54 protein-coding genes, 2 tRNA genes and 3 rRNA genes (1 of these 59 running past the window's edge) are annotated in these 57,671 nt (G+C 43.7%); 44 read left to right on the top strand and 15 right to left on the bottom strand.

Going from position 1 to position 57,671, the window contains the following annotated elements:
- The 7 genes from AC04MM_RS11865 to AC04MM_RS11895 form a co-directional block, all read left to right on the top strand.
- Positions 1-480: ribosomal RNA gene (locus tag AC04MM_RS11865) — 16S ribosomal RNA — on the top strand; the annotation flags it as partial.
- Between the two features lie 109 nt (positions 481-589).
- A tRNA-Ile gene (locus tag AC04MM_RS11870) sits at positions 590-666 on the top strand.
- 212 nt (positions 667-878) lie between these two features.
- Positions 879-3,807: ribosomal RNA gene (locus AC04MM_RS11875) — 23S ribosomal RNA — on the top strand.
- Positions 3,808-3,878: 71 nt separating this feature from the next.
- A 5S ribosomal RNA gene (rrf, locus tag AC04MM_RS11880) occupies positions 3,879-3,995 on the top strand.
- Positions 3,996-4,191: 196 nt separating this feature from the next.
- Positions 4,192-5,379 carry a hypothetical protein gene (locus AC04MM_RS11885; RefSeq protein ID WP_475380581.1) on the top strand — a complete coding sequence of 396 codons (1,188 nt, stop codon included), beginning with the start codon at positions 4,192-4,194 and terminating at the stop codon, positions 5,377-5,379.
- 84 nt (positions 5,380-5,463) lie between these two features.
- Entirely contained in the window at positions 5,464-6,216 is a 753-nt protein-coding gene (locus tag AC04MM_RS11890) for a FliG C-terminal domain-containing protein (protein WP_475380582.1), read from the top strand.
- A gap of 221 nt (positions 6,217-6,437) precedes the next feature.
- A tRNA-Pro gene (locus AC04MM_RS11895) sits at positions 6,438-6,514 on the top strand.
- A 166-nt stretch (positions 6,515-6,680) separates the two neighbouring features.
- Here AC04MM_RS11895 and AC04MM_RS11900 read toward each other — a convergent pair.
- Both AC04MM_RS11900 and AC04MM_RS11905 read right to left on the bottom strand, forming a co-directional pair.
- The gene (locus tag AC04MM_RS11900; protein ID WP_475380583.1) at positions 6,681-8,567 is read right to left on the bottom strand and encodes a hypothetical protein; all 1,887 of its coding nucleotides are present in this window, start codon (positions 8,565-8,567) and stop codon (positions 6,681-6,683) included.
- A 158-nt stretch (positions 8,568-8,725) separates the two neighbouring features.
- Positions 8,726-9,079 (bottom strand): Hpt domain-containing protein, encoded by a 354-nt coding sequence (locus AC04MM_RS11905; RefSeq protein WP_475380584.1) that lies wholly within the window; start codon positions 9,077-9,079, stop codon positions 8,726-8,728.
- A gap of 95 nt (positions 9,080-9,174) precedes the next feature.
- Between AC04MM_RS11905 and AC04MM_RS11910 the strand changes: the two genes are divergently transcribed.
- Positions 9,175-9,876 carry a hypothetical protein gene (locus tag AC04MM_RS11910; RefSeq protein ID WP_475380585.1) on the top strand — a complete coding sequence of 234 codons (702 nt, stop codon included), beginning with the start codon at positions 9,175-9,177 and terminating at the stop codon, positions 9,874-9,876.
- Between the two features lie 3 nt (positions 9,877-9,879).
- Here the strand turns inward: AC04MM_RS11910 and AC04MM_RS11915 are convergent, their stop codons facing one another.
- Complete coding sequence (locus AC04MM_RS11915; RefSeq protein ID WP_475380586.1) at positions 9,880-10,092, bottom strand: hypothetical protein; 213 nt, start codon at positions 10,090-10,092, stop codon at positions 9,880-9,882.
- A 126-nt stretch (positions 10,093-10,218) separates the two neighbouring features.
- Here AC04MM_RS11915 and AC04MM_RS11920 point away from each other — a divergent pair, with 126 nt between their 5' ends.
- Complete coding sequence (locus AC04MM_RS11920; protein WP_475380587.1) at positions 10,219-10,659, top strand: hypothetical protein; 441 nt, start codon at positions 10,219-10,221, stop codon at positions 10,657-10,659.
- A 75-nt stretch (positions 10,660-10,734) separates the two neighbouring features.
- Here AC04MM_RS11920 and rpsR read toward each other — a convergent pair whose 3' ends face one another.
- A complete protein-coding gene (gene rpsR / locus AC04MM_RS11925; RefSeq protein ID WP_475380588.1) occupies positions 10,735-11,031 on the bottom strand; it encodes a 30S ribosomal protein S18 in 297 nt (98 codons plus the stop codon).
- Between the two features lie 97 nt (positions 11,032-11,128).
- On the opposite strand from rpsR, the gene rpmB reads away from it, so the two are divergent.
- From rpmB to AC04MM_RS11960, 7 genes are all read left to right on the top strand, one after another.
- Entirely contained in the window at positions 11,129-11,422 is a 294-nt protein-coding gene (rpmB, locus tag AC04MM_RS11930; protein ID WP_475380589.1) for a 50S ribosomal protein L28, read from the top strand.
- 14 nt (positions 11,423-11,436) lie between these two features.
- The gene (rplX, locus tag AC04MM_RS11935) at positions 11,437-11,709 is read left to right on the top strand and encodes a 50S ribosomal protein L24 (RefSeq protein WP_475380590.1); all 273 of its coding nucleotides are present in this window, start codon (positions 11,437-11,439) and stop codon (positions 11,707-11,709) included.
- 147 nt (positions 11,710-11,856) lie between these two features.
- Complete coding sequence (locus AC04MM_RS11940; protein ID WP_475380591.1) at positions 11,857-12,168, top strand: hypothetical protein; 312 nt, start codon at positions 11,857-11,859, stop codon at positions 12,166-12,168.
- A gap of 1 nt (position 12,169) precedes the next feature.
- Positions 12,170-12,997, top strand: a complete 828-nt coding sequence (locus AC04MM_RS11945; protein ID WP_475380592.1) for a nitrilase-related carbon-nitrogen hydrolase — start codon at positions 12,170-12,172, stop codon at positions 12,995-12,997.
- 45 nt (positions 12,998-13,042) lie between these two features.
- On the top strand, positions 13,043-13,333 hold the full coding sequence (locus AC04MM_RS11950) for a hypothetical protein (protein ID WP_475380593.1): 291 nt from the start codon (positions 13,043-13,045) through the stop codon (positions 13,331-13,333).
- Positions 13,334-13,335: 2 nt separating this feature from the next.
- Positions 13,336-15,069, top strand: coding sequence for an electron transfer flavoprotein-ubiquinone oxidoreductase (locus AC04MM_RS11955; RefSeq protein ID WP_475380594.1), 1,734 nt, complete (start codon positions 13,336-13,338; stop codon positions 15,067-15,069).
- Between the two features lie 204 nt (positions 15,070-15,273).
- Complete coding sequence (locus tag AC04MM_RS11960; protein WP_475380595.1) at positions 15,274-16,458, top strand: THUMP domain-containing class I SAM-dependent RNA methyltransferase; 1,185 nt, start codon at positions 15,274-15,276, stop codon at positions 16,456-16,458.
- A 56-nt stretch (positions 16,459-16,514) separates the two neighbouring features.
- Here the strand turns inward: AC04MM_RS11960 and AC04MM_RS11965 are convergent, their stop codons facing one another.
- Complete coding sequence (locus AC04MM_RS11965) at positions 16,515-16,886, bottom strand: hypothetical protein (RefSeq protein ID WP_475380596.1); 372 nt, start codon at positions 16,884-16,886, stop codon at positions 16,515-16,517.
- A 21-nt stretch (positions 16,887-16,907) separates the two neighbouring features.
- A complete protein-coding gene (gene lpxD, locus AC04MM_RS11970; RefSeq protein WP_475380597.1) occupies positions 16,908-17,984 on the bottom strand; it encodes a UDP-3-O-(3-hydroxymyristoyl)glucosamine N-acyltransferase in 1,077 nt (358 codons plus the stop codon).
- A gap of 123 nt (positions 17,985-18,107) precedes the next feature.
- Here lpxD and AC04MM_RS11975 point away from each other — a divergent pair, with 123 nt between their 5' ends.
- The 9 genes from AC04MM_RS11975 (at position 18,108) to AC04MM_RS12015 (ending at position 28,495) form a co-directional block, all read left to right on the top strand.
- Positions 18,108-18,722 carry a hypothetical protein gene (locus AC04MM_RS11975; protein ID WP_475380598.1) on the top strand — a complete coding sequence of 205 codons (615 nt, stop codon included), beginning with the start codon at positions 18,108-18,110 and terminating at the stop codon, positions 18,720-18,722.
- 12 nt (positions 18,723-18,734) lie between these two features.
- Positions 18,735-18,956 (top strand): translation initiation factor IF-1, encoded by a 222-nt coding sequence (infA, locus tag AC04MM_RS11980; RefSeq protein WP_475380599.1) that lies wholly within the window; start codon positions 18,735-18,737, stop codon positions 18,954-18,956.
- A gap of 62 nt (positions 18,957-19,018) precedes the next feature.
- Positions 19,019-21,415, top strand: coding sequence for a helix-hairpin-helix domain-containing protein (locus AC04MM_RS11985; protein WP_475380600.1), 2,397 nt, complete (start codon positions 19,019-19,021; stop codon positions 21,413-21,415).
- A 240-nt stretch (positions 21,416-21,655) separates the two neighbouring features.
- The gene (locus tag AC04MM_RS11990; protein ID WP_475380601.1) at positions 21,656-22,267 is read left to right on the top strand and encodes a histidine phosphatase family protein; all 612 of its coding nucleotides are present in this window, start codon (positions 21,656-21,658) and stop codon (positions 22,265-22,267) included.
- 75 nt (positions 22,268-22,342) lie between these two features.
- Positions 22,343-24,160 carry a 3-oxoacyl-[acyl-carrier-protein] synthase III C-terminal domain-containing protein gene (locus AC04MM_RS11995; RefSeq protein WP_475380602.1) on the top strand — a complete coding sequence of 606 codons (1,818 nt, stop codon included), beginning with the start codon at positions 22,343-22,345 and terminating at the stop codon, positions 24,158-24,160.
- Positions 24,157-25,050: a DUF6999 family protein gene (locus AC04MM_RS12000; RefSeq protein WP_475380603.1), complete on the top strand. Its 894-nt coding sequence runs from the start codon at positions 24,157-24,159 to the stop codon at positions 25,048-25,050. The genes AC04MM_RS11995 and AC04MM_RS12000 overlap by 4 nt, the downstream gene beginning before the upstream one ends.
- Positions 25,051-25,052: 2 nt before the next feature.
- Positions 25,053-25,775 (top strand): sterol desaturase family protein, encoded by a 723-nt coding sequence (locus tag AC04MM_RS12005; protein ID WP_475380604.1) that lies wholly within the window; start codon positions 25,053-25,055, stop codon positions 25,773-25,775.
- Between the two features lie 103 nt (positions 25,776-25,878).
- A complete protein-coding gene (locus AC04MM_RS12010) occupies positions 25,879-27,768 on the top strand; it encodes a phospholipase D-like domain-containing protein (RefSeq protein ID WP_475380605.1) in 1,890 nt (629 codons plus the stop codon).
- Positions 27,755-28,495, top strand: a complete 741-nt coding sequence (locus AC04MM_RS12015) for a sterol desaturase family protein (protein WP_475380606.1) — start codon at positions 27,755-27,757, stop codon at positions 28,493-28,495. The genes AC04MM_RS12010 and AC04MM_RS12015 overlap by 14 nt, the downstream gene beginning before the upstream one ends.
- A gap of 6 nt (positions 28,496-28,501) precedes the next feature.
- On the opposite strand, the gene AC04MM_RS12020 is transcribed toward AC04MM_RS12015, so the two are convergent.
- Positions 28,502-28,648, bottom strand: a complete 147-nt coding sequence (locus AC04MM_RS12020; RefSeq protein WP_475380607.1) for a hypothetical protein — start codon at positions 28,646-28,648, stop codon at positions 28,502-28,504.
- 104 nt (positions 28,649-28,752) lie between these two features.
- On the opposite strand from AC04MM_RS12020, the gene AC04MM_RS12025 reads away from it, so the two are divergent.
- From AC04MM_RS12025 to AC04MM_RS12045, 5 genes are read left to right on the top strand one after another with little or no spacing between them, the layout of a single operon-like run.
- Positions 28,753-29,430, top strand: coding sequence for an ABC transporter ATP-binding protein (locus AC04MM_RS12025; protein ID WP_475380608.1), 678 nt, complete (start codon positions 28,753-28,755; stop codon positions 29,428-29,430).
- Positions 29,427-30,746 carry an ABC transporter permease gene (locus AC04MM_RS12030; RefSeq protein ID WP_475380609.1) on the top strand — a complete coding sequence of 440 codons (1,320 nt, stop codon included), beginning with the start codon at positions 29,427-29,429 and terminating at the stop codon, positions 30,744-30,746. The genes AC04MM_RS12025 and AC04MM_RS12030 overlap by 4 nt, the downstream gene beginning before the upstream one ends.
- Entirely contained in the window at positions 30,743-31,465 is a 723-nt protein-coding gene (locus tag AC04MM_RS12035; protein WP_475380610.1) for an outer membrane lipoprotein-sorting protein, read from the top strand. The genes AC04MM_RS12030 and AC04MM_RS12035 overlap by 4 nt, the downstream gene beginning before the upstream one ends.
- A gap of 3 nt (positions 31,466-31,468) precedes the next feature.
- Entirely contained in the window at positions 31,469-32,782 is a 1,314-nt protein-coding gene (locus tag AC04MM_RS12040; RefSeq protein WP_475380611.1) for an ABC transporter permease, read from the top strand.
- Complete coding sequence (locus tag AC04MM_RS12045; protein WP_475380612.1) at positions 32,775-34,025, top strand: hypothetical protein; 1,251 nt, start codon at positions 32,775-32,777, stop codon at positions 34,023-34,025. Before AC04MM_RS12040 ends, AC04MM_RS12045 begins: the two co-directional genes overlap by 8 nt.
- Here the strand turns inward: AC04MM_RS12045 and AC04MM_RS12050 are convergent.
- Positions 34,019-34,792 carry an HAD-IIB family hydrolase gene (locus AC04MM_RS12050; RefSeq protein ID WP_475380613.1) on the bottom strand — a complete coding sequence of 258 codons (774 nt, stop codon included), beginning with the start codon at positions 34,790-34,792 and terminating at the stop codon, positions 34,019-34,021. The two genes, AC04MM_RS12045 and AC04MM_RS12050, sit on opposite strands and share 7 nt — an antisense overlap.
- 84 nt (positions 34,793-34,876) lie before the next feature.
- Between AC04MM_RS12050 and topA the strand changes: the two genes are divergently transcribed.
- From topA to AC04MM_RS12070, 4 genes are all read left to right on the top strand, one after another.
- Entirely contained in the window at positions 34,877-37,573 is a 2,697-nt protein-coding gene (gene topA, locus AC04MM_RS12055; RefSeq protein ID WP_475380614.1) for a type I DNA topoisomerase, read from the top strand.
- 65 nt (positions 37,574-37,638) lie between these two features.
- Entirely contained in the window at positions 37,639-38,541 is a 903-nt protein-coding gene (locus AC04MM_RS12060) for a hypothetical protein (RefSeq protein ID WP_475380615.1), read from the top strand.
- Positions 38,542-38,725: 184 nt separating this feature from the next.
- Positions 38,726-40,756 (top strand): carboxy terminal-processing peptidase, encoded by a 2,031-nt coding sequence (locus AC04MM_RS12065; protein WP_475380616.1) that lies wholly within the window; start codon positions 38,726-38,728, stop codon positions 40,754-40,756.
- 80 nt (positions 40,757-40,836) lie between these two features.
- Positions 40,837-41,418, top strand: a complete 582-nt coding sequence (locus AC04MM_RS12070; protein WP_475380617.1) for an NAD(P)H-dependent oxidoreductase — start codon at positions 40,837-40,839, stop codon at positions 41,416-41,418.
- Between the two features lie 60 nt (positions 41,419-41,478).
- On the opposite strand, the gene htpX is transcribed toward AC04MM_RS12070, so the two are convergent.
- Entirely contained in the window at positions 41,479-42,360 is an 882-nt protein-coding gene (gene htpX, locus AC04MM_RS12075) for a protease HtpX (protein WP_475380618.1), read from the bottom strand.
- A gap of 287 nt (positions 42,361-42,647) precedes the next feature.
- Here htpX and AC04MM_RS12080 point away from each other — a divergent pair, with 287 nt between their 5' ends.
- From AC04MM_RS12080 to AC04MM_RS12105, 6 genes are read left to right on the top strand one after another with little or no spacing between them, the layout of a single operon-like run.
- Positions 42,648-43,688: a thiamine pyrophosphate-dependent dehydrogenase E1 component subunit alpha gene (locus AC04MM_RS12080; RefSeq protein ID WP_475380619.1), complete on the top strand. Its 1,041-nt coding sequence runs from the start codon at positions 42,648-42,650 to the stop codon at positions 43,686-43,688.
- Positions 43,688-44,743, top strand: coding sequence for an alpha-ketoacid dehydrogenase subunit beta (locus AC04MM_RS12085; RefSeq protein WP_475380620.1), 1,056 nt, complete (start codon positions 43,688-43,690; stop codon positions 44,741-44,743). The genes AC04MM_RS12080 and AC04MM_RS12085 overlap by 1 nt, the downstream gene beginning before the upstream one ends.
- A gap of 9 nt (positions 44,744-44,752) precedes the next feature.
- The gene (locus AC04MM_RS12090) at positions 44,753-45,583 is read left to right on the top strand and encodes a class I SAM-dependent methyltransferase (protein ID WP_475380621.1); all 831 of its coding nucleotides are present in this window, start codon (positions 44,753-44,755) and stop codon (positions 45,581-45,583) included.
- A complete protein-coding gene (locus AC04MM_RS12095) occupies positions 45,583-45,957 on the top strand; it encodes a dihydroneopterin aldolase (RefSeq protein WP_475380622.1) in 375 nt (124 codons plus the stop codon). Before AC04MM_RS12090 ends, AC04MM_RS12095 begins: the two co-directional genes overlap by 1 nt.
- The gene (gene folP / locus AC04MM_RS12100; RefSeq protein WP_475380623.1) at positions 45,939-47,228 is read left to right on the top strand and encodes a dihydropteroate synthase; all 1,290 of its coding nucleotides are present in this window, start codon (positions 45,939-45,941) and stop codon (positions 47,226-47,228) included. The genes AC04MM_RS12095 and folP overlap by 19 nt, the downstream gene beginning before the upstream one ends.
- Positions 47,225-48,475: a bifunctional folylpolyglutamate synthase/dihydrofolate synthase gene (locus AC04MM_RS12105; protein ID WP_475380624.1), complete on the top strand. Its 1,251-nt coding sequence runs from the start codon at positions 47,225-47,227 to the stop codon at positions 48,473-48,475. Before folP ends, AC04MM_RS12105 begins: the two co-directional genes overlap by 4 nt.
- Here AC04MM_RS12105 and AC04MM_RS12110 read toward each other — a convergent pair.
- The gene (locus AC04MM_RS12110) at positions 48,461-49,183 is read right to left on the bottom strand and encodes a helix-turn-helix domain-containing protein (protein WP_475380625.1); all 723 of its coding nucleotides are present in this window, start codon (positions 49,181-49,183) and stop codon (positions 48,461-48,463) included. The two genes, AC04MM_RS12105 and AC04MM_RS12110, sit on opposite strands and share 15 nt — an antisense overlap.
- A gap of 120 nt (positions 49,184-49,303) precedes the next feature.
- Here AC04MM_RS12110 and AC04MM_RS12115 point away from each other — a divergent pair, with 120 nt between their 5' ends.
- On the top strand, positions 49,304-50,083 hold the full coding sequence (locus tag AC04MM_RS12115) for a M24 family metallopeptidase (RefSeq protein ID WP_475380626.1): 780 nt from the start codon (positions 49,304-49,306) through the stop codon (positions 50,081-50,083).
- Here AC04MM_RS12115 and AC04MM_RS12120 read toward each other — a convergent pair.
- Positions 50,070-51,893: a M3 family oligoendopeptidase gene (locus AC04MM_RS12120; RefSeq protein WP_475380627.1), complete on the bottom strand. Its 1,824-nt coding sequence runs from the start codon at positions 51,891-51,893 to the stop codon at positions 50,070-50,072. The two genes, AC04MM_RS12115 and AC04MM_RS12120, sit on opposite strands and share 14 nt — an antisense overlap.
- Positions 51,894-51,903: 10 nt before the next feature.
- Positions 51,904-52,425 carry an orotate phosphoribosyltransferase gene (gene pyrE, locus AC04MM_RS12125; protein WP_475380628.1) on the bottom strand — a complete coding sequence of 174 codons (522 nt, stop codon included), beginning with the start codon at positions 52,423-52,425 and terminating at the stop codon, positions 51,904-51,906.
- 85 nt (positions 52,426-52,510) lie between these two features.
- Here pyrE and AC04MM_RS12130 point away from each other — a divergent pair, with 85 nt between their 5' ends.
- Entirely contained in the window at positions 52,511-52,735 is a 225-nt protein-coding gene (locus AC04MM_RS12130) for a hypothetical protein (protein WP_475380629.1), read from the top strand.
- 51 nt (positions 52,736-52,786) lie between these two features.
- On the opposite strand, the gene AC04MM_RS12135 is transcribed toward AC04MM_RS12130, so the two are convergent.
- Positions 52,787-53,824 carry a hemolysin family protein gene (locus tag AC04MM_RS12135; RefSeq protein ID WP_475380630.1) on the bottom strand — a complete coding sequence of 346 codons (1,038 nt, stop codon included), beginning with the start codon at positions 53,822-53,824 and terminating at the stop codon, positions 52,787-52,789.
- A gap of 107 nt (positions 53,825-53,931) precedes the next feature.
- Positions 53,932-54,453, bottom strand: coding sequence for a hypothetical protein (locus tag AC04MM_RS12140; RefSeq protein ID WP_475380631.1), 522 nt, complete (start codon positions 54,451-54,453; stop codon positions 53,932-53,934).
- A 186-nt stretch (positions 54,454-54,639) separates the two neighbouring features.
- Between AC04MM_RS12140 and AC04MM_RS12145 the strand changes: the two genes are divergently transcribed.
- Positions 54,640-55,077 (top strand): hypothetical protein, encoded by a 438-nt coding sequence (locus tag AC04MM_RS12145; protein WP_475380632.1) that lies wholly within the window; start codon positions 54,640-54,642, stop codon positions 55,075-55,077.
- Between the two features lie 89 nt (positions 55,078-55,166).
- Here the strand turns inward: AC04MM_RS12145 and fusA are convergent, their stop codons facing one another.
- Entirely contained in the window at positions 55,167-57,275 is a 2,109-nt protein-coding gene (gene fusA, locus AC04MM_RS12150) for an elongation factor G (protein WP_475380633.1), read from the bottom strand.
- A 268-nt stretch (positions 57,276-57,543) separates the two neighbouring features.
- Here fusA and AC04MM_RS12155 point away from each other — a divergent pair, with 268 nt between their 5' ends.
- Positions 57,544-57,671, top strand: partial view of a protein-glutamine glutaminase family protein gene (locus AC04MM_RS12155; RefSeq protein WP_475380634.1) — the start only. The gene runs 733 nt beyond the window's last position; 128 of the gene's 861 nt are visible here — the first part of the coding sequence; its start codon is at positions 57,544-57,546; its stop codon lies off the right edge, out of view.

Below are 57,671 nucleotides of genomic sequence, written 5' to 3' on the forward strand. Positions count from 1 at the left end.
TCGTCAGCTCGTGTCGTGAGATGTTGGGTTAAGTCCCGCAACGAGCGCAACCCTTACCTTTAGTTGCCAGCATTCAGTTGGGCACTCTAGAGGGACTGCCTGCGTTAAGCAGGAGGAAGGTGGGGATGACGTCAAGTCCTCATGGCCCTTATGCCTAGGGCTACACACGTGCTACAATGGTGGTCACAGAGCGAAGCAAAGCCGCGAGGTGGAGCAAATCGCTTAAAAGCCATCTAAGTTCAGATTGTAGTCTGCAACTCGACTACATGAAGTTGGAATCGCTAGTAATCGCGGATCAGAATGCCGCGGTGAATACGTTCCCGGGCCTTGTACACACCGCCCGTCACACCATGAAAGTTGGTTTTACCAGAAGTCGCTGTGCTAACCGCAAGGAGGTAGGCGCCCAAGGTAAGGTCGATGATTGGGGTGAAGTCGTAACAAGGTAGCCGTAGGGGAACCTGCGGCTGGATCACCTCCTTTCTAAGGATTTTCGAAGTATACAAGTTTAACACTTGAGTAAATACTTCCAATCTTAGGTCAAACCCAAAATCTTTTATTGCTATTTAGTTTTGAATGAACTACTGGTCATGGGCCTGTAGCTCAGTTGGTTAGAGCACACGCTTGATAAGCGTGGGGTCGGAAGTTCGAGTCTTCCCAGGCCCACCAACTAAAGAATTTTTGTTCTTTGACAATTGAATATGTAAACTACGAAACTTCGAAATTTATTTCGAAACGATAGTAGAGTTTTTAAAATACTAAACACATCGTAAAGATGATGTTCAGTAGACTAATAATTAAATTTACAAATTAAGATCGTAAGATCTAGTTTCAGTAGATTGTATTAATTGATTTTTAGCGAGGTTAGATTCATATATAATTTTAAAGCTACTAAGGGTATGCTGGTGAATGCCTTGGCACTGTTAGGCGATGAAAGACGTGGTAAGCTGCGATAAGCTTCGGGGAGTGGCACACACACTTTGATCCGGAGATTTCTGAATGGGGAAACCCTCCTTAAATGGAATCTGCAACTGAATTCATAGGTTGCAGAAGCAAACGATGGGAAGTGAAACATCTCAGTACCATCTGGAAAATAAATCAAACGAGATTACCCGAGTAGTGGCGAGCGAAAGGGTAATAGCCCAAACCCAGTTCATTTTTGAATTGGGGGTTGTAGGACCATAATGTGGGACCTGTTAACATTAGATGAACACTCTGGAAAGTGTGGCAAAACAAGGTGATAGCCCTGTAATCGAAAATGTTAACGGCCCTATTGGTATCCTGAGTACCACCGGACACGTGAAATCCGCTGGGAATCTGGGGGGACCACCCTCCAAGGCTAAATACTAAACAGTGACCGATAGAGGACAAGTACCGTGAGGGAAAGGTGAAAAGAACCCCGAGAGGGGAGTGAAATAGAACCTGAAACCGCATATCTACAAGCAGTAGAAGACCCTTATGTGGTCGACTGCGTACCTTTTGCATAATGAGTCAGCGAGTTATCTTTGCAGGCAAGGTTAAGCCGTTGAAGGTGGAGCCGTAGCGAAAGCGAGTCTGAATAGGGCGTTAGTCTGTAGGGATAGACCCGAAACCCAGTGATCTAATCATGGCCAGGCTGAAGCGAGGGTAACACCTCGTGGAGGGCCGAACTAGTTGGTGTTGAAAAACCTTTGGATGAGCTGTGATTAGGGGTGAAAGGCCAATCAAACTGGGTGATAGCTGGTTCTCCCCGAAATATATTTAGGTATAGCTTCAGGTAAATTGTATCACGGAGGTAGAGCACTGAATGGGCTAGGGGTCTTTACCAGATTACCAAACCCAAATAAACTCCGAATGCCGTTGATATGTACCCTGGAAGGCAGACGTAGGGTGATAAGGTCATACGTCGAGAGGGAAAGAGCCCAGACCATCGGCTAAGGTCCCTAAATGCATGCTAAGTGGAAAACGTTGTAGAGTTACTGTGACAACTAGGAGGTTGGCTTAGAAGCAGCAATCCTTTAAAGAAAGCGTAATAGCTCACTAGTCTAGTGACTCCGCGCGGAAGATATAACGGGGCTAAGCATGTTACCGAAGCCATGGCTTTGTAGCAATACAAGGGGTAGGGGAGCGTTCGAGTGTAGGCTGAAGGTTGACCGTGAGGACAGCTGGACGAACTCGAAGTGATCATGCTGACATAAGTAGCGTTGAACTCAGGTGAAAAACCTGGGCGCCGAAAACTCAAGGGTTCCTGGGCAAGGATAATCCTCCCAGGGTTAGTCGGGACCTAAGATGAGGCCAATTGGCGTAATCGATGGACATACGGTTAATATTCCGTAACTGATACATGATTGGTATAGCAATGACAGTGTAGGTACATACGGCCCCTTATTGGATTGGGGTGTAAGGCTGTAGGAGGTCAGGTAGTTAAGTACGCCTGGCGTAACTCTGAGAGCTGAATGCGAGGGATTTATCCCGGAAGCGTATCGAGCCATGCATTCAAGAAAAGTTGCGATATTTTAATGTATTACCCGTACCGTAAACCGACTCAGGTGAGTGGGATGAATAATCTAAGGCGATGAGGTGAATCTTGGTTAAGGAACTCGGCAACTTAACACCGTAACTTCGGGAAAAGGTGTGCCCCAGAAGGTGTAGGGATTTACTCCTGAAGCCATTTGGGGTCGCAGAGAGTTGGGAGTAGCGACTGTTTATCAAAAACACAGGCATGTGCAAAGTCTCAAGACGAAGTATACGTGCTGACGCCTGCCCGGTGCTGGAAGGTTAAGAGGATTGGTCAACGCAAGTGAAGCCGAGAATCGAAGCCCCAGTAAACGGCGGCCGTAACTATAACGGTCCTAAGGTAGCGAAATTCCTTGTCGGGTAAGTTCCGACCTGCACGAATGGCGTAACGACTTCTCCGGTGTCTCAACCAAGGGCCTCGCGAAATTGAATTCTCGGTGAAAATGCCGGGTACCCGCAGAAAGACGGAAAGACCCCGTGAACCTTTACTGTAGCTTGACAGTGATTTTAGAGTTTTCATGTGTAGGATAGGTGGGAGCCTTTGAAGCCAGGTCGCTAGACCTGGTGGAGGCGTCCTTGAAATACCACCCTTGAAAACTTTGAAATCTAACCTGCCCCTTTTATCGAGGGGAGGGACACTGTCTGGTGGGCAGTTTGACTGGGGCGGTCGCCTCCCAAAAAGTAACGGAGGCGCGCGATGGTCCCCTCAGCCTGATTGGAAACCAGGCGTCGAGTGCATTGGCATAAGGGGGCTTGACTGCGAGACTTACAAGTCGAGCAGGTGCGAAAGCAGGCCAAAGTGATCCGGTGGTCCCGCGTGGAAGGGCCATCGCTCAACGGATAAAAGGTACTCCGGGGATAACAGGCTTATTCCATCCAAGAGTCCATATCGACGATGGAGTTTGGCACCTCGATGTCGGCTCATCACATCCTGGGGCTGGAGCAGGTCCCAAGGGTTTGGCTGTTCGCCAATTAAAGTGGTACGCGAGCTGGGTTCAGAACGTCGTGAGACAGTTTGGTCCTTATCTTCTGTGGGCGAAAGAAATTTGAGTAGACCTGTCCTTAGTACGAGAGGACCGGGATGGACGTACCTCTGGTGTTCCTGTTGTTCTGCCAAGAGCAATGCAGGGTAGCTATGTACGGAATAGATAACCGCTGAAAGCATCTAAGCGGGAAGCTAACTACAAGATAAGATTTCTCTGGGGCTTCGGCCCCCTAAAGACCCCTCGGAGACTACGAGGTTGATAGGAATAAAGTGTAATTACAGTAATGTATTCAGCTTATATTTACTAATAGGTCGTGAGGCTTTTTTAAAATAATTCTTCGGTCTTTAATGACCAAATTTCGAATCTAACATAATCGCTAAAAATCAATTAATACAATTTGCTGGTGTCTATAGCAGAGAGGTCACACCTGATCCCATTCCGAACTCAGAAGTTAAGCTCTCTTGCGGCGATGGTATTGCACGCGTAAGTGTGTGAGAGAGTAGCACGATGCCAGCTCTATTTTTAAACCCCGAGTAGGAAACTATTCGGGGTTTTTTTTTGCCCAAAATCTGTTTTTTGTTTGGTTGCAATGCGCTTTTTGAGCCTATGTCTAATCGTTAGACAGGCTCATTTTGAGCTACCCCCTTTATATTTCATTTTAATAAAAGTTTAACGGGCACTTTATTTGTAACAAGTCAGGTAGAGGTGTTCTATGAAACTGAAACAACTTTACTATGCTCATGTCTTTTTGTTGTCGGCCTTGGGCTCAGTTATAGCTTGTTCCCCAACTAAGTTTTCTCCAGCAGTTGCCAAAAATGCAGATTGCACGGCGGGATGTGTGGTTGATCCTAGCGGTACACAGAAGTGGGATGAATTACATAAGGTTGGAACCGGAAAAGTTGATATCTTATTTGTTAATGATAACTCAGCTTCTATGTCTGTGATTCAGCATCGAATGGCGCAAGCTTTTGGTGGTTTTATCGAGCGCCTTGATGCTCGTGAAATTGATTATAAAATTGCGATGACTACAACAGACGCAACAACGTTATCATCAACACCATTAGTTTCGTTTGGCAATGGAACTACGTTCTTATCTAAGAGTGATTCTAATCGCGTAGCTTTATTTAATGGTGCTATTGTTAGAACTGAAACAACGACTTGCGAGAATTTTATTAAATCTTCGTATCACACGTATGGTCCTAGTTTTCAGAACACGCAATATTATAGAGACAATTATAATAGCAAATGTGCATCCGGTGATGAGCGTGGTATTTTAACGGCGAATCATGTTTTAACTAACAATACAGGCAATTTTGTTCGCGATGATGCTCACTTAAATGTAATTTTGATCTCGAATGAAGATGTGCGCAGCGGAAATTCAGGTTCTTTTACGGCCGAAGACCGTGCTTCAACATTTACTTCATTAATTAATACCAAATATTCTGGTAAATATTGGGAGTTTAACTCAATCATTACAAAAGATGCGGTTTGTGCCCAAACACAAAAGTCACAATTTAGAACAGCGTCTGGCCAGGAAATCAAAGATCAAAGCGGTAATTACGTTATTGGCGCCAACCCAGGTATTGAATATGCCGCTTTATCAGCGTCAGCTTCGCAAGATATCGATGGTAACGCGCAACCTCGTGGTCAAATCATTGATATTTGCCAGACAAATTATTCAAATCACTTCAATAATATGGCAGCGAAAGTTGCAGACTCAGCAAGACGTTTTAATTTAAAATGTTCTCCGGCTGCAGCTCCGGTTGTAGAAGTAGCAAATAATCCGACAGCAACGGTTCCATACACTTGGAATGGCGATCACATTGTCTTTAACCGTGGTTCAGAAGGTATCAATGTGCGTGTTAAGTACAACTGCCCAAGCACAGGTGGAGTGCAGTAATCTAAACAGATTGCTGACATACGTTACGTAAACTAAGCCAAATTCGAACAAAGAGCGTCTTAACATGAGACGCTCTTTTTCTTTGTGAACAATTCTTCAAAAATCTTAGTAAAAAGATTCAAATTCACCCAGTCAACAGCCGATCATTTATTCACTATGGCAATGGTAGACAGATACAAAAAATCCGGTGGTTTTATTCAATTATTACAAGTTATCGAAACTTGTGGTCCTAAAAAGCGCGAACAATTTATGAAAATCATAAATGAAGAAACGCCGAAATGGGGCGAAGCAATTCAGGCTAAAATGCTTAGCTTTGAAAGAATTCTTTCATGGAAACCTGAAGGAATTATGGAAATTACGGCTCAAGTAAATCCACTGGCATTCGGTACAGCTTTAAAATCTTTGCCGCAGGAAAAATTTGATGAATTTGCCGCGAAGCTCGGCCCAAATGAAAGACGTAAGTTCGAACAAATGTATAAAGAAGGATCGCCGGCGCCGAACGAAATTTCTGCATGCTTGATGAAAGTAATTAATGAAACACGTTTGTTATTTGCTTCTGGAACTTTAAAATTTGATAAGATCGATCCAGATCTGGCAATTCCTGATGAGTTTGAAAGTAAACTTGAAAAAGGTGGCAGTAGTTCGTCGGGTGGAAACCGCACGGCAGATGAGGTGGCCAAAGAAGCTGCGGCCTCAACAGGTATCCAGTTAGGTAACCCTAACGAGGTCGATTCATTGCGCCGTAAAATCGTAGAACTTAATTCGGTGGTGGCGGCACTTAAGCGTGACAACATCATGATGAAAGACAAACTGGATAAAATTAAGAAAATTGCTTAAAATTAGGTCCATAGTGACTTTGTCTAAAAGGAGGCTCCATGCCTCCTTTTTGCGTTTTAAGGGCAGGAAAGCCGTATTAAACGGCAATACGCCGGCAGCGCCAGCCCATTCGCTGACAAATCGGCTCTGACTTCATTTTTTTCTGGTCTTTTCCGCGCTTTTACAGCGAATGATTTGACAATTCGAGTCCAGAAGGATTAATTTGTTCCTCTACAAACAGTCGGGGCGTAGCGCAGTCTGGTAGCGCATCTGGTTTGGGACCAGAGGGTCGCGAGTTCGAATCCCGCCGCCCCGACCAATTTTACTTTCTCGTAAAATTGAAAAAAAGCTTAATCAAATTACTTATTCGCAAATTTTAAATAGGCTCTAAACGATAAAAGTAATTCGTTTCAGTTAAATGCTATCGCACTAAGTTTGAGTCTCTTTAACTTTTCTTAGCGGCTGATTTTTTTGGTCAGTGATTATTATTTTCTTAAACGCAATTTTTTACGTAAATACAGGCCGAACAAACTTTTAGAGTATGTATGTTCAAGGGCATTCTCACTCAGTGTGTTTGAGCTTTCGGCAACGCGTAACGAAATAATAAACGACACTGACAGGTTCAATAGCCCGGTTGCAATCACGCCTAAAATAGCGAGGTAAATTTCAAGATGAGAAAACACATCTAATCCCAGGGTGTAAATCGCCGCAGCGATATTACCCGAGGATAGGGTGACGTGACGGACATCAATCGGTAAACCAAGAAAGTCTCCGAATACAGGCACGATACCCAGGATAAAACCCAGGACGGCATTACCGCAAAGTGCCCCGAAGTTATTTTTTAAAAACATGGCCCATTTACGTTTTTTTGCCGGCGAAAGAAATGACAATACTTTCGGGGAACTTAAAATAAGCTCGTCGAATTTATAAACTCGGAAAAAGTTATCCGCCGCGCCCGAAACAAATGTCGAAAACCATAAAAAATATCCGGTTAAAAAAGCATAGAATGGCGTAAAACTAAAAACCGACATCGAAGCGATCTGCGCCTGAGCTTTTTCGGGTGTCATAAAGTTCTGGCCAAAGGCTAAAGTTGATAAATAAGAAAAGATAAGTACTGTCGGTATGACAAGGCCTACATTGCCTAACACCGCCCAGAATTGCGACTTAAAGACCGCATCGATCTCATCAAGAATCTGGGCTTTGGTGAGCTTTTGCCATTGATAAGTTAAATGCGCAGCAATAGCTGCGGGCTGCTTCGTCGCCAGTGAAAAACCTAACAGGTAAATGGCGATGAAGCTGATCGCATAACTTAACCCGTGCAGAAATCCCATAAAAAACGGGGCCACGGATAAGTACGAGGATAATGTCTTAATAACTACGGTAAAGCCGGTAATGAAGCCACCGCCGCAGGCACTGTAAAATAAATTAGTCACGGCCTGTCGGGTACGTCCAACATAGTGATCTCCAGTTTCGGCACTGGTCAGGGACACTACTTCGATCAACTGACTGCTATAATGAAAAAACTGGAATTTTAACGAATAAAAGTTTTTTCTTTCAGCAAGGATAGGTACCAGTGATTTTAAGTTAAAGCCTTCATATAACCTGATGAGGTGATCAATTCTCTGAATTCGGGATTTGATTTTTTTAATGCGGAAAAGCGAGTTAAGGCTTACGCCGGTTTCACGAAAATTTTCGATTGTTTTTTCGATCATCGCCAGATTGTTGGCGTTTAACTGTTTTAATGCCGGAATATCCTTAATTTCGGACAGATTAACCACCTGCAGTACCTTTACGAAATCTGAAGAAAACTTCTCCGATGACTGCATCTTGAAAATTGACGAATAAATGTCAGACATATTCTTGCTGGAAAGAATATATATCGCCCGGACCAGTGAGGCTTGAGTCTCTGAATACAGAAAAGAAATTTTATCGTCTGGAAAAAATGAAAGTATTTTGATTAAGCGGGAAGTATCAAAATGTCGGTAATCTTCTAATTCAATATCCAGTTGCAGGGCTTCATCGACCAGATGTGAAACTTCGAACCCCTGAGGCGGTGATGATAGAAATTTTTGGTTAAAGGCCCAGATTAGTTCCTGAATAAAAGAGTCCGACTCACCACTGAACGTATGTATCCAGATTGAATCAAGTTGCACATGTTCGATGAACACCATCCAGCGCTGCACGAAAACTTCACGAAACTGAGTGTTGTTGTCCAAGAGGTGGGAAAGGTAATCCAGTTTTTGATCGAGGGTAGCCTTCTCGTTAGTGGTAAAAAACCACGTGATAAACAGAGTGTACCAATTCCAATCCCATTTCTGACTTTGGTGTTTGCCGAGTGTTATTAAATCGGCCAAGGTGACTTTTTGAGACATGCTTAAATTATAAATAAAAATAATTTATGATTCACGTTAATTTTAATTTTTTCACGGATTAAAGTTTTTATTCTGCTTGTCACGAGACTGTAATTGACTTTGGCAGTCAAAGTTTTTGCAAATATCTGTGAAGCAAATGTAAAAAGGACAAAGTATTATTATCTATTATTAACAATTTCGGCAAGCTCGAGACTGACCTGTTTGAATTCGTAGTCTAAGGTTTGGCTCAAGGCTTTGGCCTGATCTAATTTTTTTGCTTGTCCCATTTTTTCTAATTGCAAGCATATCTCTGAGAGTTGAAGTGCCCCCATGTTGCCTGAGCTTGATTTTAAACTGTGGGCTTTTTCCTGTAAGGTTTCCGGATCATTTGCGGCAATGGCTGCGTGCATGTCGGCGATCAATGCCGTTGAGGACGACATAAAGACAGTATGCAGTTCGACCAAGAGTTCTATTCCGCCGAGTGCCCTTAGGTTTTCGATCACATCTGCATTTAAGCTTTTTGTCTGCGCCATAGAAGCATTAGATCGCAAGATTAAACAAGGGTCATGCGAATTCTTCTTAACATCTGGGCTTTACCATAAGCGAAATTTTAGTCACAATAATACCTATGTCGAAGTTAGATGATGCAATTGCAAATATGCCACGCCCATTACTGGTGTTTCTCGTGTTAGCGGGAGCGTTGGCTTTTATAGTTTCGCAAAATCCATTGTCAGACGGTTGCGAGGTAGAGGTTAGTAATTTTACCCGCGACACAGAGGTTTTTCTTAAGGGCGCCAGAAACTCGAAAAAGCTCGCGCAGTATTCGATTTTGAATTACGCCCTGGAAGAGTGCACACAAGGCAGTAGTCAGGGCAGTTGTGAGGCTTACTTTAAAGGTATCAAGCGGGTTGCGGACGCAGCCAGAGTGATTTCACCAAAGTGTTATCCGAAGTTAAAAGAGACACACAGTAATCTCGTCAATGTGTTGGCGACGGGCCTGAAAGTCATGGCCTTGGTGGCCTGGGGCGAAAGACCTCCAGAGGGAATCGGTCAGCGCTTGGGAACACTGACCGAAGGGGATGTTTACGGATTTTGCCGGGCTAAAAACGCCTTAGTGCAGTTGACCAGTCTCGATGAATATAAATCTTTGCGTGCGTCTGTGTATCGCGAGTATCCGGATCGCTGGCCAGAGAGCCTGCCAGTGGAAAAACGAGCTGAGATTGCTCGCCCTCGTGCGCTTCAGTCGACAACCAATCCAACAGGAACTCTAAAAGAGGATGAGGTTTACGAACGTAGTTTGTTTTCGTTGCGCTGTGATCTTTATCAGTAGTCATTATAGACCCGCCAGTTGGATGTAGCGCCATTGTCTGCTGTTATCGGTTTTAACTTCACCCACGAAATATAGATTCGATTCGGTTGTGCTCTGAATAACAAAGCGTGATTTAGATTTTTTGATGATTCGCCACTCGACCGGCTGTAAGCCGAACTCGCGTAAGCCTAACTGTAAGCTCATCAGCTGTGTTTTGATCGGTAGTAAGTTGAACATTTTATCCCCCTGTTTTTTTTCGTGTGCTTATCTGCAACGTCTTGTTGCTGGGGTATATTGCAAGAACAGATGACAACCTCTGGGCCATGGCTTTACGATATATTGTATCTGAGAAGAGGTGGATCCATGATTTCGGAAAAGTTCCAAAAAATAGGATGGTTGAGTGCTCTAGCTAAGGTGTTTACTTTGGAGTTTCTGCTTCTTTTGCTTTGGATTCCCTGTGTAATTTTTATATTTAAGTATGTCCAGGACCGTAAGCTTGCCGGATTGGTGGCGGGAGCGGGATTTCTGGTGCTGCCGATTTTTAATATCTATCGTGAAAGAAAAAGCACAGCATCGGGAGTGTCGCGACTGACGCGGGTGACAGCGAGTGGATTGTTCTTTTTGCTCTCGGCAATGCCAATATTTTTATTCAGGGTATTTAACTGGGAAAAACGCTTGGAAGAGATCTCGATTTTCGGGATCATGTCAGGCCGTCAGCTCCACAGCTTTTCAAATATTTTGTTTGTCGCGATGATCTTAGTGTATTTCGTAACGAACATTATAGACGCTCGTAGAGCAAAATAAAAAAACGGCGCTTTTTAGGCGCCGTAAGGGATTACAACAACAGGTTGTAAACGTGAGAATTCACTATATCAGATACTAGTACTCAAAAGGAACAGCATTGATAAGTTCTGGACGTGAACTTGTATCGTATGCGTCTGTACCGTTAGGTAATAAGCCTAAAGTACGTGCCTTTTTGATCGCCCCAGCAACTTTCTTTTGTTGAGAAAGGCTTAATTTAGAGATGCGAGCCGGAGTGATTTTACCAGCGTCTGCGATAAAGCGGCTTAAAGAAGCTGGATCTTTATAATCAAAAACGTGGTCGCCAGAGTATTCTGAGCGGTATTTGTTGCGAACTGTTTTACGGTTTTCTTTGCCGTTATTTTCTTTTTCCATTTAAACCTCTTGCCAATTGAAGAATAACTGAATATACCAGAAAACTCGGTTTTGGAAGTACTTTTTGTACTCAAGGTTAAAAAATTAGGAGTAATAAATGAGCCGTTGTGAATTATCAGGCAAATCGCCAGTAGTTAAAAATTTAGTGAGCCACTCGAATATCAAGACTAAATCGACGGCTATGCCAAATGTGCAAAGAAAACGCATATTTAGCAAGACTTTGAACCAGATGGTGCGCCTTTATATGGCAACTAGCACTATCCGTGACATGGAACACACAGGTGGATTTGATAAGTACATCTTAAACCAATGTGATTCTGTTTTATCACAACGCGCTTTAGACGTTAAAGCTCGTATCCGTCGTAAAATGAACAAAGCTAAAAAAGCGTAATATAGGGACTATATATGTTAAAATTAAAAATCAAAAAAGGCGACAAAGTACAAGTTATCGCAGGCAGCGATAAAGGCAAAAAAGGTACTGTATTAGCAGTTAGCCCTACAGCTATGAAAATCAAAGTTGAAGGCGTTAAAGTACAAACTCACTATGATAAAAAAGACGGTCTTCTTAAAAAAGAAGGTTTCATCGATTACTCAAACGTGAAACTTGTAGAAGCTAAAGCAAAAGCTGCTAAAGCTGAGAAAAAAACTACTAAAAAAGCTGCAGCAAAAGCTAAGTAGTTCTTTTTGAGTCATCCGCTAGGGTGAATGTATTGTTTTATAACCGACAGTCTGGGAAGCTCCTTCCCAGACTTGATCTGACCAAGAATCGGTTAATGTCCAGCTGGACCCTTCTGTTTAGTGACCAATCAAAATTTTACTTCGAAAATGAATGATATGCGTCATGCTTTATTCTTTATCAGCTTTGTGTTGTCTTCTGTTGAGCTTTTAGCTGCAGATAAAAATAACCTGTTCGTGGTGTGTGAGCGCCAGCGTGATGTGCGTTGGATCCGCATATATTCATCAAATGATGGTAAATGTAAAACTGTCTACTCTAAAGATGGCTACTCTCAGGTGGTCAGTTCGGCAACTTTTTTCTCATCTTGTGAATCTGTTCTGAATAACGTGAAGAAAAATGTCGAAGGCGGCGGCTTTAAATGCCGTGAAGCAGTCTTGGATCATGTCGTCGAAATAAACTAAAATGAAAATCACGCTAGTGCAGTTAAACTCATCAGACAATGTCTCTAAAAATTTAGAGCAGATTCTGGTTTTGCTGGAGCAACATCTGGCTCGTCAAATAACCACACAGAAAACCCGATTATTTGCTCTGCCGGAGAACAGCTTGTACTTTCGGGTTATCGAGGGTGAAGCTTTAAAGCCTCTGAAGCTGGATGCTCCGGAGATCCAACGTCTGCAGACTTTATGTGATACGCAGGATGTGGATGTGCATTTTACGTCGGCCATGGAAGACCAGGGCAAAGTGTGGAATGCCTCGGTATTATTGAGTCCGAATGAAGCTCCGAAAATTATCTATAAAAAAATTCATCTTTTCGATATTCAGCTTGAAGGACAAAAGGCAATTCGCGAGTCTGACTTTTTCACGCACGGTGAAGAAGTGACCGGTTTTGAGATTGCGGGCGTACGCTTTGGTTCGTCGATCTGTTATGATTTACGTTTTTCTGAATTGTATCAGCAACTGGCCAAAAACCAGGTCGATGTGATTCTGGTGCCGGCGGCCTTTTTAGTTAAAACCGGGCAGGCGCATTGGGAGACGCTTTTACGGGCGCGGGCTATTGAGTCGCAAGCCTACGTTTTGGCTCCGGCGCAAGTCGGTGAGCATAAAACCACCCAGACCGGGAAAACCGCTTCACGCTTTACTTATGGGCACTCTATGGCGGTAGACCCGTGGGGAGCCGTGCTCGAGTGCAAAGCTGAAGGTGTAGGCTGTTTAGATATCGAAATCAGTTTAGACCTAATCCAGTCGGTGCGCCGTCAAATCCCGATGAGCCAGCACAGACGGCTTAAGTAAATTTTATTATTTCCTTTTCATTTAGAAGTAGATAAAATTCAAGGCATGAAAAAATCTACTTCGATCACAAAGAAAAAGCCCTTAATGCGTGCGGTATTAATTGTTTGTTTATCTCTGTTTGCTTTCGGCCTGGTGATGACAATTCATCAAGCGGTGCAGGCGGCAGAGCGTGACGGAGCTGCGCAGTTAGATATGACTGATCTTCAGCTCTTGGAAATCTACCGCGAGAAAAAATATACAGGCGCTTTAGATGAAGAAGAATTAAAAGTAATTGCTGACATTCAAACGTCAAACTCAAAAAAGAAAAAATCTCAAGAATCTGAAGAGGGGTTTTAATTATGGTTTACGATCATTTGCCAGAAGGTGTAACCCGCGACACAATGGAAGTTGATGTTTTGATCGTTGGTGGTGGTGCTGCCGGGCTTTCCTGTGCATACAAAATTGCTTCTGATATCGAAAAACATAACCAGGCTATTGCTGAAGGCAAAATCAATGCTGAGCCAATTCCTGAACAAATGATCGTAGTGCTTGAAAAAGCCAGCGAAGTCGGAGCGCATAGTTTTTCCGGTGCGGTTTTAAAGCCGACGGCGCTGAGAGAGTTAATTCCGAATTACTTAGAGCTTGGTTGTCCGTTAGATTCAGAAGTTAAAAAAGATGCGGTTTATTACTTAGGTAATAACTCTGCTTTTAAATTACCGATCGTTCCGCCGCCGTTTCATAATACCGGCAATTATATTGTGTCGCTTTCTAAATTTAACCGTTGGTTGGCACAACAGTGTGAAGCCAAAGGTATCAATATCTTTCCAGGTTTTGCTGCAGTCGAGGCGCTTTATGAAGGGGACCGTATTGTTGGTGTGCGCACTGGCGATAAAGGCCGTGATAAAGAGGGCAATCCGAAAGCCAATTTTGAACCGGGCTTGATCTTAAAAGCAAAAACAACGATCTTTGCTGAAGGCACGCGCGGAAGTTTATTTAAACAAGTTTCTAAAAAATTAGACCTGCGCGCTGGTAAAAATCCAGAAGTGTTCGAAGAAGGTGTTAAAGAAGTTATTCAGATGCCTGCAGGCACGGTTGAAGCCGGACAGGTTATTCACACGATGGGTTTTCCGCTTAAGAAATCGATCGGTGGTACATTTATCTACACAATTCCGGGTGATAAAATCATCTTAGGCTTGGTGGCGTACTTAGATACGAAAGACCCGTTACTTGATCCACATAAAGAATTACAAAAACTAAAAACACACCCATTTATAGCCAATATGATTAAAGGCGGAAAAGTTGTGGCTTACGGTGGTAAGACACTTCCTGCCGGTGGCTGGTTCTCGATGCCTAAACTTTACGGTGACGGCTGGATGGTGTGCGGTGATTCGGCTTCTATGGTTGATGTGCAAAAGCTTAAAGGGATTCATCTGGCGATGAAATCGGGTATGGCTGCCGCTGAAGCTGCGTTTTTGGCGATTCAAAAGCAAGATTCTTCGCATGAAGTGTTAAAGGCCTACGAAGATAAAGTGCATGCTTCATTCGTTAAATCTGAATTATACCGTGTGAGAAACTTTCACCAAACACTTTCAATGGGTTTTGTGAAATCATTACCGTTCATCGCTTTACAGGAAATCACCGGTGGCCGCGGTTTAGTTGACAACATGAAATGCCATGACGACGCTGAAACAACGGCTTCGGTTAAAGACGTTTGGGGTACCGACGATGCCCTAACTTCAACTGAAGAAAATAAGCTGCCAAAGGCTGATGGCGTTTTGATGTTTGATAAATTAGGAAGTGTTTATCTAACCGGGACCAGTCATGATGAGGATTCGCCAAATCATCTAATCCTTGGGGATGCCAGCATCTGCCGTAACGTCTGTGAGCCGAAATATAAGTCGCCTTGCGTGCAGTTCTGCCCAGCTAGCGTATACGAGATGCTGCCGTCACAGGTAGAGGCCGGCAAGTATGATTTACAAATCAATTATACCAACTGTATCCACTGTAAGACCTGTGATATAAAGTGTCCTACAAAGAATATTGATTGGACAGTTCCCGAAGGCGGGGGCGGTCCGAAATATACGGAGACATAAGCGATATAATCGTTTATATAGCTGTATAGGAACGAAGGCGCTAAGGTTAGCGCCTTCATTTATTTAAGGGCTTTAACATGATGGGGTTTCGCGCAATGCGAATCACTACGCAAGGAAGTTGAAGTTCGTAAAGGATAAAAGGAAATCCTTGGGTCTAAGGCGCTAAGCTGTTCCAGCGTCGTAAGCTCTAAAGTACAAATCACAATGGCACGTTTTTTTGCTTCATGTCCGATTGGCATGGTTGATCTCGTAGAACAAGAATTAAAAGATTTAGGTCTAAAAACCGGTGATAAAACTATCGGTGGCGTATTGTTCGAATCAAACTGGGAAGGCTGTTATAAAGCCAATCTGCACTCTCGTTACGCGAGCCGTATCTTAAAGCCGTTATTAGATTTTAACGCGTACAACGGTGATGATATCTATAATCACGTACGTAAACATGATTTCACAAAATACATTTCGCCGGATCAGACATTAACGATCGATGCAGTTGTTAAAGACTGTTCGATTCCGGATCAGCGCTTTTTAGCGATGAAAACCAAAGATGCGATCGTTGATCAGTTCCGCGATAAGTTCGGTAAACGCCCGGACGTGGCTAAAGATAACCCTTCAATGCGTATTCACATTAAAGGTTATAAAAATAAATACCACATGGCTTTAGATACCTCTGGTAATTCGTTATTCATGCGCGGTTACCGTACGATGACTGGTGAGGCCCCATTAAAAGAAAACCTCGCTGCGGGGCTATTAGGCTTAACTGAGTGGGATCGCAAATCGCCGTTATTGGACGTATTCTGTGGTTCGGGCACGATTTTAATTGAAGCTGCGATGATGGCGGCCAACATGGCGCCGGGCATTCACCGTGAGCATTTTGGTTTTATGAATCTGGCTGATTACAACGAAGATACTTGGTTAAAAGTAGTCAACGAGGCTGAGGCGCAAGAAAAAGAATCGATCGACTTTAAACTGTATGGTTATGACCATGATAAAAAAGTTCTGCAGTTTGCCAAAGATAACGCCCGTAATGCCGGTGTAGGTAAATTTATCGAATTTAAATCAACTTCTATTGCGATCGCGACTCCGCCGGTAGCCGGTGAAGAGAAGGCCGAAGTTAAAGGCACAATTATTTGTAATCCTCCTTATGGCGCGCGTATCGGTGATGAGGATAACTTAAAAGATGTGTACCGCGATTTAGGGTTTACGTTGAAAAATCGCTTTCAAGGTTGGGATGCCTGGATTTTATCAGGCAGCAAAGACTTGTTAGGTGAGATGAAGTTAAAATCAACACGTAAGCATTATTTAATGAACGGCAATATCGAATGCCGCTTCTTAAAATACGAGATGTATTCTGGTTCTAAGCGCACACCGAAAGTTGCGACAGAGCAATAGTCTTTTGATAATCTAAAAATCAAGCGGGCCGACGAGATGTCGGCCCCTAGAGTAACCTACTGAGGCTTATAAACACCAAAGTAAGCGGCAGCAATGAAGATTGCCATCATCAAAAAGTAAAGCGGCCAGCCGATCGTGCCTTTGCGTTTTACCAAAGCGATGATACCACCAAAGATACCCCAGATCGCAAGTTTAACATAGATCCAGAACGGGAAGCCTGCGCCGTGCATGATACCCATGCGCGCTAACAAGCCAAAGCCGCTGACTAACATCAATAATAAACCGATACCGTGAGTAACTAAGGCGAAGGTCTTCACTTTGCCGGCGATTTGGTGGCCAGACCATACCAGAACCAGCATTCCTACCAACCCTGACGTCAGTAAAAAGATTCCTGTTAAGTGAAGAACTTTATAGATTTCGTATGGCATGTGTATTCCTCCTGCCTGTTGTTATTCTTCTAATCCTAAGTGTTTTAGGATTTTGGCCACAGATCTGCGTAATCTCGGCAGACTTTGCTGTGACATCATAATCTTTAAATTTTCTTTTTGATCCAGGTGAGGGTAGCCACCGTACACGCCAGGCTTGTCGATCGAGCTGGTTACGCCGGTACGCGCGGTGAGTACAACATTATCAGCCACGGTTAAGTGACCCAAGACGCCGGCCCCGCCGGCCGCGATAAATTGTTTTCCGATCTTTGTTGAGCCGGCCACAATAAATCCTGCGGTAATCAGGGCGTTTTCGCCGATTTCGCAGTTGTGGGCGATATGAATAAAGTTATCAAATTTAGAACCTTTGCGGATGCGGGTTTCGGTCATCGCCGCTCGGTCGATGGCGCAAAGGGCGCCGAATTCGCAATTGTCTTCAATGATGACATTGCCGATCTGGGCAATTTTATGGTGCTGACCCTGCTTGTCGGTGACAAAACCGTAACCATCAGAGCCAAAGACGTTTTGTGGGCCGACGATACAGTTGTTGCCGATATGGCAGTCGTAACCTACGAACACCTGGGCAGATAGTTTGGTGTTGTGGCCTATGGATGAGCCGTTTTCTAAAACTGATTGTGCGCCGATGATGCAATTATCGCCGATGACCACATTCTTACCGATGACCGCAAAAGCCTCGACGGTAACGTTTTTGCCTAACTTGGCCGTGGGGTCGATGCAGGCCTGTGGGTGAATACCGGTGCTCATCGGCTTGTAGCCGTTAAAAAGTTTTAACACCTCGGCCATCGACATGTGAATATTGGTTGTCGTCCACAGTGATTTGCTTTTATCAAAGGCGTTTTGGATCTGCGGCAACAGTTTTTCGGGAATAATAAACCCGAGCGCATTTTGTTTTATGGCCTGTTGTAACAACTCATCGGTACCGGCAAAAACCAAGCTGGTGGCGGTGGCCGAAGGCGGCGGTGCTACGTCTGAGAATGTATTGGCCTGCGCTTGCACGAGTTTTAGTGACGGGCAAGAGGCGGTAATCGCTGAAGCCTCGACCGACGACATTAGAGGTCTGTGGTTTACCTGTGAATTCATGCCCTTAGAGTAATGCTTTGCAACAGAAAAAGTCAGCATTTTTACTTGTCCGAGACATGGCGCAAGATATACATAAATAGTTGATTAAATAAATAGGACATTATTTTTCATGGAGATTGAGTAATGGCTAAAAAAGCAACTGCATCAAAAAAGGCAGCTAAACCTGCAGCCAAAGTCGCGGCAAAAAAACCGGCAGCGCCAGCAAAAAAAGCGGCACCGGCTAAATCCGCAGCTAAGCCAGCGAAAGTCGCTCCTGCAAAAGCAGCTGCAAAGCCTGCAAAAGCTGCAGTGAAGGCCACTCCCGAGCCGAAAGCGGCCAAACCTGCACTAATGACGAAAAAAGGTGCGGAAAAAGCCACAGAAAAAACCCCAGAAAAAGCCGCAGTAAAGCCGGCAGCTCCGAAAGATCAGGGCGATTTATTAATCGAAAAAGCCAAAGAAGAGATGGCAAATATCAACGCAGCTAAAGTTGCTGCTGAGAAAAACGCTAAAATTAAACCAATCAAAATTGAACGGGGTAATGCCGCTGATGAAAAAGCAAAGTGGCAGGAGCTGAACAAACGCTATGGCAAAGACAAGGCTGTCCCTTACAAAATGACAGAGAGTTTTGACGCTATGAGGCCGCTTCAGCATAAAGTTTTAGGGTGGGGTTTTGTTTTAAGCAACGAAAATAACCGTCTTGAAGTTCTGTTTGAAAACGGAATAAAGATGTTGATTAGTAACTACAAGCCCTCTTAATATAACTTCTGCATGTCAAAAGATGATTTAGTACAATTAGATGGAAAAGTAGTTGATGCTCTGGCCGGCGGCCTTTACAAAGTCGAGCTTGAGACCAACAAAGTTGTCGTTAACGCCAAACTTTGCGGTAAAATGCGCAGATTCAATATTCGCATCGTGGTTGGTGACCGCGTGAGCGTAGGGGTTTCTCCGTACGATCCGACTCATGGTCTAATTATGTATCGTCACAAATAAAATTAAGTTCAATCAAATTAAAGTTCTCCAAGAAATTCAGAGTTATTGTCACAGAGGTTTTTATGGATCAAATGTTAGGTCAGTATTTAGCTCGTTTCGTTCCGGCGGTTCCGTTAAAATCTGCAGCTGCAGTTTTAGAACTTACAGCTGAGGGCGGCACAGTTCCATTCATTGCACGTTACCGTAAAGAAAAAACAGGTAACTTAGACGAGGTTCAAATTCGTGCGGTTATCGAAGCCAACGAAACTTACCAGGAAATCGTTAAGCGTAAAGCGTTTCTGATCAAAGAGATCGGCGAGCAGAAAAACTTAACGCCGGAATTAGAAAAGCGGATCAATCTTTCTTGGGATCTTAATGAGCTTGAAGAGATCTACAAGCCATTCAAGAAAAAGAAAAAAACCAAAGCAACTGTTGCGCGTGATGCGGGTCTTGAGCCTCTGGCTAACTGGATCTGGGATATGGGTCATGGCACAGTTAAAGACACGGCCACGATGGAAGTGAAAGCGAAGTCTTTCTTAAATCCTGACGCGAAAATTGTTACATACGAAGACGCCCTTAAAGGTGCGCAGGATATTATCGTTGAGAAAATTGCCAATGAGGCGACTTTACGCGAAAAAGCAACTCAGAATTACTTTGAAAAAGGTAAAGTCAGTGCCAAAGCGGCAAAAGGTCTTAAGCCGAATTCAAAATATGAAATGTACACAAAAGACTACAGTGATACCGTTAAGAATTTACTGGAAGAAAAAGCTTCACACAGATACATGGCTATGAAGCGTGGCTGGGAAGAAGAAGAGTTAACTGTAGATATCACGGCTGAAGATGACATCTTGTTGATGATGTACGAAAAGTTCGCGACGACAACTCCGGAAAACGCTATTGGCACGTTCTTAAAAGAATCGGCTCGTTTAGCCTTAAATGTTTATGTTATTCCATCTGTTAAAAATGAAGTGCACGCCAAACTTAAAGAAAAATCGGATGAACATGCGATTAAAGTTTTCTCTGAAAACGTGCGCCGAGTTTTATTAGGTTCTCCGTTCGGCCCACGTTGCGTACTAGGGGTCGATCCGGGTCTTCGTACCGGCTGTAAAGTGGCGTTAGTAGATAAAGGCGGTAACTACGTATCTCACACGGTGATGTATACGTTAGGTGACAACGCTGAGCAAATGGCGAAAACACTTATCAACGAAGTGACTAAGCAGATTAAAATTGAAGCGATTGCAGTTGGTAACGGCACTGCGGGCCGTGAGACTGAAATATTCTTAAAGAAAGTTTTAAAAGAAATTGGTAAGGCTGAAATTCCGGTTGTTATGGTAAATGAATCAGGAGCTTCGGTCTACTCGGCTTCTGAAGTGGCGCGCGCTGAATTTCCGGACTTAGATGTTACGGTAAAAGGTGCCATCTCGATTGCCCGCCGTTTACAAGACCCGTTAGCTGAGCTGGTTAAAATCGATCCGAAATCTATCGGCGTTGGCCAATATCAGCATGACGTGAACCAAACTCAACTTAAAAAAGGCCTAGAGGCTGTGGTTGAATCTTGCGTGAACAACGTCGGTGTTGATGTGAATACAGCCTCATCTTCTTTATTATCGCACGTATCCGGTATCGGCCCTGGTTTAGCATCAGCAATAGTTGAGCACAGAAAGAAAAACGGTTTATTCACTGATCGTTCTGAATTAAATAAAGTTCCTAGATTCACAGCTAAAGTATTTGAACAAGCGGCGGGGTTTTTAAGAATTTTAAATGGTAAGGTGTTCCTGGATTCTACGGGCATCCATCCAGAACGTTACTCGGCTGTTCGCGATATGGCGACTGATTTGGGCGTAAATATCAATGAGCTGGTTGGTGAAGGTGCAAAAAAATTATTAGCATCACGTACGAAATGGGCGAAAATTGTCGGTGAGTTTACCTTCGATGATATTTACAAAGAATTAGAAAAACCGGGCCGTGACCCGCGTGACCCATTTAAAGTATTCCAGTTCAAAGAAGATATCTTCGAAGTAAAAGACTTAAAAGAGGGTATGATTTGCCCGGGTATCGTGACTAACGTTACTAACTTTGGTGCGTTCGTTGACATCGGTGTTCACCAGGACGGTTTAGTGCATATCTCTGAACTTGCGCACAAGTTCGTTGAAGATCCGCGTAAAGTTGTTAATCCAGGTGACCAGGTAACTGTTAAGGTTTTAAAAGTCGATTTAGCGAAAAACCAAGTTGCTTTAACTATGAAACTTGAAGCAGCACCTGAGCATAAATCTTTCCGCGATATTAAAGAAGGTACGGCTCAGGGGGGACGTCCACAAGGAAACCGTCCTCAAGGTGATCGTGGTCCTCGCCCTCAAGGCGACCGCGGCCCACGTCCACAAGGTGGTGGATTCGGTGGCGGACAAGGTCGTGATCAGGGTCCTCGTAACGGTGGATTTACAAATAATCCATTTGCGGCATTGTTAACGAATAAAAAATAACTTTAAATAGAAGTATATATTATATGGGTCGGGCTAAACCGACCCGCAAGTAAAGGAAGAAACCATGGCATTAAAAATCGGTGGAAAAAAGAAATCTACTAAAAACAAATCAGCTCGTCACAAATCAAAAAGAATCACGAAGAAAAAACGCATGATCAAAGCTAAGAAAAAATAGTTTCTAGAAAATACTCTGACGGCACGACGCCGTCAGAAGCCTTGCCAGGAAGGTAACTTCGAAATATGAAAACTAAAAATTTGTTTCTTATTCGACATGGTGAAACGGACTGGAATCGTGCTAAGCGATTTCAAGGCCGCACAGATATTCCCCTAAATGACTTGGGGAGGGAACAGGCTCTCGGTTTGTGCCCACGCATGACTGAATTAAAAATCGATTTGGTCATTTCAAGTTCGCTTAATCGCGCTTATGAAACTGCGCTGATTGCAATCCAGGATATTAAACTTCCAATTCAAAAAGATGATCGTCTGCAGGAAACCAATATTGGTGAAGCAGAGGGTCTGACCTACGAAGAAATCACTGAAAAGTGGGGTGCTGGTCACATTGAACGCTGGCGTTCGTACGAAGAGCGTGACCTGGACTTTAGATACCCCAACGGTGAGTCAAAAAGACAGATGATGGTCCGTGTGCGTGAGGCGGTTTTAGATATCGCACAGAACAACATGAACCAAAATATCGCGGTGTTTGCCCACGGTATGGTGATGCGCGCTTTAACGTTTGCGTTTCATCAAGGGGTTGAGTGGGATTTAACCCAGTTTCACAATGGTTCTATCCATCATTTCGTGTGGGATGACAAAAGGCCAGAACACCTGAAATATATTGGTAAAGTGAATTAATAGTTTAAAATATTAGCAGTGTGTTCGTCGAAGACGAACGGAAGTCGTCACGTCGAAGGCGTGCAAGGAGTTACCGTGCCTGCATATTTTAAGAATGTTTATTTGAATTCAACGGGATCGTTTTTACCAGGGCCTGCAGTCAATAATGACGAGATGGATGCCTATATCGGTTCGATCAATACCCAATCAAGTCGTATCAAACGCAGAATCTTGGCCGAAAACGGAATTAAATCGCGTCACTACGGCATCGACAAAGAAGGTCGCACGCAGTTCTCATCTGCTGATATGGCCATAAAAGCCATTGAAAATACTTTAGAAAACACCGGCGTAAAAATGAACGATGTTCCGTTTTTAGCAACGGGTACGGTCGGTGCGGATTTGGCTGCGCCGGGTTTTGCCAATCTTATTCAGGGTCAGTTAAGAGCAGCTCCAATGCAGACGATGAGTCTTAACGGCATCTGTGCTTCAGGCGTGGCAGCGATGAAGGCTGCAGCCTCAGTGGTCGAGCTGGGTGAGTTTAACCGTTCGGTGGCTTTAGCCACCGAGTTTCCGTCACGCTTATTTAAAGCATCGCGTTTTCAACAGATTGAAGAGAATTTAGATTTTGATTCACACTTTTTGCGTTGGATGTTGTCTGACGGATCGGGTGCAGTGCTGTTTGAAAATAAACCGCGCGAAACCGGGGTGTCGCTTAAACTTGACTGGATTCATTTAAAATCATTCAGCGGCGATTATCCGACTTGTATGCAAATCGGATCACCGTGGAATCAGCCGAACAAAAGTTATCTGGACTTCTCGTCGTTACAGGAAGCAGAAAAAAACGGATCATTTTTACTACGCCAGGATATCCGGCTGCTGCCGAACCTGTTTGACGTAGGGATCAGTGAGTTTATTAATCTGGTTCTGAAAAATGAAATTGAACCAAACCATGTTGATCATTTCTTGTGTCATTATTCATCCGAGAGATTTTCGGGTGTAGTAAACACTTTGATGGATAAAGCGGGGTTAAGAATTCCGTCAGAAAAATGGTTTTCTAACTTAACGACCAAAGGTAATACCGGGGCAGCTTCAATTTTCATTATGCTTGATGAGTTTATGAAAACGAAAAAGCCAAAGGCCGGTGAAAAGATTCTTTGTTTTATTCCGGAATCTGGACGCTTTACCGTATCGTTTATGTTGTTTGAAGTTTTAGAGAACGGCAAAGCGCCGGAAGTAAAACGGCAAAAACCTGAGCGTAAATTAGTTGAAAAATTGTTATTAGAACTTGGCAGTGTTTGGCATGACTACCGCTCAAGTGTATTTCGAACCGAATTTGCCAATAAAATTTTTAACAACCAGTTTTCGGTAGAAGACTATCAGCAGTGGATGGAAAACTGGATTCCGCAGGTGCGAGAAGGCAGTAAGTGGATGCGCACCGCGATCTCGAACCTGTCGGGAAAATTTGAAGGGATCCAGGAACTGATCGAAGAGCATGCCGGCGAAGAGCAGTTTGATTTTAAAGTCTTATATGCCGATTACCAGAACGCCGGGGGAAACAAAGATATTGATGATTTAAAGCGTAACCCGGGCGGTGAGGCGCTGAACAAATACATGTACGAGCGGGCCGGCGGAGTAAATCCGCTAGGATTACTGGGTGGCATTTTTATCATCGAAGGTACCGGTCAGAAGATTATTCCGACGATGTTACCGTTTTTAAAGAAAAGTTTAAACTTGCAGATGAATGTCTTTAAATTTTTAGAGTACCACGGTGAAAACGACGTGAAGCATTTAGAGCGCTGGGCAAATGCCGTCGAGCTGGCATTAACTCTGGAGCCTTCGTCTTATGATGATATTCTGGCCACTGCTAAAAAAGTAGCCGAGCTTTATCACTCACAATGGGAGCAGGTAAAATGATAAATCAAATCGACATGTTTGCGAATATGGAGCATGATCCGGATGATCCAAGTCCGTGGCAAGCGATGTATCTTGATCAGAGCACGCCGCTGCGTCCTTCGACCAAGGCACGCTGGCTGATTAATTCGAGTTCTGTTTCAAGACAGTTCGTTTTGCCGTTTGCTAGATTTTTTGCAAAAATTTTGATTGTTACTTTTCAGATTATTAAAGCGCTATCGCCGATCGACTGGCGGGCATCACGTTTATTGCACCAGCTGATTTACTGGGGCTTAAAGTACTTCGTAAAACCTGAAGCCAATTATCTGATTTTGCGCCACTTCTGGGCGGGATCAGAGTTGCTGGCCTTTATCGCCGGCAACGTTCCGGGTGTGAAGATCCCGATGAACCCGTTGAAGCCAAAAAATCTTGAAGCTTTAAAAGATCATTTATTTTTAACCCACGATTTAAATCTGTACAATTTCGTTATTAACTTAAACCGCGAGCTGCGCGATAAAAATTTAAAAATTAAACCCATTGCCGAGCCCGATTTTTCGATGGTGAGTGAAGGTGAGTTTGACATCGAGGTACCAGGAGAAGGTTGGTTTAATTTTATCGACCTGGAAACGGCGATTGAAATTTACACGCCGGTGTACCAGTTTTTCTTAACTGATAATGATTTTTGGCGTGCGACAAATTCGCTACAGCTCGATGAGACCATCGGGATCTACGGCTCGACCATATTAGGTTCGCCGACCCATTTATTACTGGTTAACAACAAGCATCCGTTGGTTTCATTGATTACGCTGAGTGCCGGTTTTCGTCTGGTTCTGCACGGATTGTCGACCGAAATGGGACACTGGTTATTAGTGCAAAAGAAACTTGAACAACGCGAAAGACTAAAAACGGCATAGGCATGAATTTGGCGCAGAGCTTAGAACAACTGGTTATGGGACTGAATCACTGGCAATTTTTTTTGGTCAGTTTTGTCGGTTTCTCTGTTCTTTATTTTTCGTTCTGCAGTATTTCGTATTACTTTTTTTGTGTAAAGAATATTTGGCCCAAAGTGCAGGATAAAGAATTTCGCCCGGGTCAGATTAAAACCGAAATCAAGCGGTCATTTCTGTCGATCTTTATGTTTTCGCTGCTGGCTATTTTGTTATGTGAAGGTTTAAGGCGCGGAATCTATAAGTACCATTTTACCTTTAGCCTAAATACATTTTTGCTTGAGGTGGTTGTCCTGTTTTTCTGGAACGAAATTTACTTCTACACGTTTCACAGATTGTTTCACTTAAAATCTTTGTACAAATGGCATGTTGATCACCACTATTCGTTGGTGCCATCACCTTTTTCGGCCTATAGCTTTCACTGGAGCGAAGGGGTTATTCTTGGTGCGGTTATGCCGGTTGTGATGCTGTTTCATGATTTTCAGTTTTATTCGATCATGATATTGCCGGCGATGAGTATTTCAATGAATGTCTTGGGTCACTCAAATATCGATTTCTTTCCGCAAGCCGGTCAGAGCAGTCTGTTAAGTTTTTCAAAACGCCATAGTCTGCACCATAAAATTCCGCATTCAAATTATGGCTTTTTTCTGCCATGGTTTGACCAGCTTTTTAAGACCGTGGCCAAAGATTAGCCCGCAAAACAGGGCACCTGTTAATATCTTTGACACCTATTTGTGCCTTTAAACTACTGTGTCGGAAGCCGCCCTGGAACAGGGTTAGCAGCTTGATATTGTTATGAAAAAGAGTAATCCCCTATCAGTTTTGTTAGTCAGTGTCTTGGTCGCTTCGATTATCGCTCCCCAAAGGGGGTTTTCGGCGGTGGAGGAAGCCCCGGCCCCGTTTTTCAGTATGGACCGCGTGGGTCAGATTTTTACCGATATCTCGCACGAAGTTAAAAAGACTATCAATCAAATTATTCTTAAAGTGACGGGGGCACCGTCATTCTTACATATCGAGCCACTTGATCCATCGGTAGTTAAGATTTTTGATCTAGACTTAGTCGAAGACGTGTTCTCGGATGTAACACTTGAAGTGGAGCTGGGACTTAAAGAACTTGTGGCGATCTGGGCGTCAAAGGGACACATGATCAGCCCGAGAGCGCAGCTGGGGATCATTAAAAATGCTGCCGGGCAGAGTGCGATCCTGGATTTATCTGAAAAAGATCTGACTTATCTGGAAACTGAAATTCTGAATTTATTAATCAAGCTTCGCGGTGAAGGAAAACTTGTGGCCTTTGTGTCTACCATGGTGGAATCACTAAAAACCGACCCACAGTTTGGTCATTTGGTCAGCGCCATTAAAGCTGAAGAAAAACTAAAGCTTCTTTCGACCGTTGATGCCACAATCGGCTCAACGGCGTCATTGCGAAAATTTACCAAGCAGACATGGAAAGGCTTATCCGAAGAACTGGCTAAAAAACTAAATAGCTTTGAAAAAGAAGCGCATGTTCAATCACGTCTGTCGGATAGTCACTTTTTAGCTGAACTGGCCGATATAGCTAACTCAGCTTTTTATCCGGCTGAGAGAGTAAAGCTGTTAGTCAACGGACCGGCTTCATTTTCACTGCGGGACTCGGCCATGGCGAAAGCCAAAGAATCTATCAATATGCTTACCTGGGCCGTGATCGATGATAAAACCGGTCGTGAGCTGGCTGATCTATTAATTAAAAAAAGTAAGGAAGGTTTAAAAGTAAGACTGATCGTAGATGGTCAGGTTAGCTTTCGAGCAGGCTACAAAGAGCAGGTCGAACGCATGGAAAAAAACGGTGTTTCGGTCGTACGCTGGTTTAACCCGGACGCTCCGTTTATGGGACAGCACCGAAAAATCTTAATTGTCGATGAAACGTTAACTATTATGGGCGGCATGAACCCGGGCGACACTTACAGCCATAAAGCCGGCGAAGCGAAGAATTTATGGCTTGATACTGATGTGGCGTTGCAAGGTGAAGCGGCAGAGCAGACCCAGAGATTATTTGTGTCGATCTGGAATAAGCAAATTTCGGCGCAAAAATTATCCTTCACGAGAATAACAAAAGTCAAAAAGCAGCTTTCAGTAAATGCGGATGCGCGTGCCATGATTGTTGAGCATGAGCCACTGGCTTCAGGCGATCAGCACGAGATTTTACTTACAAAAATGAAGGCCATTCGCGGTGCGGAAAAGACTGTGGATATCGAGAATGCCTACGTGATTGTGTTTCCGTCACTGTTAAATGAAATTAAGGCGGCCGTTGATCGCGGCGTACGCGTGCGCGTATTAACAAATTCAAGTGATAGTGTCGATGAGCCGGTTGTGGCCTTACCGATCACCCGGTCTGCAAAAATGCTGGCTGATATCGGGGCCGAGGTTTATCTGCGCAAAGGCAGCACCGTACACTCAAAGTACATGATCGTCGATGAGCGATTATTTTTAATCGGCAGTTACAACCTGCACCCGCGTTCAGAGCGCATCGAAGGTGAAACGATAGCCGTTTTTGATCAGGTTGAATTGGCCCAGCAAGCAACAAAAGCCTTTGAGAAAAATATTTCACCGGAAAGTGCCAACAGGCTGGAAAAGTCACAGGGTTTTTTCTTGCCGATCAATGGCTCAACGTTATTACCGCTGAGAATGTTTTATGATCAGCTCTAATGACGGGTTGGTTTTTTTGGCCATCTTAGCACTTGGTACAGCCAAATACAGTTTGATCATGGGATCGGCGTATTATGTATTCTGGATACTTAAGCCATCGTGGCTTAGTATGTTTAAAAAAATCCAGGTGCAAGAGCGCGCAAAGCCACAGGTCAAATTAGAGATGAAATATTCAGCTTACACGCTGGTGATTCAGGCGCTTTGTTTTTTTGTTATATATAAGATGAACGAACAGGGATTGGTACACATCGTGCCTGCGCAGCCATTGTGGAAAGATTTAGTGGCGTTGTTAATTTATGTTATGATCTATGATCCGTTTTTCTATTTTCTGCATAAGATTATGCACCAGAACCGCTGGCTATACCGTAATGTGCATGTCGTGCATCATCGGTCGCTAAATCCGACACCGTGGGCGACTTATTCGTTTCATCCGGTTGAGGCTTTTGCCAATATGCTTTATTTCTTTCCATTTTTCTTTTTAACCAGTGTCAGTGTGCCGATGTTAGCCGTGATTTTGGTATTAACAGATATGGCAAACCTGGCCGGGCATCTGGGTTATGAAGTGTTTTCGGAGAATGTGCAGAATAGCAGGTGGGGCCGCTGGATTACGACGCCGACTCACCATAATATTCATCATCAGGTTTCTAATTCAAATTTTGGTTTGTATTTTAACGGCTGGGACCTTTGGTTTAAAACGCTAAATGCCAAAGACAAGCGCAAAAAATAAATCCTATTAATTAATATACGTGATTAACGACTGTAGGCCCAGGCTGGCTTTGGTCAGCATGGTGCTTTGCTCTGCAGCAAGCTGCTTAACCAGGTAAACTACCGTGAAAGCGCCAACATAAAATAAGAATAAACGTTTTCTGAATTCGATCATGGGGCAGAAGATACCCTAAGAAGGCCGGTTCGGGAGAAAAATCTGCGGCTTTGTGAAAACAATAAATGGTTGTAAAACTTGTAGACAGAGCAGACAATACCCGTATGTCATCAGTCGTAGAAATCAGAAATATATCAAAGAGTTATAAGCTGGGTGAAACCCACGTCGATGCGATTAAAAATCTTTCTTTGGTGGTGACCAAAGGTGAGTTTACCGCACTGATCGGCGCATCGGGTTCAGGAAAAACAACCTTATTGAATCTGATCGGCTGTCTCGATGGTGTGGATCGCGGCGATATTCTGATAGATGGCATGAATGTTAAATCGTTGAATGAGAATCAGAAGAGCACTTTACGCAATGAAAAAATCGGTTTTATTTTTCAGTCTTTTAACTTGATTCCGGTGTTAAACGTTTATGAAAACGTAGAGCTACCGTTAACAGTCAGAAAAGACATTAAAGCTGAAGAGCGTAAAGCCAAAGTCGAAGCCGCCTTAAAAGATGTGGGGCTTGCCGATTTTATGCATCACCGCCCGGATCAGCTATCCGGCGGGCAACGTCAGCGTGTGGCTATTGCCAGGGCGCTGGTCACTTCACCGGCTTTAATCCTAGCCGATGAACCGACAGCGAATCTTGACTCAAAGACAGCGAATCTGATCATAGATTTAATGCTGGAATTAAACCGCACTAAACATGTGACTTTCTTTTTCTGTACGCATGACGAAAAGCTTATGAGCCGCGTACAGAAAATTGTCAAAATCAAAGACGGTCAAATCGAAACATGATCTGGAAATTTGCCTTCCGCAATTTATTACGCAATAAGCGCCGGTCGTTATCGACCGGTGTTGCCATTACGGTAGGTTTTGTCGGCTTAAACCTTTTAGGTGCGTATATTTACCGTTCAAAAATGGCGTTAGACACGACGTCGGTGTACTCGGCCCAAAAGGGGCATGTCAGCATCTACAAAAAAGACGCGATCGAGCAGTATCAGATCAAACCTAAAAAATATGTTTTTAGTCTTGAAGAGCAGCAGCAGGTGCAGACTATTCTTGCAGATCTGCAGAATCAGATTGAATACACCGGGCAGCAAATTTCGGTGCCTGGCTTATTTTCTAACGGCGTTAAATCGCATCCGGTGGTCATCTACGGGTTTGATCCTGTGGCGTATCAGAAATCTTTGACCCAACCGACGTTGCTGGAGTGGGCGAAAGACTGGGTGTTGCCTTCGCAGCGCGAGAATGCGGATCTATTTATCCGAAATCCTGAAACGGTTTCAATTACACCGAAGATCGCTGAAATTTTGTCATTTAAATATCCATTAACAGATAACGACAGTGTACAGCTGGCGGCCCGTTCATTAGATGGCGATCTCAACGCGATTAATGCGGATCTTGGTGCCGAGCACACCACCGGTATGCAGTTTTTGGAAGATACCGTGGTGTTGATTCCGATTAAAAAAGTACAGGAGTTACTGGCGACCGATGCGGTTGAGTCGATCTCGGTCTATTTAAAGCCAGAAGTTTCAGTTGATGCTTTCATCAAGAAGCTAAAAGAAAAACTTTCGACACTTGCTTTTGCCACGGATGTTTACCGTTTTGATGCGCCGGAGATCAATGCCCTACACCAGGGGACGATGGGCTTTTTGTATGTGATGGGCGGATTTTTTGTATTTTTAATCTGTACGGCAGTAAGCCTGACCATTATCAATTCGTTAACCATGGGTATTATCGAACGAACGCGTGAAATCGGGACTCTGCGTGCGGTCGGCTTTAAAAGTCTTGATGTGGTAAAGCTTTTTATGCGCGAAAGTGTGTTGCTGGCAGTGATCAGTATGGTCTTCGGGGTATTGATTTCGTTTGTCGTTTCATCTTTGGTGAACGCCGCTAATATTCAGTTTTTTCCACCTGGGGCAAGTGCGAAAATTCAGTTTGTTTTAAAATGGAATTTATATATTGCAAGCTTCGTTTTTATCCTGCTGTTTACGATTTCGGTTCTGTCTTCGTTTTTTGTCATTAAAAACAAACTGCGTACAAAACTAATTGCCTTACTTAATGATAGTTCTACATTCGGTGATGACACCGAAGAGGGAGATAATGCATGAAACTTTTAATGTTAGTATTAGCCATTCCTTTTTATGCCAGTGCTGATCTGGCCTCAGATTTACTCAAAGCCTCAGACCGTGCCCGTGGCAGTGTAAAGGACGGTGTGCAGTGGACTGCAGTGGTCGCGACCGAAGAAAACGGTGAAAGCAGTGCCCGGGAGTTCAATATTAAAGCCAAAGGTGATGATGCTTATGTTGAAGCCACTAAGCCCGCAAAAAACAAAGGTGAGATGTACATTTTTAATGACCGTAATATGTGGTTTTTTAAACCGTCGCTTAAAAAGCCGGTTTCCATCTCGGCCCGCCAGAAACTAACCGGCCAGGCCGCTAACGGCGATATTGCCTCGACACACTATGCCCGTGATTATTCGGCAGTGATTGAAAAGACTGAAAGTTTAAACGGCGAAAAAATGCACGTGTTATTATTAACTGCGAAATCGAAAAACCTGACATATGATAAAATCCGCTACTGGATCAGTGATAAGACCAAATTGGCAATGAAGGCCGAATTTTTAACCCTGCAGGGTAAGCCGTTTAAGGTCGGCCATTTAAAATACGGTAACACGTTAACTGCCGGCGGAGAGACGTTTCCGTTTATCAGTGAGTTGATGATTGTCGATGCGAAATTTGCAAACAACAAAAGTACGATCACCTACAAAGCACCTAAAGTGGTACAGGTTTCTAATACTATTTTTAATGTGAACAATTTAACGAGATAATTAATGTTAATTAAAATCGCTTTCCGCAACACTTTAAAGAACTGGCGTCATTCGATTTCGGCGTTATTAAGTCTTTCGGCTTCGTTTGTGTCTTTGGTGTTGTTTGACGGTTACATTGATGATGTTAAAGCGATGTACATTGATAACTTTAAACACCGTCAGATGCTGGGCGATATAATCATTGAACACAAAGACCAGTATTCGAAAGAAGGCGTCACCTCACCGTGGGAGTTCTGGATCAGCAAAGAAGACCAGGACTATCTGGCAATTAAGCTTAAAGAGGCCCCGGTGCAGGCACCGCACGTGGTGCGTAACTTAAACTTTCAGGGTATGATCACCAATGGTGTGCAGTCGCAGATTTTATTGGGACGCGGTTACGATTTGATTGCCGGCGAAAAGCTGCGCGGTAAAAACTGGTCTTGGAATGTGACCTACGGTACACCGCTTGACCGTCAGGAATCGGCTTTTGTCGGAGCCCTGGGGCAGGGCCTGGCCAGAAAGCTTGCCTGCACCTGGGTTAAAGATACAGATACCCTGACATTTTACGGTGGCTACGCTGAAGTAGATAAACCCTTCGAATGTTTAACCAAAGATTTGCAGATTTCGACGACAACCGTCGATGGCCAGTTGAACGCAGTGGATTTGTCGGCCGTGGCTTTAATGGATGCCGGGTACAAAGATGTGGATGACCGCTATATCCAGACATCATTGGAGGCCGCACAAACTTTAATGAATACTGATCGAGTGAGTTTTATCACTTTGGAAGTTTCGGGTAAATCTGTCGATCAGGTGGTAAATTATATTAACGGTACAATTCTTAAAGATAGGCCGTACTTGCAGGCGCAGCGCTGGCAGGATCACCGCTTAGGTGAGATGTTTACCAAGACGATGGATTTTTTATCGATCTTTAGAAACTTCGTAGTGATTGTAATCGTGATTGTATCAACGCTTTCGGTGTTAAACACCATGGTGAAACTGGTTAAAGAAAGAACGCGTGAAATCGGAACAATGCGCAGTATCGGCTTTTTACCGCAGCAGGTAGTTAAGATGTTTTTCTTAGAGAGTTTATTTTTATCCGTAATGGGTACCGGCGTCGGTGCAGTGCTCGCCCTGATTCTGACGGTCGGGTTTAACTCGGTTAAAATTTTATATAAAGGCGGAATCTTATCTGAGCCGGTGGCCTTTAGAATTGCGTTTTATCCCGAAGCGTATGTGGCGGCATTCCTACTGTTAGTTTCGGTGGGAACTATTGCCACCTATTTTTCGACCAGACAGATTATCCGCAGCAAGATTATCGATAATTTAACATATGTATAGTTGGCTTGTTTTTTTTGCAGCATGGGTTCCTTTGGCAGTGTCGGCGCAAAACGCCGAGTTTGCCTTTAGTTATGAAGCCTATCTTTTCGGTGAACAGCGTGATTATGCCGATTCGGTTTTAAATTTAGGTAATGAAGTTTTAACGATTCCGGAAAGCAGTGTGTTCTTAGATCAGCGGGCCGAATTTAAATGGTTGATCAATGATGCGAAGATTATTCTGCGCCCACGTATCGTATCGACGCAGCAGCGCTATAAAACCGAAACCACGTTAAAAGACGAAAGTACAAGTGAAACCGACATTAATCTGACCGATGCTTTTTACGAACAGTATATTACCGACCGCATTTTTACGACAGTGGGTCTGCAGGTTTACCAATGGGGCCCCGCTGAGATTTTAAACCCATCAAATCCGTTTTTTCATTTTAATACAGATCAGAGAAGTCTGGTGTATAAAGAAAAAGGTAAAGCCCTGCTTCGCCTGAACTGGAACGCCAAGGCTGATTACAATCTGGTCTTCATGGTAGAGCCGGCATCAAACAATGAACCGTACTGGATCACTGAGAAAAAATTTAAACCGCAAGTTGCAGGGAAGTTTGAAACCGCCTGGACCGGGACAAGAAACTTTTTAGGCTTGGCATTTGGAATTCCGGATAATGCTGACTTTTTTGCCGCTGAATACTTTCAGTATGAATTTACCGAAGGGGTGAGTGTTTATGCCGATGCCAAGCACAGTGTGAATCAGTTTTTTTACGAACCACAGGTTAGCGGCGTGTTTCAGCGCATGACACCGAGTGATCAAGACGGGGTGCTTTCAACCCTGGCGGTGGCAGGTTTACGGTACGAAGACGAGTTCGATGCGCGCTTAGAATATATTTACAATTCGGCAGGCTACGACCAGAAGATGTTTGATCAGGCTTTAGTAGCGACGTCACAGCTTTCGCCGTATCTGGTTGATAATATCAAACGCTTTCAAAAATCAGGACTCGAGCTGGTATCGCAGAACTATCTGTATTTCTCGCTACGAAAAACTGATCCGTTTGCTTTTAAAGATTTAAGTGTGTTTTTTCGTTCGCTGACATCCTTAATGGATGGTTCGGGCGTTGAGCAGTTTGAATTAGATAAGTCGGTGCTGGATTGGATGAACGTGTTTGGCCAGTACTCGGCTTTTCGTGGCGAGCAGGATACAGAGTTTAAGCTGTTAGATGACTGGAAAGTTTCGTTCGGCGTAAAAGCTATCTATTGAGCAACAATTCGGTCGACAATTTCACAAAAGCCATGTCCGGATTCTGATGGCGAGACATAGGCCGGTAAATGCTTCATCTGTTTTGAGAAATCGCGCACGTTGGCAACGCCAAAAGTGTGCTTAAAGCTTTCAAATAATGGCTCATCATTGGGCGAATCACCGACGTAGGCACACTGTTCAAGAATTTGCGCTTCGTTTAATCCGAATTCTTTTTGTAATAAAAGTTTAGCTGTCGTGACTTTGTTAAAGGCACCAAACCAGCCGTTGACGTGAATGGAGCTGACTTTAGCTGTTGCGCCGTGCGCTTTAAAAATCTTAACAATGTGTTGAATTTCGTCATCGGACAGGCGCGGAATATCTTCGCAAAAATCCACAGCCAAATCGTAAATGCGGCAGAATTGGTCTGCTGAAATAGCAGCGTTTGGAATTTTTTGTTTAATTTCAGCGGCAATGAGCTGTAACTTTTTTTGATTTTCAGCCAGAGTAGCCTCACTGGCAAAATTCCAGCGAAGCATTTTTCTCCCGTGATATCGGTAGTATAGACCGCCGTTTTCGCCGATCACGGCATCAACTGGCCAGAAGCGGGCAATCATGTCACACCAGCCGGCAGGGCGACCCGTCACGGGGATTACTTTGATACCGTGCTGCTTCAATTTCATCAGGCTTGAGTAAGATTCGGGGAGAAGCTGGCCATTTGTCGTGATGGTGTCGTCGATATCGGTGAGTAGATACTGGATTTTTGTCGAGAATTCTGAAAGTGGCTTCATCTTGTGTTTCCAAAAAGAGGTTGTTTTTTCCACGCGGTCACTACATATAATATAGACACTCTATCATAAAGGATACAACACACAATGGCTAAAAAAGCTGCAGCATCGGCTGGTGATTCATTAGGTTCAGGAACAAAGCTAGTAATTGTCGAATCGCCAACCAAAGCCAAAACTATTCGTAAATTTTTAGGTAAAGATTTTATCGTTGAATCATGCATGGGTCACATACGTGATCTGCCGCAATCATCAAAAGATATTCCTGAAAAAGTTAAAAAAGAAAAATGGGCGCAACTCGGTGTTAACGTCGATAAAAACTTCGAGCCATTATACTGCATCCCGAAAGATAAAACCAAAGTTATCAAAAATTTGAAAGACAAACTTGAAGAGGCCGATGTGCTGTATCTCGCGACCGATGAAGACCGCGAGGGGGAATCAATCAGCTGGCATTTACAAGAGGTTTTAAAACCTCGTGTGCCGACCAAGCGCATGGTGTTTCATGAGATCACCAAAGAAGCGATACAAAAATCTTTAAAAGAAACACGCGAGATTGATCATAATTTAGTGCGTGCTCAGGAAGCGCGTCGTATCTTAGATCGTTTAGTGGGTTACACTATTTCTCCGCTACTTTGGAAAAAAGTGGCTTACGGTTTATCCGCAGGCCGCGTGCAGTCAGTCGCTGTGCGTTTGATCGTTGAACGTGAAAAAGAGCGTATCCGTTTCAAAAAATCAAATTACTACGGTTTAACAGCGTACCTTGATAAAGCTGGCGAAAGCTTTGAAGCCAAACTTTTAACGGTCGATCAAAAACGTGTAGCCACCGGTAAAGACTTTGATGGCTTAACAGGTCAGTTAAACGCCGGAAAAGATTTGTTGGTTCTAGATGCCAAAGCAGCCCAGGCGTTAGCTGCTAAAGTTCAGTCGGCCGCATGGAAAGTAACTGAAGTTGAAGAAAAGCCGGTCCAACGTAATCCGTATCCGCCGTTTATCACTTCAACCTTACAACAGGAAGCCAATCGTAAATTAGGTATGAGCTCTAGAGAAACCATGCAGGTGGCGCAGAAACTTTACGAGCAGGGTTTTATCACCTATATGCGTACTGACTCGACTTCACTGTCGCAGGAAGCGATCAACGCAGCCCGTACCGCGATCTTAGAAAAATACGGTAAAGAGTATTTACCGGCGAGTCCGCGCACTTACGAAGGTAAAAAAGTAAAAGGTGCACAAGAGGCCCATGAATGTATCCGTCCCGCTGGAACACACTTTCAAGATCCGGATGATACGGGGCTATCAGGTCCGCAATTAAAACTTTATGATTTAATCTGGAAACGTACGATGGCTTCGCAAATGACATCGTCTCGTCAAAAGCAAGTCTCGGCAAAATTAGCTGCTGAAAACACGATCTTTAATGCCACGGGCACGACGATTGAATTTCCGGGCTTCTTACGCGCTTACGTCGAAGGTTCGGATGACCCGGAAGCGGATTTAGAATCACGCGAAGTGCGCTTACCGCAATTAAAACAAAATGATTCGGTGAAGCCACAGAAGATGGAGCCAACCGCCCACGAAACAAAACCACCGGCAAGATTTACCGAGGCATCTTTAGTTCAGACGATGGAAAAAGAAGGTATCGGCCGTCCGTCGACTTACGCGTCTGTTATCGGAACTATCATTGACCGTGGTTATGTAAAAAAAATGGGGAACGCATTGGTTCCGACATTTACCGCGATGGTGGTCTCTAAATTATTAATGAATCACTTAACCCAGTATGTGGATTTAGGATTTACATCTGAGATGGAAAATTCTCTCGATCATATCGCTGATGGCGAATTGGACTGGGAAAGTTATTTAGCCAGTGTTTATCATGGTAAAAAAGGTTTACGTAACCTTGTAGCCGAAGAAGAAGGAAATATAAATCCTGAAGAAGCCCGCACCATCAAACTTGATGGTTTGGAAAAATACGAATTCCACGTGGGTAAATATGGTGCCTATGTCAAAACTCAGAGAGGCGAAGAGTCTTTAAGTGCTTCGATTCCTGATGCAGAAGCGCCGGCTGATGTGACCTCAGATACGATCGAAAAATTGATTGATCAAAAATTAAAAGGTGCCGATTCACTTGGTGTTGATCCAAAAACCGGTAAAAAGATTTACGTACTTAACGGTCGTTACGGTGCGTATGTGCAATTGGGTGAAAACGATGACGAAGACATTAAACGTTCGACACTGCCTCCGGGATTAGATCCGGCGTCTGTGACCTATGAAATGTCATTAGAAATTTTAGCACTGCCTAAATCATTGGGAACAAACCCTGGAAACGGTAAAGATATCAAGGCCGGCGTTGGCCGTTTTGGTCCCTACGTCGTTTGTGACGGGGATTACCGTTCGATCCCGAAAACAGAATCTGTGTTCACGATGAATCTGGAAAAAGCGCTAGCGCTGTTTGCGATTCCGAAAAAAGGCCGCGGTAAAGCGGCACCGCTTAAAGAGTTTGGCAAACACCCGCAGCATGATATCGAAGTGAGTTTGTTTAACGGCCCGTACGGTCCCTACCTTAAAGCCGGCAAAACAAATGTGGGCTTACCAGAAGGTGTAACTGCAGATACAATTACTAAAGAAAAAGCTTTTGAGTTGATGAACGAGAAGCTGGCGGAAGCCGGCAGTAAAGGTAAAAAGGCTAAAGGTGGGGCGAAAAAAGCCACGAAGACCCTAAAAAAAGCCGCCAAACCTTCCGAAAAAGCAGAGGCCTTAGGCGTTAAAAAAGTTATCACGAAGAAGAAAAAATAAGGACGACCGCAGGGTCGGCCCTTTAGAATAAGGTTAGCCGGAGGCTGATCTAAAAGAGGAACGAAGTGTCGGACGAAAGAAAAAAAGGCCAGCTGGAGCTGGGACAAACGAGATCGAGAGAGCCGGATAGAAATTATCACCGCGGCGGTCGTAGTTTTTACTTTTTTGATTTTGACGACAATATCGCCTTTTTAACGACGCCATTAATTTTATTTCATAAAAAAACACGCGAAGAGCTGCATCTGTCTTCTGCCGAATGGGCGTTGCACCACTCGGCGATCGGTAAATCCGGCCCCTATGAACACTATGAAATCGAGTGGGATGATGCGACCGGAACCTTTAGGTGTTTTCGCGATGTGAATATTCCTGAATTAGAAAAACAGCAGGGTAAAAAACAACCGTTCGTACAGGATATTATGATGGCTTTAGGCCACCCGGACGGGCAGTGGAAAGGTCCTTCGTGGGACTGTTTTTATCATGCAGTTTTTAACCAGCGTCCGATTTCGGTGATTACGGCCCGCGGCCACTCGGCCGAGACATTGCGTGCCGGAATTTATGAGTTTGTTAAAAACGGACATTTGCCGTTGGAGCCGAACTATTTAAGTCTCTTTGCCTGCAGTAATAAGCAGGTCCGACACAGTTTTGGTGATGCCGAATATAAGATGTCGACCGCTGAACTTAAACAAAAAGCTATCCGGGCTTCGGTTGAACGTGCGATAGAAGTTTATGGTTACAGTCCGCATCACCGCTTTGGCATGAGTGACGATGACCCTAAGAATATTCAACTTATTGTTGAGGAGATGACGCGACTAAAGTCGCAGTATCCGGAGATGTCATTTTTCATGATCGAAACCCATGGCGGTGACTTCGTGAAGCATGAAATTTCGCAGCATGGCCTGACGACGCCGCTTGTAAATGACGGTCTGGAGCAACTGGACCTATTTGATCAGCTCGCTAAACGAAAATAATTTAAAAAGATTTCTATAAACAAACTGATTCGTAATAAGACAGTTTCACAAATCACTTAACATAATACTTGTTTGTTCGTTCAGACAAAGGGCATAACTGCCAATATTGTCTGCATATTTATCAAGAGTAGGTCTATAATAACCGTTAAGTCATTTGTACTAACAGTTAAGGAAACACTTACCTATGAAATCACAAAAGTATTTATTAGCCGCCGCAGTGGCTCTGGCATTTTCGTTTGCACAACCAGAAGTGGCGCAGGCGCAAATCTTTGATTTTAACAAATCTCTGGATTGTAACTGGGTAGATCCGATTCAATCAGCCTATTTAGCAAATCACTTAACCTACAAAAGCGAAGATGCTGAATTACAAAAACGCGTAGTTGCGCAATATATTAAGCGTCAGGATCCGGCTAAAATTTATTTAGTTCAAAGCGATGTTGATCAGATCAAATCGACGATGAAAAACCTTTTTGAAAATTTAAAAAAGAAAGACTGTAAGTTTATTGCTTCAGTGCAGGAGACTATCGTTAAACGTGCCGCTGAGCGTGTTGAGTTTGTTAAATCTTACTTAGGCAAAGATTTTAAATTTAATAAAGACACTGAATTTGTTTACGATCCAGACAAAAAAGACTACCCGAAAACCGCTAAAGAAGCTGAAGAATTTTTATCTAAGTATATCCAGTTTCAGGTAGCGAACTACTTAGCGACAGATATTAAACTTGATGAAGCAAAATCGCGCGTTATTAAAAACTACGAGCGTAATTTAAAACGTCTTAAAGATATCAAATACGATGATCTGGTGGCGAACTACTTAAACTCTTTTGCGTTAGCGTTAGACCCGCACTCATCGTTTTTCAGTAAAGACTACTACGAAGATTTTAACATCGATATGAAGTTAAAACTTGAAGGTATCGGAGCCACACTTTCGCAAGAAGATGGTTTTACCACGATTGAAGCGTTAGTCACCGGCGGTGCGGCGGCGAAATCCGGCCAGTTAGAGCCAAAAGATAAAATTATCGCAGTATCTAAAGGTGCTAAAATGGAAAATGTTGTCGACATGGAATTAAAAGATGTCGTTAAACTTATCCGCGGCCCTAAGGGCACTAAAGTAAAATTAACGATTTTACGTAAAGAAGGTTCTGGTAACAAAAAATTTGACGTAGAGCTTACCCGTGAAGTGATCGCCTTAGAAGATAACGCGATTACGATTTACTACCAGGATAAAGTGATCAACGGTGAGACAAAAAAAATCGGTATTATTAACTTTCCTTCATTTTATGCGGATTCAAACAAAGGTGGTAAAACATCTTCTGCCGATATGAGAAAAGTTTTAGCTGATGCGAAAGCCAAGAAAGCTGACGGTATCGTGATCGACTTATCTAACAACGGCGGTGGCTCGTTAGATGACGCTGTCAAAATCGGCGGTATGTTTATTAAAACCGGTAATATCGTAAAACAATCTTCGCGTCGTGGCGCTGAAACACCATTAGCTGACGTGGATGAAAAAGTTGACTGGGACGGCCCGGTGGTGGTGTTGACATCACGTGTGTCGGCTTCGGCTTCTGAGATTTTATCAGGGGCATTGAAAGATTACGGCCGTGCCGTGATCGTAGGTGGCGACCATACTTACGGTAAAGGTTCAATCCAGACTGTTCTTCCGATTCCGGGTGAGTTGGGTGCCTTAAAAGTTACGATCGGTATGTTCTTTATCCCGGGCGGTTATTCGACCCAGCATAAAGGTGTAGACAGTGATATCGTTTTCCCGTCGCCGTTTCATGTGGACGATATCGGTGAGAAATCTATGGATTACTCGTTACCTCCGAAAAAGATCGATCAGTTCGTTTCTAAAGACGCTGCGGTTACAAAAGGTGAAGGCCAGTGGAGTCCGATCAAATCTGAATGGATCAAAACTTTAAAAGTACGTTCTGAAGAGCGTATTGCCAAAAACGAAGAATTCAAAAAAATTACCGAAGAATTAGAGAAAACTAAAAAACTTGGTAAAACGATTAAAGTGGCAGAGATCGTAAAAGAGAAAGATAAAGACGAAAAAGAAAAAGCTAAAGCTAAAAAAGCTAACCGCTATGGCAACAAGGCTGAGAAAGAAAAAGAATACTTAAAACGGCCAGAAATCCAAGAAGCGGCGAATGTGTTAACTGACTTAATTATCCTTGAAGAAGGCAAAGTTAAGGATCTGACGAAGTTAGATAACAAATAATCTGATGTAAACATTAAGATAAAAAAAGGAGAGTGAAAACTCTCCTTTTTTTATTTACTCTGTGTCATACTTTTTTCGTTATGCAAAAAAAGATTTTGATTTTACAAGGACATCCGGACAAACAGAGTTTTAATCATGCCCTGCACGCGGCCTATAAAAAAGGGGCGTTGCAAGCGGGCGCCCAGGTCGAAGAAATTTTTGTTGGTGATTTGCCGTTTAAATTGAGTCTGGAGCATGGTTACCGTCAGCGCACCGAGCTTGAGCCGTGCCTGATCGAGGCCCAGAACAAAATTAAATGGGCGGACCACATTGTCGTTATTTATCCGGTATGGTGGGGGTCGGTGCCCGCCGTGCTTAAAGGTTTTTTTGATCGCGTGTTGTTACCGGGATTTGCCTGGCGCAAACGTGAAAATTCGGTGTGGTGGGATAAGTTACTTACCGGAAAAACCGCACGCATTATTTCAACCATGGATCAGCCGCCGTGGTACTATTTTTTGATGTATGGGGCGCCGTCAGACCGAGCGGTGAAAAAACTGACTCTGGAATTTTGTGGCATCAAGCCAGTTAAGATCACATCGATTGGGCCGATCCGGCTGTCGAAAGAATCTTTCCGCAAGAACTGGTTAAAGAAAATCGAAGCCTTGGGAGTTCAACAGAATTAAGACATAAAAAAAGGAGAGTGGTTAACTCTCCTTTTTTTATTTTCTTAAAGACCTGGCAGCTTATGATTGTTGTAATCTGGCGATGCGGTCTTCTAAGCGCGGGTGCGTGCTTAGTAATGCGAAAAATTTTGATTTACGGTCTGAAATCTGGAACGTCGCCAGAGGCTGTTCTTCAGGAACCGGCGCCGTTTCGTGCTGTAAACGCTGTAACGCGCGGATCATCTTATCTTTACCGCCAAGGGCAGCACCACCGGCATCGGCGCGGAATTCACGGTAACGCGAAAACGCGGCCACCACAAACATACCTAAGATGTTAAATAAAATATCTAAAATTAAAGTCGCAATCATTCTTACGATGTGTGCGCTTTCTTCTTTAACCTGTGTTGACAGGATATGACCGATCACACGCGCTAAGAACATACCGAAAGCATTTACCACACCTTGTACAAGTGTCATGGTAACCATGTCACCGTTGGCAACGTGGGCAATTTCGTGTGCTAACACACCTTCAACTTCGTCTTTGTTCATTTTGCGCATTAAGCCGGTCGATACTGCGACCAGTGAGTTTGAACGGCTCGGGCCAGTGGCAAACGCATTCATCTCTTCGCTGTCAAACACGCCGACTTCCGGCATTTTTGACAGGTTCGCATTACGTGCTAAACGGTAGACAGTCTGAATTAACCATTGTGCTTCCGGTTCGCGCGCTTCTGGCTCAACGATTTGGACACCCATCATCATTTTTGCCATGAATTTCGACATTAGTAATGAAATGAAAGCGCCACCAAAACCCCAGACCAAACAGAATGCGGCCAATGAAGCATAATTGATACCGTACGCTTGTAAGTAAGGCTGAACACCGAGAACGTTAAGAATAACGTTAATTGTGATCATGATTAGGGCGTTAACTAAAATTAGCATCCCAAAACGCTTTAAAAAGTTCATTTTTCTATACTCCTGCGCGTATTAATTTTAAACGCGACTTTAATAACACCATAACGGTGAGTTCCTTTAGTTTAGAGTCAAGTCGGGCTATACGCAAATGCAAACGAACTGAGCAAGCAATTGCATTACCGCCAGCCAAAATGAAATGGTTCCAAACTGGCGCCGGACCGCTTTAAGACGCTTTTAAATGTGGAATAAGCCAGCCCTTTTTGTTATATTTTTTTCGCATGAAAAAAACGTCCGTTTCCTCTTCCAAAAAGTCTGCGTCAGCAAATAAAGCTTTGTTGATGAAATCAAAACCCGCCGAAAAGGCCAAAGCGCCCGCAAAAATTAACTTTGGCGGTTTAAGTAAAGAACTTTTGCTGACCATGCATTCTCACATGGTGAAGGCGCGCGTTCTTGAAGAGCGTTTAATTAAAATTTACCGTGCCGGTGAATCTTTTTTCTGGATTGGTGGGCCGGGTGAAGAAGCGTGGGGCGTACCGTTAGGGATGTTAGCGAAAAAGGGCCAAGGCCCTGAATATGATTATTTGCATTTACATTACCGTTGTTCGCCGACCCTGGTTGCGATGGGTCTAGATATGGTTGATTCAATCCGTTTAATGATGAATCGTGCAACTGATCCGAATACCGGTGGCCGAAATTTCTCGAACCACTTTGTGATTCCGAAATGGAATGTGGCACCTGTCACTTCACCGCTGGAAGTCCAGTACCCGATTGCCTGTGGTACAGCGCACGTGCAAAAACGCACTGGCAAAAAAGCATTAACCATCGTAACCGGTGGTGATGCCGGAACTGCTGAAGGTGATTTTGCTTCAAGCCTGATCTTAGCTTCGCGCAAAGGCCAAGAGCTGCCGATGTTAATCACGGTGCAAAATAATAAATGGGGAATTTCAACGTCTTACGAGGGACAGCATGGTGAAACATTTATCGCCGACCGCGCCCGTGCATTTAATATTAAATCGCAGGTGATCAACGGTAACGATCCGGTAGAAGTTTACTTAACGTTAAAAGAAGACATGGAATACATTCGTAAAACCGGAAAACCCGCATTTATTGAAGCGATGGTTTCCCGTCTTTACGGCCACTCGTCGGCCTCTGGTGCAAATCCGGTGCAGAACGAAGTTGATCCGGTTAAAGATTTTGAAACTAAATTATTAAAAGCAGGATTGTTAAAAGAAGCTGAAGCCAAAGAAATCTGGGCGGCTTTTGAAGCTGAAGGCGTGCGCGCAACAGAAATCGCCCGCGCCGAAGGTGTACCGACTCCGGAAAGCATCTGGGATCACACCTACGTTGGCAGCGAAAACGCAGACTGGAGAAAATTCTAATGGCAAATATGGCTCAAGCCATCCGAATGGCTTTACACTACGCTGAAACTAACTACGAACTTAAAGATGTTTTCGGACAAGACGTAGGCGCGCCATTAGGTGGCGTATTTACGGCAACTCAAGGTATCAAAACAGCATGGAATTCGCCGCTCGACGAACGCGGTATTATCGGTATGGCGATGGGTATTGCCATGGCCGGTGATAAGTGTGTCGCTGAAATCCAGTTCGCTGATTATATTTTTAATACCATCGATTTATTAAAAATTGCCGGTAACACTTTATGGTGCACAAACGGTCAGTACAATTTACCGATGACGGTGATGACTCCGGTAGGTGCGGGAATCCGCGGTTCAGTTTATCACTCACACTCATTCGATGCCTGGGCTTCGCGCTTGGCGGGATGGAAAGTGGTGATGCCGTCTAATCCATTAGATGCTTACGGTTTATTATTATCTTGTATCTTAGATCCGAACCCGACGATGTTTTTAAAGCCGAAGGCTTTAATGCGTGTACGCGGTGAAGAGTTAATCCCTGGTGAACCGGCGGATGAAAAAGAATTAAAGAACATGATCGACGCACCGATTGGTGATCGTTCAACCTGGAAGGCGAACTGGCCGAAAGTTCAAGAATACCTAGTGCCGTTCGGAAAAGGTAAAATTACACGGGCTGGTCACCAGATCACGGTTGTGTCTTACGGCCGTCACTTATTACTTTGTAACGAAGTGGCTGACCAATTGGCTCAAGAAGGGTATTCGGTTGAAGTGATCGACTTACGTTCGATTTATCCCTATGACTGGCAGATGATTAAATCTTCGGTGCAAAAAACCGGAAGATTCCTGTGCGTGAATGAAGACACTGAAGTAACTAACTTCGGTGAACATTTATCTTACCGTGTGACGCAAGAGTTGTTCTATGAATTACAGGCGCGTCCGCGCGTAATTGCGGGTAAACATGTTCCTGGTATTGGTTTACATCCGAACCTTGAAGATGCCAGTGTGCCTCAAAAACATGAAATCGCTGATGCGATCCGAGAAATTTGCGGCGAGATCCCGTAGGAATCATTTATGGCAAGCAAGAAAAAATCATCTAAGACTAAGCGCCAACGTAAACTGCCATTTGATAAATACGATTTATACTTAAATGCTGTACAGTCTCCGGAAGGGGATGTGCAGTTTTATCGTAACCGCTACAAAGAATTCTTTGGAGCCCCTAAAAAAGGAATGACCTTACGTGAAGACTTTTGCGCCGGCGGGGCGATCAGCTGTGAATGGGTTAAGCTTCACAAAGATAACACCTCTTGCGGCTTAGATCTTGATGATGAGCCAATGAGCTACGGCCGTGCCAATTACATCGCAAAGTTGTCTCCAGACCAGCAACAGCGTATCACTTTGATCAAGAAGAACGTGTTAGAAGCCGGTCTGCCTAAGGCGCATATCGTGGTGGCCACTAACTTCTCTTACTACATTTTTAAAGAGCGTCAGGTGTTGGCCGATTATTTCAAAAATGTTTATAGCTCTGTTCACCCAAAAGGGTTGTTTATCGTCGATATGTTCGGCGGCACTGCTTGTACCGATCATGCGATGGATAGAAATCCGTGTGATGGTTTTACTTACTACTGGGAGCAAAAAGATTTTGATCCGGTATCAAACTTTGCAAACTTCGGTATTCACTTTCGCTACAAAGGTAAAATGTATAAAGATGTTTTTACTTATGACTGGCGGATGTGGACGATTCCTGAGATCAGGGAAATCATGCTGGAAGCTGGCTTTGACGATGCGGTTGTTTACTGGGAAGGCTCTAAGCGTGACGGTACCGGTAACGGTATTTTTACGCGGGTTGAAGAGGGCGAAGCTTGTTTAAGCTGGATTGCTTACGTGGTCGGAGTTAAACACTAGTGAAACAAACTCTGCAGATAAATTCTTTTGAAGTTTTTATGAGCCTGGGTGTGACCAAAGAAGAACAAGCCCAGCTGCAGCCCGTGTTGTTTGATATTACTTTGCTGTTTGAAAAACCTGTCAAAGGTTGTGCGACAGATAACCTAGACGATGCGATCAATTATGCGGCGTTAGTGAGCCATATTAAAATGGTGGCCACGGCCCGGCCGTTTAACCTGATTGAGAATGTCTGCTTTCTGACTCACCAGCATCTGACAGAATGGTTAAAGTCTCATGGCTTTAGCGGAGAACTGGTAACTTCGGCGACAAAAGTTCGCCCACCGGTTCCGTCATTGCAAGGTGGGGTCAAATTCACATGTCAGCATCCCGTGTAGTTTTAGGTCTTGGGTCGAATATTGAAGCCATTAAACACTTACGTTTGGCTTTGGCCGAAATCAAAAAAATTTCTTACTGTACGGTGGTCGGCGTAGCCTCAATCTACGAATCAGATGCGTTACTTCCGGACGGAGCACCTCCGACCTGGAACCAAAAATATTTAAATTCTGCCGTAGAAGTCGAAGTTACGAACTTCGAACCATTCAAACTCCTTAACGATCTTAAAGCGATTGAGCTTAAGCTTGGGCGCGCAGGCAGTGACCGCTGGGCCCCGCGCAAAATTGATATTGATATTCTGTGGGTGGAAGGGTTCGAGTTAAAAACTGAAGCTTTGAATATTCCGCATAGCCAGATCTTAAACCGTCCGTTTGCCCTGTTTCCGCTGGTTGAACTTTGCGATGATTTTGTTTTTGATTCGCCGGCTTGGCTGCATCAGGAACTGCCGCCGTTTAATACCCAGATTTCTAAAACTTTTGTGTGGCCGAAGTTTGCCGGCATTTTAAATGTGACCGACGATTCATTTTCGGGTGATGGGGTATTGGCCTCGCCGCTGCAGCAACTGGGAAAGCTTCTTGATGATGGTGCTGACATCATTGATATCGGCGCAGAATCGACGCGGCCGGGGGCTTTAATCGTTGACCCTGAAACTGAATACCGCCGTTTGGCGGCGACTTTAGATGTGATCAACAAATATAAAAAAGATTATGCGCGTGATTTTGAAATTTCGATCGATACCCGCAAGCCAGAAGTGATGGCGAGGATACTGGAGAACTACCGTATTGATTATCTTAACGATGTGGAGGGTTTTCGCCAGCCGCAGATGCGTGATCTGTTAAAGTTAACCGAGGCTAAAGCGGTCTGTATGCATTCATTTTCGGTGCCGCCGTTAAAGCAGGAAACGATTCCGGCGCATGAAGATCCGTGGTTTTTTTTAAGTCAGTGGTGGTTAAAACAAAAAGAAATTTTTGCGCAGGAGAATATTTCGACCGAGCGGATGATTTTTGACCCTGGAATTGGCTTTGGCAAAACGCCCCAACAGAGTGTTGATCTGTTAAATTATCTATTCGGCTTTAAGGCGATTAAAGAAGAGATCTATCTCGGGTACTCACGCAAATCATTTTTAGCTCTGCTTACTGATAAACCGGCTGCCGATCGCGACCCAGAGACCGCGCAGGTGACGGAGATCATTAATCAGGCCTATGCGCAATATTTGCGGGTGCACAATGTGGCACAGAATAAGCAGGCTTTAATTGAGCGGGTGATCTTATGAGCGAATTTAAAAAAGCTGTAGCGGCCCTTGAGGCGCTTAATATTATGCCGAAAACCATGCCTGGCTTAGAAAAGCTGAAGCAGGCATTGCAACATAAAACCTGGTTCGCTGAATTAAACCCGGAAAAAATTATTACGGTGGCCGGCACCAACGGCAAAGGCACGACCTGTGCAGCTCTGCAGACGTTGCTTTTGTCGGCCGGAAAAAAAGTTGGCCTTTACACTTCGCCACATCTGATTTCGACCGTTGAACGTATCAGAGTTAATGGTCAGGAGATTGCTGAAGCCGATTTTGTGCGGCTTTATCAGGAAAATAAGGCACTGATTGCTCAGTATGAGCTGACGCACTTTGAAAGTCTGACGTTGATGGCGGCAGAATATTTTTTTGCCAACAACGAATTAGACTATGTTATTTTCGAGGTTGGGCTGGGCGGCACCTATGATGCCACCAACGTGTTTCCGAATCGGTATTCGATTATTACCGCGCTCGCGATGGATCATCAGAATATTTTAGGTAATACGGTCTTAGAAATCGCTAAGAATAAATTTGGTATTATTAAACCTAACTCAAAAGTTGTGCATCATCCGTTGCCGGGTGAGGTTTTTGCGTTGTTTGCAGAAGTGTTGGCTCAAACAAATTCGCAGGCGATTGCCGCAGTTGCGGGATCGATTCATGCCGAAAAAGACTTTGAACCCCACTGGTTTTTAACGACACCGTGGGGAAAAACCCTGGTGAATATACCGGGTCATCGCGCCTGTGAAAATATTATGACGGCCCTGACGATGTTTGAAGAGCTGGGATTTGAGCCGCAGGATCACTTACATAGTCTGGAAAAAATTCCGTGGGCTGGCCGCATGCAAAAGATCAAATGGCCGCATCTGGAGGCTCCGGTTTATCTGTCGGGGGATCATAATTTCCAGGGGGTGCAGAGTTTAGTGCAGCTCTTGCAGTCGTATGAGTGGAATGACCTGCATCTTGTAGTTGGTATCGGGCAGGATAAAGCAGCCGATGAAATGTTTCGCCTGCTGTATACACTGCCGCGGGTAAATATCTATTTAACAAAAACCCCGTTTAAAGGACGAAGTCTGATGGAGTATCCGGAAGACGTGCGCACCCGAGCGGTCGATGAAAACGAAGATGTGATTGCTTTGCTTAATTCTGTGCCGGCTAAGAAAAACGACCTCGTGATTGTCACGGGGTCGCTGTATTTGGTCGGTGCTGTGCTTTCGTTTTTAAATAAATCCTGAATTGGCCACGGCAATCAGGGAGCTGATCTGGGTCAGATCGCGGTCAGCATAGCGGGTTTTTTCTCGTTGGGAGAGGCGAGCAAACTCGTTAACCAGTTCATTTAAGCGGTCGTAGAACTGATTCTTGGATTTTTCACTTAAACGTAAATACGAAAGCCGGTGAAGCGTTTCTTTGTCATTTTTTTGGGCCAAGACTTTCTTTAAAGTATTTTCTGACCATTCGTGATTCAGTTTTTTTACCAGCGGGCCATCACTGGCCCAGCGAAATAATCCTTTATGCACAGATACGATGCGATTGTTTTTTCCGATTTTGATCAGATCTAGGTTTTCAAGTTTAAGTAGGTTTCGCTGTAACTGATCATTTGTGATTTTTTCAGCTTTTTTAATGATATCTAAGGGTTTTTCTTCAACCGCTAAGAACCAATAAATGCGAAACAGCAAGTTATTTTCATACAGGACGCTTTCTTGTTTTGGGCTCAGGCGCACGTTTTTGACTTCAGCTTCGTCCGCGAGTTGAAACAGATCAGCCAGGGAGAGGCCTACTAATCTTGCAATCTGTTCCACGCGTGTTAGCGAAATATCTTTACCAGTTAAAAGTTTTTTTACTCCGGATTCACTCATTGCGAGCTCATCCGCCAGTGTTTTGTAGGTGATTTTCTTCACCTTCAACACCTTTTTCAGCGTTTCGACCACATTATGATTCGTCATTTATTCGTCCTTAATTCTGGCCTTTTTCAGGCTAAAAGTACCGTAATCGGGTACCTTTTATTCAAATATATAGAAAAAAGTTCAGCCTTGTTAAGATAAAAGTACAGTTCGGAGGAAAAAATGCGACACAAGTCTAGTTTGATTAAAAATTCGGAAGCCGTGAAAGCCATGCGCACAGCCTGTGGCATCTCATCGCAGTTACACACGTTATCCATGACGGGAGCGGTTGTGGGGCTGACAGAAAAAGAGCTCGCCCAAAAGATTTCTCGTTTTTACCAGGCAACAGCAGCGGGCAGTTGGGCGTATCCGATGTTAGTGGGCACCGGGTCACGCACCACGATTATTCATGCAGCTCCAACACAAAAGAAAATTAAAAATGATGAACTGGTTTTAATCGATATGGGTGTTAAGTTTGATGGTTTTGCCTCTGACATCACCCGCACCTGGCCCGCCGGCAAAAAGTTTAGCAAAGAGCAGAAAACGATTTATCAAATTGTTTTAAAAGCCCAGAAAGAAGTAATTAAAGCCTCTAAACCTGGAGAAACGCTCACAAATTTGCATGCGCTGGCAAAAGAGATTCTGTTAGAAGATCTGCTTCGCCAGAAAGTGATCAAGAAAGAAGAACTGGCCGAAGTTTTTCCGCACAAGACATCACATTGGATCGGTCGTTTGGTGCATGATGCCTGCCCGTACTTTAATGAGGATCAAACTGCTGTAAAACTTAAAGCGGGAATGTTATTTACAGTTGAACCAGGATTATATTTAAAAAACCGTAAAGATAGATATAACAATATCGGAATTAGAATTGAAGATGTTGTGCTGATCACTGAAGATGGCTGTGAAGTCATCTCCAGTGCAGCAAAAGAAGTGGACGAGGTCGAAGAGATTAGAGCTTATTAAAACCTTCTAATTGCTTAGCGACCGTATCAAGGGCCTTCATCCAGAACTTTTTATCAGTGATATCTTCACCCAGGTGTTTTTGGATAAGGTCTTCGGCGGTCATTAAGCCGGTATCACGTAAGATCGCTGTATATTTTTTGCTGAAGTCTTTACCCCACTCATCTTTGCGGGCGTAAAGGCTTAAGCTGAATAAGTATCCAAACGTGTACGGAAAGTTATAGAAACTGTAATTCGCAATCGAGAAATGCAGCTTTGACGCCCAGAACATCGGGTCTGGCTTTGAGAGACTGTCGCCGTACCATTTTGTGTAGGCTTCAGACATGAGCTGTGTTAATTCATCGGGCGTTACAAAACCTTTTTTGCGTTTTTCATAAAAGTTTTTCTCATATTCAAAACGGGTCGGTATATTTAACAGTAACGAAACAGCGCCTTCGGCGATCGACCAATAGACATCTAAAAGCTGATCTTTAGTTTTCGCCGTCGCAATTTGGTAATCAAATAAAGTTTGTTCAGCAAAGATACTTGCCGTTTCGGCTAACGACATTGTGTACATCGTAGCTATCTTCGACATATCACGCATCACCCAATTATGATAAGCATGGCCCAGTTCGTGCGCCAGCGTTGAAGTGTTTTGTGATGAGCCGGCAAATGTTAAAAATACACGCGGGCTGCGGCTTTTTGAAAAGCCACCGCAGTAGGCCCCGTTACGTTTGTTCGGGCGAACACTGGCATCGATCCAGTTTTTATCCAACATCATCTGCGCAAACTCACCCATTGTCGGATCCATATGAGTGAAAGCGTCTTTGACTTGTTTAAACGATTCAGCAAATTTTAAAGCTGATTCTGACTTTACCGGAGCCGGCGCTACTAAATCCCAAGGGTCTAGCTGGGATTTTCCGTAGTGTTTAGCCATACTCTTGGCTGCTTTTTGAATAATCGGGCGGTAGTCACTTACCGCATCGATCATAGCCTGCAAAGTTTTACCTTCAATACGATTACTGTGTAGCGGCTCGTCCAAGAAATCTAATGTTTTAGTTGCTGTCGAACGCAGTTTATTAACGTCGTGTCTCCAGCCGGCTAACGCATTGACGATGGCGGCTGCAGATTGTTGGTGTTCGCGCCAAGTGTTTTGAATACCTTCCCAGCTGGCTTTGCGGATCGCTTCGTCAGCGCCCTGGGTGTTTCCGAAGGCAACAGCAATGCTGACCGGCTCTGGAAAAGACGGGTGATTGATTTTAACCCGCGCACTGCTTGAAATCGAAGAATAAAGATTGCCCCAAGATGTGTGGCCATCTTTGTTTAAAGTCGACATAATGGCTTCTTCTTTTTCAGAGAGCATGTGGTCTTTTTTCAGGCGCAGACGGGAAAAGTGAAAAGCGTAGTCTTTGATTTTTTCGGCCTTAAAAAAGTTTTGGTAATTTTCCTCAGTCGTTTTCGATAAAAATAAATTCAGCGGCGTAATGGCAATTTCAAATTGTGAATTTACATCTTTATATAAGTACGAATACATTTTTTCGGCTTCGACATTCTTTGAATTCAGCGAGAATTCAAACGAAGCATATGAAGATAGGTTGTATAGTAAAATCTGTGCCTGCGAATAAATATAAAGCGTCTCTTGTAAGCCTTCTAAAGCCTGTGCTGACAGTGTTTCTTCAGGTTTTGCCAAAGCCTGTGCGAAACTTTTTAAGTTCGCCTCAATTTTTGCCGTCTGGGTTTTTAAAATTTCTAGATCTGCCGAGAACTCTTTTGAAGAAAATGATGGGTATTCAGTGGTGTTATCCCATCTTGGTAAGTTTTCAGTTGTATCCATATTACATCCTTTATTTCGGAAAATCTTTTCTGACGAATAAGCTTTTTACTTGCAGATCAATGGCATTTAATTTTGCGATAGCTTCATCGCCGCCGCGGTTGATCACGCATAAAACCGTGCTGATGTTGGCTTTTACCGAACGTAGATCAGCGGTACTTAAAATAACCTGGCCGCCAGATGTGATCACATCTTCGATAATGCACACTTTTTTATTTTCGATCGCAGCGCCTTCGGCGAATAAACATGTTCCGTAGTCTTTGGCTTTTTTGCGCACGAATGTTACCGGAATTCCGGTTTCAAGCGAAATCGCCGTTGCCACTGGTATTCCGCCCATTTCAAGTCCTGCTAATACTTCGGTATCTTTTGGAACAAGTTGTGCCATCTGGCGTGCGATTTCGCGCAATAATTCCGGGCGCGATTCAAAACGGTATTTATCAAAGTATTCATTCGAGATTTGTCCTGAGCGTAATTTGAACTCTCCGGTTAAATGGGCGACGTCGAAAATTTTTTGAGCTAGTTCTGAATGGGTCATGCAGTTTCCTTTAGACACTAAATGGTTCGAAAAGTTTGGCTTAGATTATGCTTTATTTAAGGAAGTTGGAAGTCATGGTGCTAAAATGAAAAAGCAATTAAGCTTATGGATTGAACAATTGAGCGCGCAGTTCAGCAGTCGGGGAAATGCCTCAGACTTTCAAACCTTGCGTCTTTTCGCCATCTTAGCCGGCTTAACGCTGCTTTTTGTTGTTATGCTTACGGCCGTGCAGTTCTCGCCGATCGCGCCTAACCCTGCGGAATTAAAGGCCAATCAGGACCTTAGTACCGAAGCCAAACTGTCACCGTAAGCTTCAGTAAATTAAACTAAATGTAGATTGTTCGAGCAGGGGCTATGGCCGCTATTTGCGGTTGAGTTTCTTGCGTTGTTGCCACTGTTCCATGGCGTATTTGCGCATGTCTTCGATGTTGTCGAACTCATCCATAATCTCGACCCCTAACAGGGTTTCAACGGCGTCTTCAAGGGTGACCAGGCCGGTGGTTACACCGTACTCGTCGTTAACTATGGCTAAGTGGGATTTTTCTTTAATAAAGAAATCTAAGACCTGGGATACCGTCATGCGTTCGGCTACGTTTGAAATCGGCATTAACAATTCGCTGATTTTTTTATGATGTTGGTCGGCTGATAAGGCCTCTAAAATTTTGTAGCGATGGGTGATGCCGATAATGTGATCCAGAGAATCCTGATAGACAGGAATACGTGAAAATCGAATCGGTTTAAATTTTTTTGAAACTTCATGCACGGTCATGTCGCCTTCAAGAGCCATAAACACTGATCTCGGCGTCATGATGTCAGAGACGTAGACGTTATCAAGTTTCATTAAATTTTTAATGATGGTTGATTCTTTGGCTTTTAAAGTTCCTTCTTCAACGCCGATCTCTGCGTGTTTGATCATTTCGTCGCGGGTTACATCCGGCTCTTCGGTGGCAGAAGTTAAAATCTGAGTAATCATGTCGGCTAATTTTACAAATGGATAAACTGTAATTGTCATCATCTGTACGCAGTAAGCGACAAAGATAGAAAGTGATTTTGGATTGTTTTTACCAATCGTCTTTGGGAGAATTTCAGCAAAAACTAAAATCATCAATGTTAAAAATACTGAAAATAGCGTGACGTACGTGTCGCCAAACTCATTTTGTACCGCATAAGCAATCCATGCAGCGCCAAGAGTATTTGATATCGTGTTCAAAGTTAAAATTGCAGTGATTGATCGATCCATATTGTCGATCACATGTTTTAAAACTTTTGCGGATTTAGGACGTTGTTCGATCGAGACTTCAACGAAGGCCGGTGACAATGAAAGCAAAACCGCCTCACATAATGAACAAATAAACGAAACTGATAAGACCAGCACGAAGGCGATCAAAATTAAAACCATAGAAGCAGCTATCTTAGCATCGTTTTGGGGATAAAAGCTAAGGGCTTCTTGAGTATTGATAGGGAATTGATGCGAGTTATGCCTATATCATAAGCATCTACTTTGGTTTAAAACAAGTGCATTATAGTAAGGCTTGGGTAGCTTTCGTGTTCGGTTCTGTAGGCGTTAATGTTGCGGGTAAGTTCATTCTCGGTGAATGTTGCTGAACGGTAAGACATCTGTAAACCAACATGAAAATGGCCGCCGATATGCTCCAGATAACCTGCATTTAGTTGTGTCGCATGGCCTGTATACCAGTTGCCAAGTTTAGCTGTAAAATCATAATCGCCTAAAATAAACCAGCCGCGGTTCCAGTAATAACCAATAGCTATGCCAAAGGCTTGGCTAAACTCACGCTCAGTTTCAAAACGTGATTCTTGTAAGTAGTGAGCTCCGAGCGCCAGTCCACTACGTTCGAAGTAAAGCAGATTTACATCAGCTTTATTACTGTAGCCAGAGTTGTTATCGCTGTCTGAGATGCTGTGAGAGGTGAATCCGCCTTGTAAAATAACCGAATACATACGTGGCGAGAGGGCGCCAAAAGTGTTCAGAGAAGCAAAAAATATAAACACATAAATAAACGTGCGCATAACATTAACTTTAGAATACTAGTTCACAGATTGTATATCATTTTTACGAGTACGCTTTATCGGCCGCTGTCTATATTGTAGTCGTATTTGTGGAATATAAGCTGATATAGCCACCGTGGCGTGGGCTTTGTAATTGCTAGCTGCTAAAAGGTGATAATAACCCAACTCACGTAAATAGGAGAGACTATGCAATTATCAAAAATCGTATTAGCGGCTATCGTAATATCTGGCTCTATGGCTTTTGCTCAGCTGGATAACTCACAAGTTGAAGAAACCTACGCAATTCAGTGCGGAACTTTAGAGGATGTCAGTAAGGTGGTCGGCCAGGACATGGCTACGGCAACAGATGAAGAGAAAAAAGAATTACAAGAGATCCGCCAATCGACGTATGACGTTTTAGTCGGTGGTGAAAAAGCCATTCAAAAACTTTTAGATGACGGCAATAAAAGCGATACCGGTGGTTTTGGTGTAATTTTGGCCTGTGGTATGATCGAGCAAATCGGGGCTAAAGTTTCTGAAAAGGGTTGTTTAAACATGGCTACAGGAGAAACCACAAAAGGTGAAGCGGGTATTAAAGCCTGTAAGTCAGTGATGGATGCTATCAACGCAAAAACTAAAAAATAAATTCAAAATTCAAAAAGTAGTACGTATCTTGTAAAAAAAAGCCCCGGTGTTTCCACCAGGGCTTTTTTCTTTTTGTCTTTTAACTCAGATTACTTATTTTCAGCCGCACGCTTAGCCGCGTACTTTTTGATTAAGTCGTCTTGAACGTTACGAGGCGCTGGAGAGTATTTAGCGAATTCCATAGTGAACTCACCTTTACCTTTAGTCGCTGAACGTAAGTCAGTTGAGTAACCGAACATCTCTGTTAACGGTACTTCTGCTTCGATCGTTACGTTACCTTCGATTGTTGTCGTACCAGCAACAACACCACGACGTTGGCTGATTTGACCAGTCGCTGGACCTTGATATTCTTCAGGTACAGTCGTCTCAAGTTTCATGATTGGCTCAAGAACTGTAGGCTTTGCTTTTTGGTAAACTTCACGCATTGCTGCCATAGCTGCAATTTTGAAGGCCATGTAAGATGAATCGACATCATGGAACGCACCGTCTACTAAGTCTACATCAACATCCACGATAGGGAAGCCGATCATAGGGCCTTTAGCGCACTGTTCACGGAAACCCTCTTCAACAGCTGGGATGAATTCTTTAGGAATACGACCACCCACAACTTTGTTGTTGAAACGGAAGATAGAACCATCTTCTTGTTTTTCAAGAGGACGGATAGCACCAGCGATTTTCGCGAATTGACCCGAACCACCTGTTTGCTTTTTGTGAGTGTATTCGTACTGAGCTTCAGCGCCGATAGTTTCACGGTAAGCAACTTGCGGTTGACCAACTGTAACTTCACAGTTGAATTCACGTTTCATACGCTCGATGTAGATTTCTAAGTGAAGCTCACCCATTCCTGAGATGATAGTTTCATTAGATTCTTCGTCACGGTGAACGCGGAAAGTAGGATCTTCTTTACGGAATTTTTGTAACGCCTTAGAGAAGTTGTTCGTACCTTCTTTAGATTTCGGAGCGATCGCAAGCGAGATAACTGAATCAGGCACGTGCATAGATTGCATAGACGCCTGGATGTTTTCGTCACAGAAAGTATCACCTGAAGCACAGTCGATACCGAACATCGCAACGATGTCACCAGCGTAGGCAACTTCAACGTCTTCCATTTTATCAGCATGCATACGTACAACGCGCGGAACTTTAACTGATTTCTTACCAGATTGGTTGATAATGAAATCACCTTTACGAAGAGTACCTTGGTAAACGCGCATGTAAGTTAACTGTCCAAACGGAGTTTCCTGAAGTTTGAACGCTAACGCTACTAGAGGTTTGTTATTATCCGGAGATAATGGGAATTTTTCTTCGTTTTTAGTTAAGTCTAATGCGTTTTCAATTTTTTCAGATGGGTTTGGTAAGTAGTAAGTAACGCCATCTAATAAGTGTTGAACGTTTTTATTTTTGAACGCAGATCCGCAGAATACCGGAACTAATTTTAATGAGATAACGCCTTTACGGATAGCCGCTTTCATTTCGTCTACCGTTGGCATTTCTTCCATTAAGAATTTTTCCGCAATACCGTCGTCGATATCAGCTAATTTACCAACTAATTCTAATTGGTATTTTTTTGCATCTTCAGCTAATTCAGCTGGGATTGGGATTTCAACGATGTTTTCACCGTCGTCACCTTGGTTTTCGTAAGCTTTCATCGTGACTAAGTCTACGATACCACGGTGTTTGTCTTCTAAACCGATTGGAATGTTAACCATTACAGCGTTAAGACGTAATTTATCAACTAAAGCATCTTTAACACGGAATGGATTAGCACCTTGACGGTCTAACTTGTTCACGAACGCTAAGCGCGGAACATTGTAACGTTTCATTTGGCGGTCAACCGTGATCGATTGAGATTGTACACCGGCAACACCGCAAAGTACTAGAACAGCTCCGTCTAATACGCGAAGAGAACGTTCAACTTCTACTGTGAAGTCAACGTGGCCCGGAGTATCGATTAAGTTAATTGTATAATCTTTCCAGTGAACTTGAGTTGCTGCTGACTGGATAGTGATCCCTTTTTCACGCTCTAGATCCATAGAATCCATAGTCGCGCCAACGCCGTCTTTACCTTTTACGTCGTGGATTTCGTGGATTTTACCACCGTAGAAAAGGATACGCTCAGATAAAGTAGTTTTTCCTGAGTCGATATGCGCTGAGATACCGATATTGCGGACTTTTTGAATGTCCCAAGTTTTTGCCATTTTAACCTCTGTCTAATGGGTTTATGTGTTTGCTTTTATTAAAGTAAAGATAACGGTCTATCAGACTTTTTTTCGAGAGGCAAACGCTATGGCTGGCGCCCAAAATAAGGGCAAGTCTGGAGTCTTATTTGCAAAGTCATCTGGTAGCTATGAAGTTGCACGTTAACAGGTACTCAAATCCAATATATTTGCATACAGCACATATTGTGTCGGTTCTTTCGACATTGGGCCCGCTTTCGTCAGCCAAAGCTTATCAGGAGGCAGGTTTATGATATTGCGAGCGTTTTTATTTTTATTGTTAGTTTCATCGCCACAGGTCTGGGCCGGAAACCAATGTCAGAACCTGTTTTCAGACCATCAACTTCTGTTGGACCGCAAAAGTCTGGTTGAAAAGGA

The sequence above is a fragment of the Bdellovibrio sp. SBM16 genome (genome assembly GCF_056175625.1).

Bases quoted from the DNA above. Each gene is read 5' to 3' on its own strand.
- AC04MM_RS11885 (WP_475380581.1), top strand. From the start codon at position 4,192: ATGAAACTGAAACAACTTTACTATGCTCATGTCTTTTTGTTGTCGGCC.
- AC04MM_RS11900 (WP_475380583.1), bottom strand. From the start codon at position 8,567: ATGTCTCAAAAAGTCACCTTGGCCGATTTAATAACACTCGGCAAACAC.
- AC04MM_RS11905 (WP_475380584.1), bottom strand. From the start codon at position 9,079: ATGGCGCAGACAAAAAGCTTAAATGCAGATGTGATCGAAAACCTAAGG.
- AC04MM_RS11910 (WP_475380585.1), top strand. From the start codon at position 9,175: ATGTCGAAGTTAGATGATGCAATTGCAAATATGCCACGCCCATTACTG.
- AC04MM_RS11915 (WP_475380586.1), bottom strand. From the start codon at position 10,092: ATGTTCAACTTACTACCGATCAAAACACAGCTGATGAGCTTACAGTTA.
- AC04MM_RS11920 (WP_475380587.1), top strand. From the start codon at position 10,219: ATGATTTCGGAAAAGTTCCAAAAAATAGGATGGTTGAGTGCTCTAGCT.
- rpsR (WP_475380588.1), bottom strand. From the start codon at position 11,031: ATGGAAAAAGAAAATAACGGCAAAGAAAACCGTAAAACAGTTCGCAAC.
- rpmB (WP_475380589.1), top strand. From the start codon at position 11,129: ATGAGCCGTTGTGAATTATCAGGCAAATCGCCAGTAGTTAAAAATTTA.
- rplX (WP_475380590.1), top strand. From the start codon at position 11,437: ATGTTAAAATTAAAAATCAAAAAAGGCGACAAAGTACAAGTTATCGCA.
- AC04MM_RS11940 (WP_475380591.1), top strand. From the start codon at position 11,857: ATGAATGATATGCGTCATGCTTTATTCTTTATCAGCTTTGTGTTGTCT.
- AC04MM_RS11945 (WP_475380592.1), top strand. From the start codon at position 12,170: ATGAAAATCACGCTAGTGCAGTTAAACTCATCAGACAATGTCTCTAAA.
- AC04MM_RS11950 (WP_475380593.1), top strand. From the start codon at position 13,043: ATGAAAAAATCTACTTCGATCACAAAGAAAAAGCCCTTAATGCGTGCG.
- AC04MM_RS11955 (WP_475380594.1), top strand. From the start codon at position 13,336: ATGGTTTACGATCATTTGCCAGAAGGTGTAACCCGCGACACAATGGAA.
- AC04MM_RS11960 (WP_475380595.1), top strand. From the start codon at position 15,274: ATGGCACGTTTTTTTGCTTCATGTCCGATTGGCATGGTTGATCTCGTA.
- AC04MM_RS11965 (WP_475380596.1), bottom strand. From the start codon at position 16,886: ATGCCATACGAAATCTATAAAGTTCTTCACTTAACAGGAATCTTTTTA.
- lpxD (WP_475380597.1), bottom strand. From the start codon at position 17,984: ATGAATTCACAGGTAAACCACAGACCTCTAATGTCGTCGGTCGAGGCT.
- AC04MM_RS11975 (WP_475380598.1), top strand. From the start codon at position 18,108: ATGGCTAAAAAAGCAACTGCATCAAAAAAGGCAGCTAAACCTGCAGCC.
- infA (WP_475380599.1), top strand. From the start codon at position 18,735: ATGTCAAAAGATGATTTAGTACAATTAGATGGAAAAGTAGTTGATGCT.
- AC04MM_RS11985 (WP_475380600.1), top strand. From the start codon at position 19,019: ATGGATCAAATGTTAGGTCAGTATTTAGCTCGTTTCGTTCCGGCGGTT.
- AC04MM_RS11990 (WP_475380601.1), top strand. From the start codon at position 21,656: ATGAAAACTAAAAATTTGTTTCTTATTCGACATGGTGAAACGGACTGG.
- AC04MM_RS12000 (WP_475380603.1), top strand. From the start codon at position 24,157: ATGATAAATCAAATCGACATGTTTGCGAATATGGAGCATGATCCGGAT.
- AC04MM_RS12005 (WP_475380604.1), top strand. From the start codon at position 25,053: ATGAATTTGGCGCAGAGCTTAGAACAACTGGTTATGGGACTGAATCAC.
- AC04MM_RS12010 (WP_475380605.1), top strand. From the start codon at position 25,879: ATGAAAAAGAGTAATCCCCTATCAGTTTTGTTAGTCAGTGTCTTGGTC.
- AC04MM_RS12015 (WP_475380606.1), top strand. From the start codon at position 27,755: ATGATCAGCTCTAATGACGGGTTGGTTTTTTTGGCCATCTTAGCACTT.
- AC04MM_RS12020 (WP_475380607.1), bottom strand. From the start codon at position 28,648: ATGATCGAATTCAGAAAACGTTTATTCTTATTTTATGTTGGCGCTTTC.
- AC04MM_RS12025 (WP_475380608.1), top strand. From the start codon at position 28,753: ATGTCATCAGTCGTAGAAATCAGAAATATATCAAAGAGTTATAAGCTG.
- AC04MM_RS12030 (WP_475380609.1), top strand. From the start codon at position 29,427: ATGATCTGGAAATTTGCCTTCCGCAATTTATTACGCAATAAGCGCCGG.
- AC04MM_RS12035 (WP_475380610.1), top strand. From the start codon at position 30,743: ATGAAACTTTTAATGTTAGTATTAGCCATTCCTTTTTATGCCAGTGCT.
- AC04MM_RS12040 (WP_475380611.1), top strand. From the start codon at position 31,469: ATGTTAATTAAAATCGCTTTCCGCAACACTTTAAAGAACTGGCGTCAT.
- AC04MM_RS12045 (WP_475380612.1), top strand. From the start codon at position 32,775: ATGTATAGTTGGCTTGTTTTTTTTGCAGCATGGGTTCCTTTGGCAGTG.
- AC04MM_RS12050 (WP_475380613.1), bottom strand. From the start codon at position 34,792: ATGAAGCCACTTTCAGAATTCTCGACAAAAATCCAGTATCTACTCACC.
- topA (WP_475380614.1), top strand. From the start codon at position 34,877: ATGGCTAAAAAAGCTGCAGCATCGGCTGGTGATTCATTAGGTTCAGGA.
- AC04MM_RS12065 (WP_475380616.1), top strand. From the start codon at position 38,726: ATGAAATCACAAAAGTATTTATTAGCCGCCGCAGTGGCTCTGGCATTT.
- AC04MM_RS12070 (WP_475380617.1), top strand. From the start codon at position 40,837: ATGCAAAAAAAGATTTTGATTTTACAAGGACATCCGGACAAACAGAGT.
- htpX (WP_475380618.1), bottom strand. From the start codon at position 42,360: ATGAACTTTTTAAAGCGTTTTGGGATGCTAATTTTAGTTAACGCCCTA.
- AC04MM_RS12080 (WP_475380619.1), top strand. From the start codon at position 42,648: ATGAAATCAAAACCCGCCGAAAAGGCCAAAGCGCCCGCAAAAATTAAC.
- AC04MM_RS12085 (WP_475380620.1), top strand. From the start codon at position 43,688: ATGGCAAATATGGCTCAAGCCATCCGAATGGCTTTACACTACGCTGAA.
- AC04MM_RS12090 (WP_475380621.1), top strand. From the start codon at position 44,753: ATGGCAAGCAAGAAAAAATCATCTAAGACTAAGCGCCAACGTAAACTG.
- folP (WP_475380623.1), top strand. From the start codon at position 45,939: ATGTCAGCATCCCGTGTAGTTTTAGGTCTTGGGTCGAATATTGAAGCC.
- AC04MM_RS12105 (WP_475380624.1), top strand. From the start codon at position 47,225: ATGAGCGAATTTAAAAAAGCTGTAGCGGCCCTTGAGGCGCTTAATATT.
- AC04MM_RS12110 (WP_475380625.1), bottom strand. From the start codon at position 49,183: ATGACGAATCATAATGTGGTCGAAACGCTGAAAAAGGTGTTGAAGGTG.
- AC04MM_RS12115 (WP_475380626.1), top strand. From the start codon at position 49,304: ATGCGACACAAGTCTAGTTTGATTAAAAATTCGGAAGCCGTGAAAGCC.
- AC04MM_RS12120 (WP_475380627.1), bottom strand. From the start codon at position 51,893: ATGGATACAACTGAAAACTTACCAAGATGGGATAACACCACTGAATAC.
- pyrE (WP_475380628.1), bottom strand. From the start codon at position 52,425: ATGACCCATTCAGAACTAGCTCAAAAAATTTTCGACGTCGCCCATTTA.
- AC04MM_RS12130 (WP_475380629.1), top strand. From the start codon at position 52,511: ATGAAAAAGCAATTAAGCTTATGGATTGAACAATTGAGCGCGCAGTTC.
- AC04MM_RS12135 (WP_475380630.1), bottom strand. From the start codon at position 53,824: ATGGTTTTAATTTTGATCGCCTTCGTGCTGGTCTTATCAGTTTCGTTT.
- AC04MM_RS12140 (WP_475380631.1), bottom strand. From the start codon at position 54,453: ATGCGCACGTTTATTTATGTGTTTATATTTTTTGCTTCTCTGAACACT.
- AC04MM_RS12145 (WP_475380632.1), top strand. From the start codon at position 54,640: ATGCAATTATCAAAAATCGTATTAGCGGCTATCGTAATATCTGGCTCT.
- fusA (WP_475380633.1), bottom strand. From the start codon at position 57,275: ATGGCAAAAACTTGGGACATTCAAAAAGTCCGCAATATCGGTATCTCA.